The organism is Streptomyces sp. NPDC051738 (assembly GCF_044453205.1).
In the GTDB taxonomy this organism is placed as follows: domain Bacteria; phylum Actinomycetota; class Actinomycetes; order Streptomycetales; family Streptomycetaceae; genus Streptomyces.
The window spans coordinates 54,973-110,153 of the sequence record NZ_JBITCM010000028.1 but is presented as its reverse complement, the minus strand read 5'-3'; the positions used below and the strand labels follow the sequence as shown (position 1 = coordinate 110,153).

Below are 55,181 nucleotides of genomic sequence, written 5' to 3'. Positions count from 1 at the left end.
GGGCGGGCCGCGCGGGCCATCGCCATGGCCTCGGCGGCCAGTTCGCGGGTGTAGTGCATGCAGGCGACGAGGTACGCGCGGTGCTGCTCGCTGCTCGTCGACACCATCGACTGGAGTTGGTCGTACGACTCCTGCAGCCATCCCGGGGTGCGCTCGTCACCGCGGACGGCGACGTCCTTGGCGTGGGCGTCCGGGTCGGCGGGGAGGGTGCGGGCGAGCATCTGGAGGCGGGTGACGAAGCCGTCGCCGTTCGCCACGTGCTTGAGGAGGGTGCCGAAGCGGTCGACGAGGGCTTCCTGGTCCTCGGAGTCGCGCAGGCCGACGCCGGGGCCCTCGATCTCGATGGCGGCCGTGACGGTCCGCCGGTCCGCGTGCAGGAGTACGGCGATCTCGTCGGGCCCGAACGGGGCGGCCAGCCACGTGATGCGGCCGATGCCCGGCGGCGGGCCGACCTCGACCTCGCGCCCGTCGGCGCCGGTGCCGGCCTCGATGACGCCGGAGCGGTAGGTCGTGCCCTGGCGGAGGGTGCGCTTGTAGCTGCGGTTGATCTCGAACCACTTGTAGATGGTCCGGTGCTTGTACGGCACGTAGACCGCGGCCAGCGCGAGCAGCGGGAAGCCGGTGAGCAGCACGATGCGCAGGGACAGGACGGGGACGAGGAGCCCGCACATCATGCCGAGGAACGCGCCGACGATGATCAGCGCGATCTCGCCGGTTTCACGGTTCCGGCCGACTACGGCGTTCGGCCGGGCGCGGCCGATCAGATATGTACGGCGGGGCGTGACCGGATGGGACACGTGGGACTGCGTCGTCAACGCCCGTCACCTCCTGAACGATTGCTGTTGCGGGTGTTGCCGGCGTGGGGGGTGTTAATCGGGCTGCTCGAGCGGGGTGCGGGTGCGGCGGAGGGGACAGATCCGCCGCCTCCGTTCGAGGAGCGCGAACTGTGCGCGGCGACTCCGCCGGAGGCGGGGTTCGAGGGGCGGGCGCCGCTCGACTGGCCTGAGCCGCCCTGGTTGTCCGCGCGGGAGCTGTGCGTCTTGATGCCCTGGGCGACGAGGGTCGCGGGAGAGCTTATGACGGCGGCGGCCTTGCCCTCGGCGCCGCGCATGATGCGGTTGTTGCGGGAGCCGGCGAGCTCGTCGCCGAAGCCGGGCACGAAGCGGTAGATCATCGCGCTCGCGAAGATGGCGAGCAGGATGATGGCCAGGCCGGAGACGACGGCCGAGAAGGCGTTCGGGCCGTCGTCGGTGGACAGGGCGCCGGCCAGGCCGAGGACGATCACGATGACCGGCTTCACCAGGATGACGGCGATCATGATGCCCGCCCAGCGGCGGACGTGGCCCCACAGGTTCTTGTCGACCAGGCCCGCGTAGACGACGGTGCCGAGGAGGGCGCCGACGTAGAGCAGGGCGGCGCGGATGACGAGCTCCAGCCAGAGGATGCCGGCGGCGAGGATGCTGACCAGGGAGACGACGATCAGCATGATCGGGCCGCCGCCGATGTCCTCGCCCTTCTCCAGGGCGCCGGCGAAGGTGCCGAAGAACGTGTCTGTCTGGTCGCCGGTCGTTTTCGCCAGGACCTCTGTGACGCCGTCCGTCGCCGATACGACCGTGTAGAGGATCAGCGGCGTGAACGCGGACGCGAGGACGGTGAGCCAGAGGAAGCCGATCGCCTCGGAGATCGCGGTGGTGAGGGGGACGCCCCTGACGGCTCGCTTGGCCACGGCCAGGAGCCAGAGGAGGAGAGTCAGGATCGTCGACGCCGCGAAGACGACCGCGTACTGCTGGAGGAACTTGGGGTTCGTGAAGTCGACGTTGGCGGTCTCCTGCACGGCCTCGCTGAGCTGCTTGACGGTCCAGGAGGCGGCGTCGGCGCAGCCCTTGGCGAGGGAGGAGAGGGGGTCGAGGGTGGCGGTGGGGTCGGTTAGGGAGCGGCCGCCGGAGCCGGTGCCTGAGCCGCCGTTGTCTTGTTCGCAGTAGTCCTTGGCGGGGCCGACGATGAGATCGCAGTTGTCACCCGACGGGGTCGGTGAGGGTGTGGGAGCGGCGACGGCACGCGCGGCCAACAGCACGACCGTGGTCTGTACGGCGGTGAAGGCGGCGGCGACCTTGAGTACGCGGCGCGGATCAGCGGGCATACGTGAAGCCTCCGTACTCCTCGACGGCCTTGGCCATCTCGTCGGCGCTGGACGCCCGGTTGTCCCCGGGGACGGGTGCGGGGCCGTCCTTCTGGGAGAAACTGTCGACCTTCCAGTCACTGTTTGCCCAGCGAAGCTGGAGCGTCATGGTGAACCAGTCGCTGCTGGCCGGATTGGTCGAGCTCTCCCCGGCCATGCCGAACACGCCGGTGCACCACACCTCGACGGTTGCTGTGGAGCTCGAGTAGCTCGTGATCTTGGTGCCGACCGGCACGGTGCGTGAGACGTAGGTGTTGCCCTCCGTCGCGTCGCCGTTCTCGTCCAGGCCGATGCTGCTCAGGAACTCCTTGGAATACGCCTGGTCGAGCTTGGCCGCGAGCTCCGTCTGCTTGTCGGCGACGAACACCTGCTGGACGATCTCGGCTCTGCGGGCCGGCTTGAGGATGTCGGCGGAGACCAGCGAAACCGCGTAGTTGGCCGCAGCGCTCTGCACACCCTGTGCATCGTGCGCGAACCCCGCCGGAATCCCCCCGACCTCCCCCTCCACCGGCCGCGCCCCACTCGCCGCCGTGGCGGAAGATTTCGGCTGGTTTTCGTCCCCGTTCGATGAACCGGAGTCGTCGCCTCCACGGTTCGCGAAGGCGATCGCTGCGATGAGGAGGACCACCACGCCGACCACGGTGACCAGGCTCCGGGACGACGAGCGGCCGCCTCGCCGCGCGCCCCCGTACACGTCACCGCCGCTCTCGGGCAGGCGGGTGCGGGTCTGGCCTGTGCCTCCGTAACCGCCGGAGGATTCCCGGTCGTCTCCCTGGCTCATGCCGCGTACGCCCCCTCGACGTCGGACGGAAACACGTAGGAGTACGACGGTAGCCGTGCTGGTTCCCGCATGGGCGCGGTGTGGTGACTCGACATCAGGGAAACGCAACCTCAGCCGGTGAACACGACGGGTGGGTGGGGGACTAGGGGGCGGAGGAGACGGCGGTGGCTAGACGGCCATGCCGTACACGATGGTGAACAGCGTGCCCAGTGAGCCGATGATGAAGACGCCCGTCAGACCGGCGACGATCAGCCCCTTGCCCTGCTCGGCGCTGAACGTGTCGCGCAGGGCCGTGGCGCCGATGCGCTGTTTGGCCGCGCCCCAGATGGCGATGCCGAGGCAGATCAGGATGGCGACCGCCATGACGACCTGGATCATCGTCTTCGCTTCGTTCCCCAGTGCCCCGAACGGGCCCCAGTCCGGAGCGATCCCGCCGATGATGGTGTTGATGTCGCCCTTATCGGCCGCAAAGAGCATGTAAGTCACCGCCCCTGTCGGGTAGTTCCGCAGTCCCCTGCGGTGCGCAGAGGTCAGACCTCATTCTCGCCGATATTGTCGCCGTCGTATGTCGACTTGGCGTCATTGATGGGCGGGATTCGTACGAATGGCCCGTACGGTCACTCTGTGTATCACGGCAGGTCACGCCGGGCAATGAGGCCTGAGCGGAACCCGTCGTGTGGTTCCGTCGTTAGCCTTCTTCACGCCGGGTGCCGTTTCTGACGGCCGGTCGGGTGAGTGGTCGTGCCGGTGTGCTGCGGGTGAAGGCTATCCCGGCAGCGCGAACGGGCCACGGCGGGGTGCCGTGGCCCGTTGCTGTCGGGGTTGGTGACGGAGTGTCAGCGGGAGGTCAGCCGGTGAAGGCCGCCACGCCCTGCGGAGTGCCCCAGCCGGTGGGGCCGTCGTAGCCGCTGCGGGCGGTGCAGAAGTACGACGTGGAGCAGGTGCCGTTGTTGCCCGAGGTGACGTCGTTGAGGGCGGACGTGCCCGCGGCGGCGTACGGGAACTGCGCCGGGTAGGCGCTGCTGGACGGCGTGCCCGCGAGTGCGTACACGCCCGCGATGATCGGGGCGGAGGCGCTGGTGCCGCCGAAGGTGTACCAGCCGGCGGTGACGCCGTAGGAGTCGTAGACCGCGACGCCGGTCGCCGGGTCCGCTACGGCCGAGACGTCCGCGATCGTGCGCTTGGCGCAGCCGGTGTCGGTCTGCCAGCTCGGCTTGGCGTCGTACGCGGAGCAGCCCGAGCCGGTGCCTGCGGTGCTGCTCGTCTTCCAGACGCTCTCCGTCCAGCCGCGGGAGTTGGAGGAGGTGGACAGCTTGGTGCCGCCCACGGCGGTGACGTAGCGGGACGCGGCCGGGTACTCGGCGCCGTAGCCCGAGTCGCCCGCGCTGACGGTGATGGCGACGCCCGGGTGGTTGAAGTACGCCGAGTCGTAGGACGGGTCGGACGACTCCTCCGAGCCGCCGTAGCTGTTGGAGACGAACTTGGCGCCCAGCTTGACCGCCTCGTTGACGGCCGTGCCCAGGTCCTCCATGGATGCGGAGGACGCCTCGACCAGCAGGATGTCGCAGTTCGGGCAGATGGCGCTCGCCATGTCGACGTCGAGGGAGATCTCCTGGGACCAGCCGCTGTCGGCGGTGGGCAGGGAGGTCGTGGAGCCGGTCTGGCCGACCTTCTTGAAGCAGCCGTTGGCCGTGGTGCAGGTGGGGAGGTCGTACTGCGAGCGGTACTTGGCGAGGTCGGCGTCGGCGTTCGGGTCGTCGTAGGCGTCGACGATCGCGATGGTCTCGCCGGAGCCTTCGGAGGCGGCGGCGGAGGTCAGGCCGTAGGCGTCCTGGAGGTCGGAGGGGCCGTAGCCGGAGGGGCTGGTGGCGTCGGCGGCCTTGGGGGTGACGCCGTTCTGTGCCGCCCGCTGCTTCTCGAAGGCGGTGACACCGCCGGTGACGCGGACGGAGTTGCAGGCCAGGTCGCCCTTGTGTTTGGGCGTGGCGCACGGGGTGGCTGCCCAGGTGACCTTCGTGGCCGAGGGGGTCTGCGGGGTGGTGCTCGCGGCGGTCGCGGTGGTCGCGGTGCCGAGTCCGGCGAGCGCGAGTGCGGCGGCGGTGGCGGCTGCCGCGGTGAGGCGGCGCCATCTTCTGGGGGGTGTGGGGGAGTTGGGGGTCGTCGTACGCAACGTACAGCCTCCTGTGAGTGGGTGAAGAGGCCTGCGGGTGGGGGGTCCGCCGGTGCGGTTCCCGGCGGGGGCGGCGGCCCGCCGATGACTGTCGCTTGTTGGGTACGTGACAACAAGGTGGGTTTCGGAATCCTGACTTCCCCATTGCTCAGGGGTGTTGGGGATTGCCGATCGATGGCGCGGCAATGGGCGGGGGATGGGCGACGGGTGGCCGGGGGATGATCGGGAATTGGCCCTGGTTTGACCCGCGCCGAAACGGCCCCGCCTGATCCGGCGGCGCTGCGGTGCCCGTATCGCGTCGAACCGTCAGCGGGGCCTGAGGCCGTGGAGCAGGTGGTGGACCAGGCCGTCGACGCTGCCCAGGGCCGTCTCCGGGGTCAGCATGCCGCCCGCGATGAAGGCGGCCATGCCGTGGAGGGCGGCGCCTGTGACGAGGTTGAGGAACTCGGGGTCGCCCTCGATGATCTCGCCGCGCTGCTGGGCGTCCGCCATGACGCGCGCCAGTGAGCCGACCGTGCGGTCGACGGCCGCCGCCATCTGTTCCGAGGCGTCGGGCTCGTGCTTGCGGGCGTACATGAGCTCCAGGAGCTCGGCGTTGTCGATCGCGAAGGTGAGGTAGGCCCGGGCCAGGGCCGAGAGGCGGGGCTCCAGGGGGAGCGCGGGGTCGTCCGCCGAGTCGAGTGTCCGGGCGAGCCGCTCGTACCCGGCCAGGGCCAGGGCGTTCAGCAGGGCCTGCTTGTCCTTGAAGTGGCGGCCGGGGGCGGCGTGGCTGACGCCGACCTCGCGGGCCAGTTCGCGCAGGGAGAGGGAGGCGGCGCCCTTGTCACGCAGGGTGCGTTCCGCGGCGGAGAGCAGGGCGGCGCGCAGGTCTCCGTGGTGGTAGGGGCGGCTCTCGGGCATGCGCACCATCGTAGCTTGATGTTGGCGGTGCCATCTTTGTTGGCGTCGTCACCATTGTTGTCATTGACAGCATTGTTGGCGACGCCTACATTCGAGAGTATGGCTGACAACACGAAGAAGATCGAGAAGAAGGTCGAGAAGAAGGTCGAGAAGAAGGTCGAGAAGAAGGTCGATGACGCGTGGGATGCCACCCGTCTTCCCGACCTCGCGGGCCGCACCGCCGTCGTGACCGGCGCCAACAGCGGCATCGGCCGCACCGCGGCCGACGCGCTGGCCCGCGCGGGCGCGCACGTCGTGTTCGCCGTACGGGACCTGGAGCGGGGCCGGGCCGCGGCGGCGACGGTGAACGGCAGTACCGAGGTGCGGCGCCTGGATCTGGCGGATCTGTCGTCCGTGCGGGAATTCGCGGACGGCTGGCAGGGGCGTCCCCTGGATCTGCTGATCAACAATGCGGGCGTGATGATGCTGCCGCAGCAGCGGACGGCGGACGGCTTCGAGATGCAGTTCGGCACGAATCATCTGGGGCACTTCGCGCTGACGAACCTGCTGCTGCCGTATGTCACGGACCGGGTCGTGACGCTGTCGTCCGGCGCCCACCGCTGGGGCAACGCGCGGATCCGCTTCGAGGACCTCGGCTTCACCTCCGGCTACGACCCGCAGCGCGCGTACGCCCAGTCGAAGCTGGCGAACCTGCTCTTCACGCTGGAACTGCAGCGCCGGCTGGCGGCCTCCGGTTCCCCGGTCCGCGCCCTTGCCGCGCACCCCGGCTACGCCGCCACCAACCTCCAGAGCCATGCGGCGAACCCGGTGATGCGTGGGCTCATGAAGTTCGGCAACAGTTTCCTCGCCCAGGACGACAGGGCGGGCGCGCTGCCGACGCTGTACGCCGCCACGCAGGACCTTCCCGGCGCGAGCTACGTCGGGCCGGACGGGCTGGGCGAGATGCGGGGCGGGCCGACGCTGGTGGGCCGGAGTGCGGCGGCGAGTGACGCGGAGGTCGCGCGGCGGTTGTGGACGGTGTCGGAGGAACTCACCGGGGTGAGCTGGGCGTTGGGGGCGGGGAAGTCGGGGGCGTCGGGTGCGTTGGGGACGGAGGGCCGGGTGGCGGCCGAGCGCTGACGGGCGCCGGCGAGTGCCCGCGCGCCCTGCCGCCGGGGTGGTTCTGCCGGACCTGCCTTGCCGTGCAGCCTGTGCAGCCCACGCAGCCCATGCAGCCCGTATCGGCTACGACTCCGGCTGCGTCACCGTCAGAGCCCATCGGATGTCGTCCGACGAAGCGTCGACGCCGATCGTGAAGGACCCGAAGTGGACCATGCCGGGGTCCATGGTCACCGAACCCACGCCGGCCTCCCCGTCCGGGCAGTCGACCGAGAACGCGGCGACCTCGGTCTCCTGCGACATCGTCACCCGCACATCGCCGCCGCCTTCGCACGCCACCGTGAGCACGGTCGGCAGACCCTCCCACGCGCCGCCGGACGCGACACCGCCGTCACCCGTCTGCTCCGGTACCCACACCAGCCCGTCCGGCCCGGGATGGGGCAGCAGGACATCGGCCGACGCGGCGGCGGGGCCGGCTGCCACGCCGGTCAGCGTGCAGGCCGCGAACGCCGTCACGGCGAGAGTTCGCTTGGTTCGTCTCACGATGGTTCCCCCTCAAGACGCCTTGGTCGTCGATCAGTTGATCGAGCGGGGCAAGTCTGCCGCGCCGGACGATCGGGTGCTTGAGTATGCGTACTCAGAGGTAGGTCGAAGTTCGTCCGCGGAGGTGGTCGACAGATGTCGGTGCCGAGCCTGCTCGGGGTGTTCGCGCATCCCGACGACGAGTCCCTGTCCTCGGGTGGGGTCCTCGCCAGGCATGCCGCCGCCGGCGCGCGCACCGCTGTCGTCACGGCGACGTGGGCCCCGGACACACCGCGCGGTGCCGAACTCGCCGAGGCGCTGCGGATTCTCGGCGCCGGTGAGCCGCGGATGCTCGGTTACGCCGACGCCGGGGTGCCGCACTCCGCGCCCGGCAGCCCGCGGCTGTGCGAGGCGTCGCTCGACGAGGCGGTGGGCCGGCTGGTCGCCCACCTCAGGGAGTTCCGCCCGCAGATCGTGGTCACCCACGACGAGTACGGCGGCGTGACCGGCCATCCCGACCATGTGCACACCCATCGCGTCACCACGCTCGCCGTCCGGGCGGCCGGCCTCGAACGCCTCTACCCGGACGCCGGCGCCCCCTGGCAGCCGAGCGCCCTCTACCTGGCCACACACCCGCACTCGGCCCTCGACGCACTGAGCGAACTGGCCCGTGCGGGCAAGGGCATGAACACGGTCCCGGACGAACGCGTCACCGCGACCGTCGACGTGAGCCCCTGGCTGCGGCAGAAGTGGGCGGCCGTACTGGCCCATCGCACCGAGGTGGAGCGGGGAGCCGCACCCGGGCTGCTGGCCGGCTTCCCCGAGGCGGTCCGTGACGGATCCTCGGCACGGAGTGGTACATCCGGCAGGACACGGTGTCCGGGGTGCCGGTGCAGACGGAACTCACAGCGTGAGCAGTGCCCTGCCCTGCCCTACTCGGCCGGGAGCCCGTCCCGCAGGGCCTTGGCGGTGACGGCCGGGTCGTAGCCCTCCGGGACGCCCTCGACGAGGATGATGTCGCCCTCGATGTGCCGGGACCGCAGCGGCGCGATCTCCTGGTAGGCGGGCGAGTCCCACCACGCCCGCGCCTCGGCGATCCCGGGGAAGCCGATCACCACGACGTGCCCCGGCCAACTGCCCTCCTTCGTCTCGTGCGGCGTGGTGTGCACGAGGAAGCGGCCGCCGTACGGCTCGAAGGTGGCGGGGATGCGCTCGATGTACTCGGCGATCTCCGGGTGCGGGGCGGCGTCCCGGAGGTGGGCGATGGCGTAGGCGGGCATGGCGTCGTCCTTCCGTCGGTCGGTCGGGCTGTTCCGTGCGGTTCCGATCGTGGCTCTCCCGATCGTGGCCTTTCCGATCGTGGCACGGGGCTTCGCCGGGATCGATGACCTGCCAGGTAATGCCTCTGACGCTCCTCTCACCTTCGTCAGCCACAGTGACCCCCGATGAAGCCCGCCTCCCGTACGTCCCGCACCCGCCGCCTCTCCCTGTACGCCGCCAGCCTTCTCCTCGTCCTCACCTCGGCCTCCGCCGCGGCCGACGACGCCGGTACGGGTCCCTTCGGTGTGACCGCCTTCGCCGCGGCGACGGCGCGGAGCGTGCGGGTGGGTGCGCTGTTCGCGGCGGACCGTCGGGACCGTCTGCGCGGCGGTCACTTCTGCACCGCGTCCGTCGTCCACAGCCCTCACCGGAACCTCGTCGTGACCGCCGCCCACTGTCTGGACGGACGGCCGGACGAGCTCCTGTTCGTGCCGGGGTACCGGGACGGCGAGGCGCCGTACGGGGTGTGGAAGGTCGGGCGGCGGTTCCTCGCGGAGGGGTGGAAGGAGAGGCGGGACGAGGACAGTGACGTGGCGTTCATGGTCGTGGAGCGTCGGGGTGGGGAAGGCGTCGAGGACGTGGTCGGTGGGGAGCGGTTCGCCACGGACACGGCCGTGGGGGCCACGGCGGTCACCGTCACCGCGTACCTCAACTCCCATGAGCAGCCGGTCAGTTGCACCAACAAGCCGCGCCCGCGCAGCCGTACGCAGCAGCGCATCGAATGCCCCGGCTTCAGCGGCGGGAGCAGCGGGAGCCCGTGGGTCGACGGGGACGGGGCGGTCGTCGGGGTGCTGGGTGGGCATGACGGGGGTGGGACGACGGCGGACATGTCGTACAGCGCGGTGTTCGGGGCGGAGGCGGCGCGGCTGTACCAGGAAGCGGAAAGGGACTCCGCGTCCAACTGATCTCTGTGGCAAGGTCGGTTCGGTGGACGCACTGAAGGATCGGGATCCCGCGCACATAGGCGCGTACACGCTGCTCGCACGGCTCGGGGCGGGCGGTATGGGACAGGTCTATCTGGCGCGGTCGCCCGGCGGGCGGCTGGTCGCCATCAAGGTGATCCGCGAGGAGATCACCGACCATCCGGAGGCCCTCGCCCGGTTCCGGCGTGAGGTGGAGACGGTGCGGGCCGTGCGCAGTGCGTATACGGCGAACCTGATCGACGCTTCGTTGGATGCGGCGCCCTATTGGCTGGCTACCGAGTATGTGGCGGGGCCTACCTTGAGCAAGGCTGTGGGGGAGCGGGGGGCGTTGCCGGCCGAGGCATGCCGTGGGGTGCTCGCCGCTCTCGCCGAAGGCCTCGCGGCGGTGCACGCGCACGGTGTCACGCACCGGGACCTCAAGCCGCAGAACGTCATCCTCGCCGCCCAAGGGCCTCAGCTCATCGACTTCGGGATCGCGCGCGGTGTCGGCCAGACGGCCCTCACCGAGGCCGGGTACGCGCCGGGCACACCCGGCTTCACCGCGCCCGAGGTGCTGCTGCGCAACGAGGTCGGTCCGGCTGCGGACGTGTTCGCGCTGGGCGCGACGCTGGCGTACGCGGCGACCGGGCGGCCGCCGTTCGGCATGGGTGAGTCGGCCGGCGTCAGTTACCGGGCCGTGCACGAGCTCATCGACCTCGCGGGCGTGGAGCCGGAGTTGGCGGCTCTTGTCGAGGCGTGCGTGGCCAAGGATCCGGCGGCGCGGCCGGCGCTCGGTGAGGTGATCGCGCGGTGCGGGGTTCGGTCGGCGCTCGTCGAGGACCCGTTCTACGCGGGGCTCGCCCAACTGGCCGAAGCGGCACCGCAGACGCCGCCGAGCGGGCAGGCCGGGGTCGCGCTGCCGGTGCCTCCGGCGCATCCGCCGCTGGGGGCGCATGAACTGCCCACGGCCGGGGCGCCGAACGGATACGGGTACACACCGACACAGGTGAGCGGGCCCACGCAGGTCGTCCGCCGTCGCCGCATCGCGCCCTGGACGGTCGCCGTGGCCATGGGGGTAGCGGTCGGCGTGGGAGTGGCCCTCGTGCTCATGGCGCCGGACGACGACAAGGGCGGCGGCTCCGCAGCGGGGGGCGGCAAGTCGCCCAGCCCGTCGTCCTCGGCGGCGTCGAAGGGGGCTCCCGCATACGCGGGCGACAAGATCGACCGTACGCTGTGGTCCTCGGAGACCGGCGAGTGCCAACTGCCGCCGGAGGAGCGGGCAGGCAACGGCTTCATGGGTTCCGTCAGCGATGCCGACAACCCCGACGCCGCCACGGAGACGCTCACCCTCGATGGCAAGGTGCGGCTCGGCTTCCGCGACAAGTACGCCACCGAAGGCACGGCGCCCTACTACGTCACCGTCAGTGTGAAGCCGCCGCACGACATCGACCCGTCCACCGGCAGGCCGATCGAGGGGCTGCTCTCCGACAACGCGAACGTGGGCTACCTGAGCAAGCCCATCGACCTGTACAGCGGCAGCGCCCCGGGCGACTGGAAGTACGTCACGTACCCGGACGACTTCAAGTCCTGGGCGACGGGCAAGCCGTCCCCCGCCATCCCCTTGACCAATGACCCCGGCGACTGGACCGTGCAGTTCCATCACATCCGTACGCCTGACGACTACTCAAGCATCTTCTGCCGTGGCTTCACGGTGAAATAACGCCACTCTCACGGGATACGGTCTTGAACAGCGGCGATATGGGGGAGGGTTGAGCCGTGCGAAAAGTATGGGTGGCCGGTGGTGTCGCGGTCGCGCTCGGCCTGAGCTTCGTCATGCTGCTCGTCGTCGGGGTGTACATCGTCGCCGGGAACCTGGTCAACGGCGTCGGCAAGGGCGGCGTAGCACTGGCGAAGGGCTCGGTGCCCGGCGCGTACCAGGCGCTCGTGCAGAAGTGGGGCAACCTGTGCCCCGCCATCAACCCCGCCCTGCTCGCCGCCCAGCTCTACCAGGAGAGCGGCTGGGACCCGGACGTCGTCAGCCACGCCGACGCCCGCGGCATCGCCCAGTTCATCCCGAGCACCTGGGCCACGCACGGTGTCGACGGCGACGGCGACGGCGACCGCGACATCTGGGACCCGAAGGACGCGATTCCGTCGGCCGCGTCGTACGACTGCGAACTCGCCAAGTACGTCAAGGACGTGCCCGGCGACACCACGAACAACATGCTCGCCGCCTACAACGCGGGCGCGTACCGCGTCATAAAGGCGGGCGGGGTGCCGGCCATCACCGAGACCCAGAACTACGTCACGCGGATCCGCAGCCTGGAGAAGAGCTTCGCCGCCCCCGTCAGCCGAGTGGACCCCTCCAAGCAGGCCGCCGGCGCCATCTACTACGCCCAGAAGAAGCTCGGCACGCCCTACCTCTGGGGCGGGGAGGGTACCGCCGCGGACGGGGGGCGGTTCGACTGTTCGGGGTTGACTCAGGCCGCTTACGACAGTGTGGGGATCTCGTTGCCACGGGTCGCCAATGATCAGTACAACGCGGGGCCGCATCCGGCCAGGAACGAGCTGCTGCCGGGCGACCTGGTGTTCTTCTCGAAGGACCTCAGCAACTCTCGGGCCATCCACCATGTCGGTATTTATGTGGGTGGTGGGTACATGATCGACGCGCCGAGAACGGGTGCTGTGATCCGGTTCGACCCGATCGACACCCCGGAGTACTTCGGGGCCACCCGGGTGACCGAGGATGGCGCGAAAGCACTGCCCACGAACGTTTAGACGGAGCGTGAACCCACCCCCTGAGCTGCGGCGATGGGTCTCTCTTCGATAACGTCTGAGTGATCATTCAGTGGAGTGTGGAACGTATCTACAGGGGCCGTGCGTTCCTGGTGACGTAGCCGGATCTACAACCACGGGGGTGGGCGGAGCGGCGTACGCAGGATGCGCCAACGAGACGACGAAGGGGCCGCGGCATCATGGCTGGACTCGCAGAATCCGGGTCGAACCCCGACGTCGAGCTGCTCTACGACATCAATGGCCTGGCCAAGGACGCGCCGCGCTGGTTCGACCGGGTCATGGAGTACGTCGGTGAGTACGGGATCGTCCTCGCTCTGATCCTGCTCGTGGTGTGGTGCTGGTGGTCCGTGCGGCGCAAGGGCGCGGAGGACGCCGCCTCGTCCGTGGCCGCGCTCGTGTGGGCGCCGCTGGCCGCCGCGGTCGCGGTGCTGGTGAACGTGCCGATACGGGGGTTCGTGGAGCGTCCGCGGCCCTTCAACGATCATCAGGGACTCGAGGTCCTGGTGAGCGGCAAGACCGACTACTCGTTCGTGAGCGACCACGCGACGATCGCCATGGCCCTGGGGGTCGGGCTGTTCGTCGCGAACCGGAAGTTCGGGCTGGTCGGGATCGGGCTCGCCCTGCTCGAAGGGTTCTGCCGGATCTATATGGGCGTGCACTATCCGACGGACGTCGTGGGCGGCTTCGCCCTCGGCACGGCCGTCGCGCTCCTGCTGTCGCCCATCGCCATGGCCCTGCTGACGCCGGTGATGTCCGCCATCGAGCGGTCGCCGAGGGGCGGGTGGCTGATCAAGTCGCGGGGACGGTCCCGGGTGGGTGGGCAGGACGCGGTGATTCCGGGGGCCCGGAGGGAGACGGCGGGGGCTGAGGAGCGGGATCTGGCGGCTTAGGCCGTCCGTCCCCGGTCGGTTCCGGGCCCGGGTGTGGGTGTGGGTTCGGTTCCGGTTCGGGCTCCGGTTTCGCCCCCCCCCGCGACCCGGCTTTCAAGCGTCCAGCGCCTACAGCGCCTGCGGGTACGTGAAGAACCTCTCCGGGTCGTACTGCTTCTTCAGGCTCGTCAGACGCGTCGCCGCATCCCCGTAGTACGCCTTGCGCCAGTCGGTCAGGGTCGGGTCCGTGTAGTTCTGGTACGCGGCGCCCGAGGCGTGCGGTCGCATCGCGTCGTGGGTCGTCTTCAGCCAGGCCTGGGCCGCGGAGCCCGTCGTGCCGGCGCGCCAGGAGGCGATGTACTGGGCCAGGAAGCGGGAGCGGCGGTGCACGAAGGCCGTCGCCGTGGGGGAGACGCGGTTGACCGCGCCGCCGAGGGCCGTGAGGGCGATGCTGCCGGAGCCGCCGCGGACGGTCTGCATCTGCTTCAGCAGGGTCTGGATGCCCGCCGAGGAGAGGGAACGGTCGAAGAAGTCCGACTTCGCCGTGTACGTCTCGCGGCTCAGCGCGCCCTGCGGGGAGCGGCCGGGGGTGGAGCCGGGGAGGTGGCACTGGGCGTCCGTGGAGAAGGACGAGCAGCCGGCGTACAGCTCCATCGACTCCTCGTACGAGCGGCGCTTGAGGGCGACGTTGCTCGCGGGGCCGGGGCCGCCGGGGCGGTCGGCGAGGCTGTCCACGGCGTTCTGGAGTTCGCCGTAGGTGCCCAGGGAGAACGCGGCGACGGTGATGGTCGGGGTGCCGCCCGCGTGGTTCGAGATGCTCAGGGCCGACCAGATCTCGTCGGGCTGGGTCGGGCCCCACTCCTGCCAGGCCTTGATCAGCTTGGTCGCCTTCGACCAGGGCCAGGTCATGTACGCCGTTACGGCCTGGGGGGCGGCGTGGGTCTTGAAGTGCAGTTCCGTGACGACGCCGAAGTTGCCGTTGCCGGCGCCGCGCAGGGCCCAGAAGAGGTCCTTGTTGGTGGTGGCGTTGGCGGTGAGCTGCTTGCCGTCGGCCGTGATCAGGGTGGCCTGGGTGAGGCTGTCGCAGGTCAGGCCGTAGGCGCGGGAGGTCACGCCGTGGCCGCCGCCGAGGGTGAGGCCGGAGACGCCGACGGTGGGGCAGGAGCCGGCGGGGATGGTGACGCCCTTTGCGGCGAGGCCGCGGTAGACGTCGATGAGCTTGGAGCCGGCGCCGACCACGGCGGTGCTGCCGGAGGCTCGGATGCGGTTGAGCCTGGAGACGTCGATGATCAGGCGGTTGTTGCCGGAGGACCAGCCGGCGTAGGAGTGGCCGCCGTTGCGGATGGCTACCTTGAAGTGGTGGGCGCGGGCGTAGGCGAGGGTGGTGCGGATGTCGTCGGGGTGGGCGACGTAGGCGACTGCGGCGGGCTTCAGGGCGTCGAAGCGGGTGTTGTAGAGCTGGTGGGCGGACTTCCAGTCGGCTTCGCCGGGGCGGATGAGGGTGCCGTCCAGGTCTCGGGCGAGGGCGGTCCAGTTGGCGGGGGCGGCGGACTTGCTGGTGGCGGCGGATTGTGTGCGGGTGGCTGTGTCTGCGCCGGTGTCTGTGGCGGAGCCGGTGTTGCCGTTGCCGTTGCAGGCGGTTGTCGCCAGGGCGGTGAGGGCTGCTGCGCCGCCGCCGATGAAGGTACGCCGTTCCATGTCGCCTCCTGGGGGGTTACGTGGAACGAGACGGGGTGGTGGGGGTCGGGGTTCCATGGTGTCGGGGTACGCCGGGTGTTTTCTCGCCCCCGCCGCCCCTACCCGTCCCATCCACCAGGGGCGCTGCCCCTTCGACCCCGGCCCGCTTCTGGGGGCTGCCGCCCCCAGACCCCCGCTGTCGGCCCCGAAAGGGCCTCGTCCTCACACGCCGGGCGGGCTGAAAGTGCCTGGGCCTGCGTCGGGATGTCGCCCTCGCTGCACCTCGTCGCCCCCTCGGGTGGGTGGGGGATTGGGACGGTGCGACCTCGTCCTCACACGCCGGGCGGGCTGAAAGTGCCTGGGCCTGCGTCGGGATGTCGCCTTCGCTGCACCTCGTCGCCCCCTCGGGTGGGTGGGGGATTGGGACGGTGCGACCTCGTCCTCACACGCCGGGCGGGCTGAAAGTGCCTGGGCCTGCGTCGGGATGTCGCCTTCGCTGCACCTCGTCGCCCCCTCGGGTGGGTGGGGGATTGGGACGGTGCGACCTCGTCCTGACACGCCGGGCGGGCTGAAAGTGCCTGGGCCTGCGTCGAGATGTCGCCGTCGCTCCACCTCGTCGCCCCCTGCGGGTGGGCGGGGAATTGGGACGGTCAGATCCGGCCTCACATGCCGGGCGGGCTGAAACGCCTGGGCCTGCGCCGAGACAGACGTCGCCCTCGCTCCACCAAGTCGCCCCCTACGGGCGGGCGGCAGATCGGGACGGTCAGGCCCGGCCTCACACGCCGCACGGGCCGAAATCCGCAGGCCTGCGCCGAGAATGTGCCGTTGTGCAACCCCTACAGGAACGCCAGGTTCACAATCCCGAACGCGCCCGCGGCGACAAGCGCCGCCGCCGGCATCGTGATGAACCAGCCGAGAACGATGTTCTTGGCCACGCCCCACCGCACGGCGTTCACCCGCTTCGTCGCGCCGACGCCCATGATCGCGGAGGTGATGACGTGGGTCGTGGAGATCGGTGCCTTGAACAGGAATGCCGTGGTGAACATGATCGACGCACCGGTCGTCTCCGCGGCGAAACCCTGCGGCGGGTCCAGCTCGATGATCTTTCGTCCGAGGGTCCGCATGATCCGCCACCCACCGGCATACGTCCCCAGCGACAGCATCACGGCGCACACGATCTTCACCCACACCGGGATGGGATCGCCGTAGTCCTCGACATCGGCGATGACCAGCGCCATCACCACGATGCCCATCGTCTTCTGGGCGTCCTGGAGGCCGTGCCCGAGCGCCATGCCGGCGGCCGAGACGGTCTGCGCGATCCGGAATCCCCGCTTGGCCTTGTGCGGGTTGGCGCGCCGGAAGATCCACATGATCGCCGTCATTACCAGGTAGCCCGCGCACAGGCCGACGATCGGTGAGACGAACATGGGGATGACGACCTTCTCCAGCACCCCGCTCCAGTACACCGTCGTCCCCCCGGCCAGCGCCGCCCCCACCATGCCGCCGAACAGCGCGTGAGAGGAGGAGGACGGGAGGCCGTAGTACCAGGTGACCAGGTTCCAGGTGATCGCACCGACCAGGGCCGCGAAAAGGATCCCCATCCCCTTCGAGCCCTCGGGTGTCTGAATCAGGCCCTCGCTGACGGTCTTGGCGACACCGGACCCCAGAAAGGCGCCGCCGAGATTCATCACCGCGGCCATCGCCAGCGCGGCCCGCGGCGTCAGTGCCCGCGTCGAGACAGATGTGGCGATCGCGTTCGCGGAGTCGTGGAAACCGTTGGTGTACGTGAAGAAGAGCGCGACCAGGATGGTCACGACCAGGGCGAAGGTGTCCATGAAGGGTTCAGGACTCCTTGACGGCGATGGTCTCCACCGTGTTCGCCACGTGCTCGAACGCGTCCGCCGCTTCCTCCAGCACATCGACGATCTGCTTGAGCTTCAGCACCTCGATGGCGTCGTACTTGCCGTTGAAGAGGTGGGCGAGGAGCTTGCGGTGTATCTGGTCGGCCTGGTTCTCGAGGCGGTTGACCTCGATCCAGTACTCGGTGAGGTTGTCCATGGTGCGCAGGTTCGGCATGGCCTCGGCCGTGAGCTCCGCGGCCCGCGCCAGTACTTCGATCTGCTGCTCGACGCCCTTGGGGAGTTCCTCGATGTTGTAGAGGACGACCAGGTCGACGGCCTCCTCCATGAAGTCCATGATGTCGTCGAGGCAGGATGCGAGGTTGTAGATGTCCTCGCGGTCGAACGGCGTGATGAACGAGGAGTTCAGCTGGTGGAAGATCGCGTGTGTGGCATCGTCACCCGCGTGTTCTGCGGCCCGCATACGCTCTGCGATCTCGGCCCGGCCGGCGTTGTCCGCCCCGAGCAGTTCCATCAGGAGTTTCGAGCCCGTGACGATGTTGTCCGCGGATGCGGCAAACATGTCGTAGAAGCTCGTCTCCCGGGGGGTCAGACGAAATCGCACGTGGGGTCCTCAAGAAGCATCGGTTTCGGTCAGGCTGATGCTAGGCGCATCATCCGGCCACGGCTAATGGGCCGTCCTCCAGTGTCGCCCATCGGGCACAGTGGTCGGCACGGGGGCAGCCCAGTGGTCCAGTCCAACGGCCGTTCGCGGCATCGGCCACAGGCCCTATACCCAGCAAAGTTCGGTACGATATACCCAGTAGGGGTATATGAAGCGGTTTACGTCTGGAGGACGCGATGACGACCACCGAGGCCGGCGCGGGTGCGACCTCCGCCGCTGAGCAAGCCGTCGAGGCGAACGTCACGGACGTCACGGAGGTCGTGACGGACCATGACCGGGGCATCCACGGCTACCACAAACAGAAGGACGAACACCTCAAGCGCCTGCGCCGTATCGAGGGCCAGATCCGCGGCCTCCAGCGCATGGTCGACGAGGACGTCTACTGCATCGACATACTCACGCAGGTGTCCGCCTCCACCAAGGCCCTGCAGTCCTTCGCCCTCCAACTGCTGGAGGAACACCTGCGCCACTGCGTCGCCGACGCGGCCCTCAAGGGCGGTGCGGAGATCGACGCGAAGGTGGAGGAGGCCACGAAGGCGATCGGGCGGCTCCTGCGGACGTGAGGTCCGCCTCTCACTCGCCGGCTGGCTCACGCACCGGCCGGCTCACCCACCCGCCGCGTCCCGCTCCTCCGCCACGCGCAGCACCTCGTCGATGTCCTCCAGGCTGAGCCGGTCCTCCCGGGCGGCCGAGGCGGCGATGATCAGCTCTCCGCACAGTTCGATCTCGGCGAGGGCCACGTGGTCCTGAACTGCCGTACCGCCGACCGGAGCCACGTGCATCACCTCTTCTCTGCCGTTACCGACTTCCTAGAGTAGGGAGCGGCCTACGCACCGCGCATGGCACGGAAGGGCTAGTTCTTGACGCCCGTCACGCACGCACACGCCGGCCCTCACTCCTCGGCGATCTTGCCCGCGTAGATGTCCTCGCGGTCCGGAAGGCGTACGTCGACAGGGGCACCGAAGTCATACAGCAAGGTCGTCGAGGCCACCGCGACCGCACCGGTCGGCTGGCCGTTGACGAAGCTGAACCGGTGCCGGACCTTCCGGATCCGGCCATCGTCGTCGAGATACACGTCGAACGGCACCTGGTCCGTGGCGAACCCTTTCGCCGCCGCCGCGAGGGCGTCCTTGTTCCCGTCGGAGGCGTCCTTGGCGGCCGTACCGAGATCAGCGGTCCCCCGGTAGTGCCGCACGGGGGTACCCGCGATCTCCTCCTCGCCCACATACGTCGCGGTCCGCGTCCCCCGCAGCACCTCGGCGGCGGCGTACGGATCGGTGGCACCGCCGGTGACCAGATTCCCGTCCGAGAGCGTGCGCGTGTCGACGCGCACCCACTTGTCGGCGGGCACTCCGGCACCGCGGTTCTTCATGAACAGCGCCCCGGGAGCGAGGAGCTCCATGATCGGCCGGTGCGCGGTGGCGCCGGCGGGATCCTGGGGCAACAGCACCTTCAACTGGCCGACCTGCCTGCGGAAGTCGTACACACCCTCGCCGCGGATGGTGACGCGGGTGCCGCCGGTGGCCATCTCCATGGAGGTGCGGGCCTTGGAACTGCGGGCGCCGACGAGCGCGTCGGCAGCGCGCCGCACGACCTCCGTGGCGTCCCGACCACGCGAATCCTCGGCGGCCGCCCCGCTCTCCGCGCACCCGCTGCCTGCCAGACAGAGACACAGGACCCCGGCGGCAACGCCTGCTCCATACCTCCGCCTGTGCTGCTGCCGCTCCGTCATCGCCTGCCTACCCCCAGCCAGTACGTCCGTCACGGGCCCCCTGTCGTTCCGGTTAACGACGGGTAGGTGCCCTCGTCACGCCGCCCGGAGGCGTTGGACGTACTTGCCTTGGGTAACGTTGTCGACGTGGCGCAGCAGGACGGACCGACAGCCCCCGGAAATCATCGCGGCCCCGAGGAACACCGCACTTCGACGGTGGAGAAGGGCCGCTTCTGCTCGGCGCATTGCAGTTGCGGCTGGCGGGGGCCGGCGAGACGGGCGCGGAGTCTGGCGCGTACGGATGCGGAAGGCCATACGCAGGTGTGACCAGGTGACCCGGCGCCAAGAAGGCGTCCCGCACACGGAGACGGGCCCGCCCCCTGGGAGCCAGGGGGCGGGCCCTTTATCTGCCTCGCGGTGGCACCGCCATGCAGCACCGCGAGGGGTTCATGTCGTCGGGCGTCGGCTCAGCCGAAGCGGCCCGAGATGTAGTCCTCGGTGGCCTGGACCGACGGGTTGGAGAAGATGCGCTCCGTGTCGTCGATCTCGATCAGCTTGCCGGGCTGGCCGACGGCGGCCAGGTTGAAGAAGGCGGTGCGGTCGGAGACGCGGGCCGCCTGCTGCATGTTGTGCGTCACGATGACGATCGTGAAGCGCTCCTTCAGCTCGCCGATCAGGTCCTCGATGGCGAGGGTGGAGATCGGGTCGAGGGCCGAGCAGGGCTCGTCCATGAGGAGGACCTTGGGCTCCACGGCGATCGCCCGCGCGATGCACAGGCGCTGCTGCTGGCCGCCGGAGAGGCCGGAACCCGGCTTGTTCAGGCGGTCCTTGACCTCGTTCCAGAGGTTGGCGCCCTTGAGGGACTTCTCCACGACGTCGTCCAGCTGCGACTTCTTGTACGAGCCGTTCAGCCTCAGACCGGCCGCGACGTTGTCGTAGACCGACATCGTGGGGAACGGGTTCGGCCGCTGGAACACCATGCCGACCTCACGCCGCACCGTCACCGGGTCGACCCCGGCGCCGTACAGGTTCTCGTCGTCGAGCATGACCTTGCCCTCGACCCGGCCGCCGGGGGTGACCTCGTGCATGCGGTTGAGGGTGCGCAGGAAGGTGGACTTGCCGCAGCCGGACGGGCCGATGAAGGCCGTCACGGAGCGGGGCTCGACGGTCATCGAGATGTCCTCGATGGCACGGAACGTTCCGTAGTAGGCGTGCAGGCCGCTGACGTCAATTCGCTTGGCCATGGATATCACTGCTTCTTTCGAATCCGAGTCGCTGACTGTTCACACTTGGCCGCGTCAGCGACCGGTCTTGGGGGCCTTCCAGCGGGCGAGAGCCCGGGCCGCCAGGTTCAGGATCATCACGAAGATGATCAGCGTGAGGGCCGCGGCCCAGGCGCGGTCGATGCCCGCGTCCGATCCGGCGCTCAGCGTGTACTGCTGGTAGATGTACAGCGGCAGCGACGCCTGCGGACCCTCGAACGGGTTGTTGTTGATGAACGGGTTGCCGAACACCACCAGCAGCACGGGCGCGGTCTCGCCGGCGATACGGGCCACCGCCAGCATGATGCCTGTGGTGATACCGCCGATCGCGGTGGGCAGGACCACCTTCAGGATCGTGCGCCACTTCGGCACGCCGAGGGCCAGGGCGGCCTCACGCAGCTCGTTCGGGACGAGCTTGAGCATCTCCTCGGTGGAGCGGACCACGATCGGCAGCATCAGGATCGTCAGCGCGAGAGCGCCGGCGAGGCCGGAGAACTCCAGGTCGAAGGCCAGCAGGATGCTGAGGATGAACAGACCGGCGACGATCGACGGGATACCGGTCATCACGTCGACGAAGAAGGTGACGGCACGGGCGAGCGCACCGCGCCCGTACTCCACCAGGTAGATCGCGGTGAGCACACCGATCGGCGCGGCGATCAGGGTGGCGATGCCGACCTGCTCCAGGGTGCCGATGATGGCGGCGTAGACACCGCCGCCCGGCTCGGAGTTGCCGACGACGCCCATCGAGTGGCTCAGGAAATATCCGTCGAGGACCTTGATACCGCGCACGACGGTCGCCCAGATCAGCGACGCGAGCGGCACCACGGCGAGCAGGAAGGCGACCCAGACCAGCGAGGTCGCGATGCGGTCCTTGGCCTGGCGGCGGTTCTCGACGCGCGCCGAGATGACATACGTACCGAGGATGTAGAGGATCGCGGCGATCAGGCCCCACTGGATCTTGCTCTCGATCCCGGTGGCCAGGCTGAGGCCGATGGAGACGGCGAGCGAACCCGCGGCGATCCCCAACGGGGCCCACTTCGGCAGCTGGCCGCCCTGCAGGGAGCCAGGGCGCTTGTCGGTGACGGCTGAGTGGCTCATGCGTTGGCCCCCGAGTACTCCTTGCGACGGGCGATGATCATGCGGGCCGCGCCGTTGACCAACAGGGTGATGACGAACAGGACCAGACCGGAGGCGATCAGCGCGTCACGGCCGAACTCGTCCGCCTCGGGGAACTTGGCGGCGATGTTCTGGGCGAAGGTGCCGCCGCCGCCGTTCAGCAGGCTGAGGTGGATCAGGAAGTCGGGGGAGAGCACGGTGGCGACGGCCATCGTCTCGCCGAGCGCGCGGCCGAGGCCGAGCATCGAGGCGGAGATCACGCCGGAGCGGCCGAAGGGCAGCACCGACATGCGGATGACCTCCCAGCGCGTGGCGCCGAGGGCCAGGGCCGCCTCTTCGTGCATCTGCGGAACCTGGTTGAAGACCTCACGGCTGACGTTCGTGATGATCGGCAGGATCATGATCGCGAGCAGGATGCCGACGGTGAGCATCGAGCGCGCCGGGCCTTCGTCCCAGGAGAAGATGCCGGTCCAGCTGAAGTAGTCGTTCAGCCAGCCGAACAGGCCGTCCATGTGCGGTACGAGGATCAGGGCGCCCCAGAGGCCGTACACGATGGACGGTACGGCGGCGAGCAGGTCGATCACGTACGCGATCGTGCCGCCCAGCTTGCGCGGGGCGTAGTGGGTGATGAACAGCGCGATGGCGACGGCGATCGGGACGGCGATGACCATGGCGATGATCGAGGAGATGATCGTCCCGTAGGCCAGGACCGCGATACCGAAGACCGGCGGCTTCGTGCCGGTGCTCCACTCGAAGGTCGTGAGGAAGTTGCCCTCGTCCTCGCTGATGGCGATGACGGCTCGCCAGGTGAGGAAGGCCGCGATCGCGCCCATGACCACGAGCAGGAAGACGCCGGACCCTCGGGCGAGACCGAGGAAGACCCGGTCTCCGGGGCGGGTGGCGCCGCGGGCGGCACGCTTGCGCTCGCCCTCGGTCGGCAGGGGCGCGGGGGGAGGTGTGTCTTGTGTGGCTATGTCCATCGGGTTCTCCGGTCTGCGGAGCCGTACTCAGCGTACGGATCCATGGCGGCGGTGCACCGGACGGTGCGGCCCGGTCTCGGTGAGACCGGGCCGCACTCTCAAATCAGCTCAGGCCCGCGATGGTGGTGCGGACCTTGGAGATGATGTCGGCGGGGATCGGGGCGTAGGAGTTCTCGGCGAGAATGCCCTGGCCGTCCTCGCTGGCGATGTAGGTCAGGAACGCCTTGACGGCCGGCAGCGTCTCGGCCTTGTTGCCCTTGTCGCAGACGATCTCGTACGTGACCAGGGTGATCGGGTAGGCGCCGTCGGCCTTGGTCGTGTAGTTGATCTCGAGCGCGAGGTCCTTGCCGGTGCCGACGACCTTGGCGTCCGCGATGGCGGCGGTGGCGCTGTCGGAGGAGGGCTTGACCGGCTCGGCCGCACCCGTGTTGATGGCGACGGTCGACATGCCCTTGGCGTAGGACTCCTCCATGTAGCTGATGGAGCCGGAGGTCTGCTTGACCGCCTGGGCGACACCGGAGGAGCCGGACGCGGCCTGGCCGCCCGGAGCGGTCCACGCCTTGCCGCCCTCGAACTTCCAGTTGTCCGGGGTGGCGGCCGTCAGGTACTTGGTGAAGTTGTCCGTGGTGCCGGACTCGTCCGAGCGGTGGAACGCCTGGATCTTGGTGCTGGGCAGCTTCGCGCCGGTGTTCAGCTTCTTGATCGCGGCGTCGTCCCAGGTCTTGATCTTGCCGCTGAAGATCTTGGCGATCGTCGGCGCGTCGAGAACCAGGTTGTCGACACCCTCGACGTTGTACGCGAGGGCGATGGCGCCGCCGACCATCGGGAGGTCGATGCCCTGGCCGCCGTTGGTGCACGCGGTCTTCTTGGACTCGGCGATCTCCTCGGGCTTCAGCGCGGAGTCCGAACCGGCGAAGGCGACCGTGCCCTGGTTGAACGCTGTGACACCGGCGCCGGAGCCGCCGCCCTTGTAGTTGATCTGGACGCCCTGGCAGGCGGCAGAGAACTGCTTGACCCAGGCGTCGATCGCGTTCTTCTGCGCGGACGAGCCGTCGGCCAGCAGCTGGCCCTTGGCGTCGTCACACTTGATGTTGCCGGCGTTGGCGGTGGAGGTGGTGCCCCCGCCGTTGCCGGTGTCGTCGGAGCCGCACGCCGTCAGGGCCAGGGCGCCGGAGACGGCGAGAGCGCCGAGAGCGAGGGCCCGCCGGTTCTTGCGCTGAAGCTTCACTTGAGGGAGTTCCTTCCAGGAGCCGCCGTCCTGAAATTCGGCGGCGTGCGAAGAATGGGTGATGCCGGCACGTCCCCCCAGGGCGCGGTCCGTCATCGTGCAGGGCCGAAATTAGGCAGATCAGGTGAAGGCGCCGAAGGGCGTAAATGAACGAGGGGTGAACCCCTGGGGACGGTGCGGTGAGGTAACGGAACGCTCACGTTGGGGACACGGCGCGGTACCAACGCTACCGCTGGATGTCGGCGACTCTGTGTAGTGGCGTCACTGCGGAGAGGGGCCGTTTCCGGACACCCGGGCGGCCCCTCTGTCGTCGTGTACATCGTCCCGGCTACGTCATGTGCAGGGAGCTGAGGAGGGCGTCGACCAGCGTGCGGTCCCGGGGCTGGGTCAGCCGGGTCCGGGCCGCCGTGGGGGAGAGCCACAGCAGGCGGTCCACCTCGGTGCTCGGGGCGAAGACGCCGGGGCCCGCCTCGGCCGCCCAGTAGCGGACCTGCTTGGGGCGGCCGCCCGCCAGGTACCGCATCGTCGGCAGCTCGGCGCCCGGCTGGGCGGCGTGGCCCGTCTCCTCCGCCACCTCGCGCAGGGCACCGGTGAGGGGGTCCTCGTCGCGCTTCAGCTTGCCTTTCGGGTGCGACCAGTCGTCGTACTTCGGTCGGTGGACCAGGCATATCTCCAGCTCACCGTCTACCGGCGAACGCCGCCACAGGACACAGCCGGCGGCGTGGACGATGAAGTCGTTCGCGTGAGTCACCGGGCGTATGCCTCCTTCAGGGGACCCCATGAAGTCCCCATGGGGTGCCTAGGGGGTGCCTACCGTCTGCATCTGCCAGGACTGCTGGAACGCGAAACGCGCCGCCTCCACCTCGTGCCGCTGGTCGGCGTGCAGCACGCCGAGGGCGTACGCCGTCGCCGGGGCGATCCGCGGGGTGCGGGCAGCCTGGGCCGCCGCTGCCGCCGCCTCGGAGGCGTCGCGGTGCCGGTTGAGTGCCTGGCCCGCCGCCAGCAGCCGTACGTCCACCGGCGAGTTGTCGCCGTGCAGGACCTCGCGGGCGTAGCGGTGCAGGCGCAGCAGCAGGCGGACCTGGTGCCAGGGGGCGTCCTGCGGATGCGGGGCCGGGTCCGGGGAGAGGCCGTGGATCAGGGCCTCGGCGTTGTAGGGGTGGCCGGCGGTCACCAGGGGGAGCGCCGCGACGGCGTCGGTGAGCCGCTCCTCGGCGGCGGTGGCGAGGGGGCACAGGTCGGCGGTGGCCGCGGCGGAGGTCAGGGGGACCTCGCTGGCCAGTACGGCGATGTTGTCGGCGACGGCGTGGAAGCGGGAGGAGCCGAGGGCCTGCAGGGCGGTGCTGTGCGCCCGGGTCCGGGCGAGGGTGAGCTGCCGTTCGAGCAGGGCGCCCGCTTTGGCCGCGCCCACCGTGAGGTTGCCGCGCTCCGGGGTGGGCGCCGCGGCGGGGGGACCCGAGGCCACCTCCGCCGAGCCAGCTCCCGCACCCGCCCCGCCCACGTCGCTCGTGCCCAGCTGGGCAGGCAGGACCGTCGCCCCCGACAGCCGGTGCAGGGCCAGCAGGAGGCGTTCCAGCCGGCCCGCGTACGCGTGTTCCATGGCCAGCGTTCCGGAGAGCCAGGCCAGTTCCGGGCGGATGGCCTCCGACCAGTCGGTGTCCAGCAAGGGGCGGAACGTGTGCAGGCTGGCGCTGATACGGCGGGCCGAGCGGCGCAGGGCCCGGGCCGCGTCTACGGACTCCGCCGAGCCGTTGGCCGCCCCTCCACCGTTCTCCCGGTGCAGGCGCAGGGCTCGGAGGAACTCCGTGGCCTGGGCGCGCAGGTAGCCCCCGAGGGCGTCCCCGGTCACGGCCCTGGCCGCGGGGTCCGTCGGATCAAGGTGTTGCTGTGCCACGCCGGCGCCTCCGGGCGTCTATGAGCATCTCCTGGACGTTGCGCAACGGCTGGCCGTCCGCGTCCGTCGCGTGCCGCGTCCACTCACCCTCCGGCCCGAGGTGCCAGGACGCGGTGGAGTCGGACATACCGGTCTCCAGGAGCCGGTTGAGCGCGGCGCGGTGGGCCGGGTCGGTGACCCTGACCAGGGCTTCGATACGTCGGTCGAGGTTGCGGTGCATCATGTCGGCGCTGCCGATCCACACCTCGGGCTCGCCGCCGTTGCCGAAGCCGAAGACCCGGGAGTGTTCGAGGAAGCGGCCGAGGACGGAGCGGACGCGGATGTTCTCCGACAGCCCTGCCACACCCGGGCGGACCGCGCAGATGCCGCGGACCCAGATGTCGACCGGCACGCCCGCCTGGGACGCGCGGTAACAGGCGTCGATGAGCGCCTCGTCGACGATCGAGTTGACCTTGATGCGGACGTGGGCGGGACGCCCGGCACGGTGGTGCTGGACCTCCTTGTCGATCCGCGAGACCAGGCCGTCGCGCAGGGACTTGGGGGCGACCAGCAGCCGCCGGTACGTCTCCCGGCGCGAGTAGCCGGAGAGACGGTTGAACAGGTCGGACAGGTCGGCGCCGACCTGGGGGTCGGCCGTCAGCAGGCCCAGGTCCTCGTAGAGCCGGGCCGTCTTCGGGTGGTAGTTGCCGGTGCCGACATGGCTGTAGCGCCGGAGGGTGTCGCCCTCCTGGCGGACCACCAGCGACAGCTTGCAGTGGGTCTTCAGGCCGACGAGGCCGTAGACGACATGGCAGCCGGCCTCCTCCAGCTTGCGCGCCCACTTGATGTTGGCGTGCTCGTCGAAGCGGGCCTTGATCTCGACCAGGACAAGCACCTGCTTGCCGGCCTCGGCGGCGTCGATGAGCGCGTTGACTATGGGGGAGTCGCCGGAGGTCCGGTACAGGGTCTGCTTGATCGCGAGGACGTCCGGGTCGTCGGCCGCCTGCTCCAGGAAGGCCTGCACGGAGGTGGAGAACGAGTCGTACGGGTGGTGGAGGAGGACGTCCCGGTTGCGCAGGGCCGCGAAGATGTCCGGCGCGGACGCCGACTCGACCTCGGCGAGGTCGCGATGGGTGCCCGCGATGAACTTCTGGTACTTCAGTTCGGGCCGGTCGACGGAGGCGATGCGGAAGAGGCCGGTGAGGTCCAGGGGGCCGGTCAGCGGGTAGACCTCGGCCTCGCTGATCTTCAGCTCGCGCACCAGCAGGTCGAGGACCTCCTGGTTGATGCTCTCCTCGACCTCAAGGCGCACCGGCGGACCGAAGCGGCGCCGCATGAGTTCCTTCTCCAGGGCCTGGAGGAGGTTCTCGGCGTCGTCCTCCTCGACCTCCAGGTCCTCGTTGCGGGTGACCCGGAAGGCGTGGTGCTCCAGCACCTCCATGCCCGGGAACAGCTCCTCCAGGTGCGCGCCGATGACGTCCTCCAGCGGCACGTACCGGCCGGGGGAGGCCTCCAGGAAGCGGGAGAGCAGCGGCGGCACCTTCACCCGGGCGAAGTGCGGCGTGCCGGTGACGGGGTTGCGCACGCGCACGGCCAGGTTCAGGGACAGGCCGGAGATGTACGGGAACGGGTGCGCCGGGTCGACCGCCAGCGGGGTCAGGACCGGGAAGATCTGGTGCCGGAACAGGGTGAAGAGGCGCGCCTGCTCCTTCTCCGTCAGCTCGTTCCAGCGGACCAGGTGGATGCCCTCCTCCGCGAGGGCGGGGGCGACGTCCTCGTGGTAGCAGGCGGCGTGCCGGGCCATCAGCTCGCGCGAGCGGGCCCAGATCATCTCCAGGACCTCGCGGGGCTGCAGGCCGGACGCGGACCGGGTGGCGACACCGGTCGCGATACGGCGCTTCAGACCGGCCACCCGGACCATGAAGAACTCGTCCAGGTTGCTGGCGAAGATCGCCAGGAAGTTGGCCCGCTCCAGGAGCGGGGTGTTCGGGTCCTCGGCGAGTTCGAGGACGCGCTCGTTGAACGCGAGCCAGCTGCGCTCCCGGTCCAGGAAGCGGCCCTGGGGCAGCTGGACCCCGTCGACGAGTGACTCCTCGTAGGCGTCGAGGTCGGCGTCGATGTCCGGTTCCAGGTCGGAGACGACCGCGGAGACCGTGTGCGGGCGGTGCGCCGCTATGGAGCCCACGGAGGGCTGCGCGTGCTGGACGTTGGCCTGGGAGTTTGTGGACTGGCTCATATGTCCATTGTTCCGCGTGTCCAGGCCGATGGGCGCGTCGGAAAGCGCGGGTGGGAGCGTCGCGGGGAGGTGTCGGGCGTCCCCGTTCCTCGCGTTTCCCTCCGGGGGCGGCGCGGGCGCTGGCACGGCGGCGGTCATTGGCTGAGCGTCGCAAGTCCGTCTGAACCAATGGTTACGGAGACATGGCGTGCGGGATAGCGGAGGGCGGCTCGCGGGCGTCTACATGACGGGACGGTTGCCCGCGCACACGTCTGAGCCGCACGTCCCTCCCCCCGTGGAGGGACGTGCGGCTGGTCTTCGGGGACGTGCGGCCGGCCCTTACGGGGTGCGGCGGCGCAGCACCGCGAAGGCGGCGAGGGTCGCGGCGGCGGCCACGGTGAGGGCGATGCCGGTCTCGATGTACTGAAGCGGCCAGAAGTGGGACCCGGGGTGGAAGGTGACCTCGACGGTCGTGACGCCCCCCTCGCCGGTCGAGGCCCAGGCCACCGTCCAGGCGGAGCGACCCGGATCGAGGCCCTCGGGCCCGGTGCGGGTGACCGTCGGCAGCAGGTCCTCGCGGTAGCGCTCCAGCACGTTGTAGAGGAGCAGCGCGGCGGCGAGCCCCACCCCGGCGGCGGGCAGTGCCCGGCGCAGCAGCAGTCCGGCGAGGGCGCCGAGGGCGAGGCCGGCCAGGACGTAGCCGACGGCCGCCGGGCCGGTGCCGACGAAGACGTCCGGGCCGTACCAGTCGCCGACCACGTTGGCGTTGCCGTCCGTCTGTGCCCAGCGGTTCAGCAGCACGATCGCGCCGGTGCCGGCGGCGAGCAGGACCGCCGGGACGGCGAGCTTGGCGGCCAGCCAGCGGACCGGGCTGACCGACTGGGTCCAGGCGAGCCGTGCGGTGCCGTTCTCCAGTTCCCGCGCGATGAGGGCGCCGCCCGCCCAGGCGGCCACGGGGAAGATCGACCACGACAGGGTCGTGGTGATCAGGCTGATGCCGTCGGAGTAGTAGTCGTCGACGGTGATCGCCTGGATCGAGGCGCAGGAGGGGAGGCCGTCCGCGGCGATCGGCTCGGCGCACGGGACGTAGGCCCGGCGGGCCTCGTCCGCGACGCTGTACAGCCAGATCAGGCCCGCCGTCGCGGCGGTCAGGGCGAGCACCCAGAAGACGAGGGCCGTCTGGTGCACCCGCAAGACGGCCCAGACAAGGCCGCGCGGCCCGCGCGTGGTGCGGCGGTCGGCCGGGGTGCTCGTGGCGGTGAGGGTGGCGGTCATGCGGCGGCTCCGGTACGGCGCTTCAGCAGCAGGAAGGCGATCAGGACCGCCAGGGCCGTGACGGCGAGGACGATGCCCGTCTCGACGAGTTGCAGGGGCCAGAAGTGGGAGGAGGGGTGGTAGTCGCGGTAGAAGCCGACGATGCCGTTCTCGGCGAGGCACTTGGCGTCGTCGACGCAGATGGGGTCCGGGACGCGGGCGCCGGTGGAGGTGAGGCCGCCCTCGTCGAGGACCATGCCGGTGTACGGCGGGTACTCGCCCTTGCTCGTGAGCGTCTCGACCGGCCACAGGCGCGGGCGCAGTGTGCTGAGGGTCTGCATGAGGATCAACAGGCCGACGACCGCCGTGCCGAGCGCGGGCAGGGCGCGGCGCTGGAGCAGGCCCGCGAGGACGCCGACGGCGAGGCCGAGCAGTGCGTAGGCGGTGGCGAGGGTGCCGTTGGCCAGGAAGATGTCGTCCTCGTACCACTCCCGCCAGGGCGTGATCGACCGCAGTACGGCGGTCGACGACCACGCCATGCGGTGCAGCAGCGTGAGCACGGTCGTGCCCGCCACGAGCAGGACGGCCGGGACGGCGAGCTTGGCGGCCAGCCAGCGGGCCGGGGACACGGACTGGGTCCAGGCCAACTGGGCGGTGCCGCTCTCCAGTTCACGCCCGATGAGCGCGCCGCCGGCCCACGCGGCGACGAGCAGCGGCACGAAGCTCAGGAGTGGGTCGCCGAGGCTGTTGGCCAGGCCGAGGCGGCTGATGGCGGGGCCCGAGTTGTCGCAATCCAGGCTGACATCTGCCAAGTGGCAGCCCATCGCCCGGTATTCGGCCAAGGCGGCGTCCGTCCCCGGCCCGTACGCGAACAGCAGCGCCCCCGCGCCGACGGCCACCAGCAGCACCCAGAACCACAGCGCCCAGTGGTGCACCCGCAGCATCGCCCAGACCAGTCCGCGCGGCCCGCGGGAGGGCGCGACGGTGGCGGACCTCTCCATGGTCACGGCGGTGGTCATACGGCGGCCTCCCGCACGGAGTCGAGCCGCAGGGCCGGCGCCTCGGGGGCGCGCAGGTGGGCGAGGACCAGCTCCTCCAGGGTCGGGACGGTGGCCTGCAAGCCGTCGCCGAGGGGGCCCTCGGGGCGTACGAGTGCGGTGAGTTGGCGTCCCGTCGTGCGGGACTCGATCACGCCGTGCGGGTCCAGGGAGGCGTCGGCGCGGCCGGTGACGAGGCGGTGCGCGGCGAGCAGGTCGTCCAGCGGGCCGGCGAGGCGGACGCGGCCGGCGCCGAGCAGCAGGAGGTGGTCGCAGGCACCGTCCAGCTCGGCCACGACGTGCGAGGACATGACAACCGTGGTGCCGTGGTCGGCGGCGTCGGCCATGAGCGTGGCCATCAGCTGGTGCCGGGCGAGCGGGTCGAGGTCGGCCATCGGCTCGTCCAGGAGCAGCAGTTCGGGGCGCTTGCCGAGGGCGAGGGCGAGCGCGACGCGGGTGCGCTGGCCGCCGGAGAGTGTGCGGATCTTGGCGTCCGGTTCGAGGTCGCCCTCGGCGACGATCCGCTCGGCGACCCGGTCGTCCCAGCGGCGGGGGTTGAGCTCGCGGCCGAAGCGCAGGGTGTCGGCGATGGTGAGCTGCGGGTGCAGGGGCTTGTCCTGGGCGACGTACGCGATCCGCTCGCGGGCGGCCGTCGGGGCCTGGCCGAGGACGGTGATCGTGCCGTCGGTGGGTCGCGCCAGGCCGGCCGTGAGCGAGAGGAGGGTCGACTTGCCCGCGCCGTTCGGTCCGACGACGGCGCAGATCCGGCCCGCCGGGAGCCGGAAGTCGCAGCCGTCCAGCGCCTGCTTGCGGCGCCGCCCGAACGTCTTGCTCAGCGCGGCCGCCTCGATGGCGGTCTCGGTCATGAGTCGTCCCCCTTGAAGTGCGTGTCCAGTACAGAAGTGAAGAGCGCGTCCACGTCGTCGCGCTCCAGGCCGGCCTCGCGGGCCCGCACGGCCCATGCCTCCAGCTCGGTGCGCAGCGGCGAGTCGGCCGGCGCGGTGTTCAGTCCGCGTCGCACGAACGTGCCGAGCCCTCGTCGTGCCTCGACCAGGCCCTCGCGTTCCAGTTCGCGGTAGGCCTTGAGGACGGTGTTGGGGTTGATGGCCGTGGCCTCGACGACCTCACGGGCCGTCGGCAGCTTGTCGCCGGGCTCCAACAGGCCCAGGCGCAGGGCCTGTTTGGTCTGCTGGACGATCTGCACGTAGGTGGCGACGCCGGAGCGCCGGTCGATGCGGTACTCGACCATCCCGTTCCACCACCCTTTCACTAATTGAGTAGTGAAAGGGTGGTGCAAAGAAAGGGGCGGCGTCAAGCTCGCCGCCCCTTACGGGAGTTATGTCAGGTTTCGGTGCGGTACATCAGGTCGGTCTCGTACGTCACGAACCCCAACCGCTCGTACACCGAAACCGCCGCCTTGTTGTCGGCGTCGACGTACAGCATCGCCGTCGGCAGCCCCTGTGCCGCCAGGTGCCGCAGGCCGATCGTCGTCAGGGCCTTGCCGAGGCCGCCGCCCTGGGCGCCCGGCCGCACCCCGAGGACGTACACCTCGCCGAGGCCCTCCTCCGCGTGGACCTTCGTCCAGTGGAAGCCGATGAGGTCGCCGCCGCGTTCCGCCAGGAAGAACCCGGACGCGTCGAACCACGGCTCGGCCTTGCGGTCGTCGAGGTCGCGCTGGGTGAGGGAGCCCTGCTCGGGGTGGTGGGCGAAGGCGGCGGCGTTCACGGCGAGCCAGGCCGTGTCGTCCTGGCCGGGCACGAAGGCGCGGACCGTGACGCCCTCGGGGAGCACCGGGTCCGGCAGGTTCAGGTCCGCCAGCGAGCGGCGCATCTGCCGCAGTTCGCGGAAGAGGGTGAGGCCGAGCACCTGGGAGAGATGGCGGGCGGCGGCGTGGCCGCCGTGGGCCCACACCCGCAGCCGCTTGCCGGACGCGGCGAGGAGGGCCGAGCCCAGCGCACGCCCGTGGCCGTGGCCGCGGTGCGCGGGGTGGACGACCAGCTCGGCGGCCGGCGCCTCCACCGGGTCGGTGTCCTCCAGCTGGGCGTAGCCGACGAGTTCCTCGGCGACGGTCAGCAGCAGATGCGAGACGCCCTCTCGCTCTTCCCCGCGCAACTGGAGCCGCCCCTGCTCGGACACCGCCTGCTGCCCGTCGCTGCGGGCTGCCTCCGCCAGCAGCTCCAGTACGGCCTCGGTCTGCTCGTCGGACAGCGCGGCGTAGGTCTCGATGGCACGGGAGGGGAGGGGGCGTGCGGTGTCGTCGCTGGTCATGCGTACGAGGGTAAGGGGAGTGCCCGGCAATGTGGCGGCAAAGGGGCGGGCAAAGGGAAACCAGAAAGTAACCATGAACCCCCTGTCGCGCTACGCGCGTTGACTTTAGGCTGCGCCCGACGGGGCCATGTCACTTTCGACCCACAGGGGGGCGTATGCCAGCCGAGTCCCAGGCGCACCAGCGCCGCAGACGCCGTACTCACCTTCTCCTCGCCGGAGCCGCCGGTCTCGCCACCGTCGGCGCGCTGGCCGCGGCGCTTCCCGCGACGGCGTCGGCGGAGAGCGCCGAGAAGCACGGCGGCGGTCACCAGTTCAGCCGCTACCAGGACGTGCAGCTGCTGTCCTTCAACGACCTGCACGGCAACCTGGAGCCGCCGGCCGGTTCCTCCGGCCGGGTCACCGAGGTGCAGCACGACGGCACGACGAAGACCATCGACGCGGGCGGCGTGGAGTACCTCGCCACCCATCTGCGTGAGGCCCGCGAGGGCAACAAGTACTCCATCACCGCGGCCGGCGGCGACATGGTCGGCGCGTCCCCGCTGATCTCGGGCCTCTTCCACGACGAGCCCACCATCGAGGCGCTGAACAAGCTCGACCTGGACGTCACCTCGGTCGGCAACCACGAGTTCGACGAGGGCGCCAAGGAACTGGCCCGCCTCCAGAAGGGCGGCTGCCACCCGACGGCCGGCTGCTACGCGGACGAGGAGTTCGAGGGCGCCGACTTCCCCTACCTCGCCGCGAACGTCCTCGACGAGAAGACCGACAAGCCGATCCTCAAGCCCTACTGGGTGTGGAAGAAGAAGGACGTCAAGGTCGGCTTCATCGGCGTGACCCTGGAGGACACCCCCGGTGTCGTCTCCGCGGACGGCGTCAAGGGCCTGAAGTTCAAGGACGAGGTCGAGACGATCAACAAGTACGCCAAGGTGCTCCAGCGCCAGGGCGTGAAGTCGATCGTCGCCCTGATCCACGAGGGCGGGCTGCCGGCTTCGGGGTCGTACAACTACAACTGCGACTCCCCGGGCGCCGGTGACGGCATATCCGGCCCGATCGTCGACATCGCGAAGAACATCACGCCGCAGGTCGACGCGCTGGTCACCGGCCACACCCACGCCGCCTACGTCTGCACGGTCCCCGACCCGGCCGGCAAGCCGCGCATGGTGACCTCGGCCGCGTCTTTCGGCCGCCTCTACACCGACACGACGCTGACGTACGACCGCTTCACCGGCGACATCGCCCGTACGTCCGTGAAGTCGGCGAACCACGTGGTCACCCGGACCGTCGCCAAGGCGCCCGACATGACCGAGCTGATCAGCAAGTGGAACACCCTCGCGGCGCCCATCGGCAACCGCGCGATCGGCTACATCTCCGCCGACATCTCCAACACCGGCACCGAGTCACCGATCGGCGACCTGATCGCCGACGCGCAGCTCGCGCACGGCAAGGAGCTGGACCCGGAGACGGATCTGGCGCTGATGAACCCGGGCGGCGTCCGGGCACCGCTCACCTACGCGGCCAAGGCGAGTGAGGGCGACGGTGTGGTGACGTACGCCGAGGGCTTCACCGTGCAGCCGTTCTCCAACACCGTGAACCTCCAGGACTTCACCGGCGCACAGCTGATCCAGGTGCTCAAGGAGCAGGTCAGCGGCACGAACGCGGCGTCGCCGAAGGTCCTGCAGCCCTCGTCGGGTCTGACGTACACGCTGGACCTGACCAAGTCGGGTGCGGACCGGGTGGTGACGGACTCGATCAAGCTGAACGGCGCCGCCATCGACCCGGCGGCCACCTACCGCGTCGCCACCAACAGCTTCCTCGCGGGCGGCGGCGACGGCTTCCCGACGCTGGGCCAGGGCACGAACGACCTGGTCGGCTCGGACGACCTGACGGCGCTGGAGAAGTACCTGACGGCCAACTCCTCGGCGACGAACCCGATCGCGCCGCCGGCGGCCAACCGGATCACGGTCGTGCAGTAGGACGTGAACTGACGTGAACTAGATCGCATACCTCCGGTTGCGGTTGCGGGTGGGGGGCGTGCGCATGGTCGGATGGGCCGATGCGTTCCCCCCACCACATAACGACGCATCCCTATACGAACCCGTATGAGGAGCTCGGCAGGCTGGACGACGGTCCGCGCGACGTCGGCCCACAGGACCCCGGTCCGCTGGACGAGTTCTTCCACGAGGACGTACCGGACGAGCGTGACGAGGCGGAGGCCCAGGACGATCCCTGGGCCCCGCCCAACCACCGCCGCAGCGGCCGACGCCGCCGCGGCCGTTTCGCGGGGCTTCCCCTCGCGCTGAAGGCGGTCGTCGGCCTCGTCGTCCTCGCCGCCTTCCTCGGCCTCGCCGACCGCTGGGCCCTGCTGTACACCGAGCGCAGAGCGGCGGCCGCCCTCAAGGACCGCCTCGATCTGGCCGCGGCCCCCGAGGTGGAGATCGACGGCTTCCCCTTCCTCACCCAACTCGCCGACGAGCGGCTGGACTCGGTGAAGGTCACCGTCCCCGACGTGGCTGCCGACCGGGTCTCGCTGGCCCAGGTGACGGCGACGGCGTCGGACGTACGACTGGACACCGACGGCCCGGCGTCGGTGCGCGGCGCCGACGTCCCCCACCTGGAGGGCGACGTCCTGCTCTCCTTCGCCGACCTGAACCGTGAACTCGGCGCGTCCCAGGTCACGTTCACCGGCGAGGGCCACGACCGGGTCCGGGCGCGCGGCACACTGCCCGTCGCCGGCCATGACCTCCGGCTCCGTGCCGAGGCCCGCATCGTGCGCGAGGGCGACAGCGGCATCGCGACGCACATCGGCGGAATGCGCCTGGACATCGGGGAGCTGGCCACGTATCGCCCCGGCGCCCGCGCCTCGGAGGGCCTGCACCTGAGCCGGCAGTCGGTGGCCCGCCTCGCCCACGAGACCCGTAAGGCGAAGGCGCTGCTGTCGGTCCCGTCGGTCGTACGGCGGCTCGGGGTCCCCGACTCCGTCGTGCGCGAGGCGCTGCGCAACGAGTCCAAGCTCACCGACCTGACCGGTACCCCGCGCTTCGCCCACCGCGCGATGAAGCTCAACCTCATCGACCTGGCCCTGGAACACCCCGAGCTGCTCAAGCTCCTCGGCTTCGACCCCGCGCTTCTCGACGCCCTGCCCCGGCTCACCCGCCCGGTCCTCGCCGACCAGCTGTCCCTGGGCTTCCGGCTGCCAGAGCCGCCGAGCGGGCGGCTGCGGCTGCGGGACGTGCGGGTGGAGGAGGACGGGATCAGGGTGCGGTTGGAGGGGTCGGGGCTGGCGGTCGGGCGCTCGCGCTGATGCCCGTAATAAATCCTGTGTGAATTCTGCTTCGGTTCCCGGGATTCCCTAAAAATCGATCTCAGGCTCAATTCATTGAGGTCTCAGCCGATTCGGCTTTTTCCGGCTCCGGCATCCCGTAATGTTTTCCATGTCGAAAGCGAACGACGCGAAAGCAAACAAGGAGAGCCGCATGAGCTTCCACAAGATCGCCCCGGTGAAGAAGACCCGCAAGCCCGCCGTCCCCGCGCCCAAGAAGAAGGCGGCCAAGAAGGTCACTCCGAAGCGTCGACCCGTGGGCCACCGGGACTGACAAAGAATTCACCTAAGTAAATCCAAGTAATTCACAGGAAAGGTATCACCTCATGAGCTTCCACAAGATCGCCCCCGTCAAGAAGACCCGCAAGCCCGCCGCCCCGGCGCCGGCCGCCAAGAATAAGGACTGCGCGAAGAAGTCCGCCCCGAAGCGCCGCCCGGTCGCACACAAGGGCTGAGCCGACCGACGAGGCGGGGTCACCGGAGCGCTCGGGCTCCGGGGCCCCGCCTCGGTCATGTCCGGAAGCCTTCTCCGGCGCCGGGAAAGGGAGTTGAGCATGAGGGAAGTGCGTACGGCGTTCCGGCGGTTCTGGCCGCTGACGCGGGGCGACCGGAAGTGGCTGCTGGTGATCGTGGCCTGCGTCGTCGTGGCCGCGCTGGCCGAGACCGCCTCGATCCTGCTGTTCGCGGAACTCACCGACAACGCGCTGAAGGCCGGTTCCCTGGCCGCCTTCTGGGGCCCGGCGGCGGCCTGGCTGGGCGTCGCCGCGCTGGGCGCGCTGGTCGGCTACCTCGGCAACTCGCTCGCCACCTGGACCGCCGAGAGATTCGTGCTGCGGCTGCGCGCGAAGGTCTTCCGGCACACCCAGAACCTGCCACCCCACTTCTTCCAGAAGCACCGGCGCGGCGACCTCGTCGAGCGGCTCACCGGTGACGTCGAGGCCATCGAGCAGATGGTCGTCTCCGGCGTGGTCGGCACGGTCTCCGCCGCCTTCTCGGCCGTCTTCTACGCGGCCGCCGCCCTGTACCTCCGCTGGGACCTGGCCCTCGCGACCCTCGTCCTGGCGCCCCTGTTCCTGCTGGCCGCCCGACGCTTCGGCGGCCGTATCCGCACCGCCGCCCAGGACGAACGGGTCGCCGACGGCGCCATCACGTCGGTGGTCGAGGAGTCGCTGGGCAACGTGGTGCTGACCCAGGCCTACAACCGCAGCGGCGACGAGGAGAAGCGGCTCGACCGCGAGGCGCGGGCCTGGATGAAGGCGTCCGTGCGCGGGGCGCGGCTGAGCGAGATGTACGAGCAGCTCGTCGAGGTCGTCGAGACGGTGTGCGTGCTCGCGGTGATCGGGCTGGGGGTGTGGGAGATCTCGGCGGGCCGCATGACCCTGGGCCAGCTCCTCGCCTTCGCCGCCTTCATCGGCTACCTCTACCCGCCGGTCCGCAGCCTCGGCCAGCTCGGCCTCACCCTCACCGCCGCCACGGCCGGCGCCCAGCGCCTCGGCGAGATCCTGGACGCCGAGCCGGCCGTGACGGACCCCGCCCGCCCGGTGGCCGAGTGGCCGGTGCGGGGCTGGGTCGGCTTCCACGGGGTGTCCTTCCGCTACCCGGGCGCCGCCAGGGAGTCGCTGACCGACGTGACCTTCACGGCCGCCCCCGGCGAGCTCGTGATCGTCACGGGCGCGAGCGGCGCGGGCAAGTCGACGACGTCCAAGCTGCTCACACGCTTCTACGACCCGTCGGCGGGCGTGATCACCCTGGACGGCGTGCCGCTCACCGACATGCGCCTGGACTTCCTGCGCGAGAACGTCGCCCTGCTCCCGCAGGAGACGCTGATCCTCAACGGCACCGTCCGCGAGAACATCGCGTGCGGCCGCCCCGGCGCGAGCGACGAGGACATCGAGCGGGCGGCGCGTTCGGCGGCGGCGCACGACTTCATCGCCGCGCTCCCCGAGGGATACGACACCCACATCGCCCCCGGCACGGCGGCCCTCTCCGGCGGCCAGCTGAAGCGGATCACCATCGCCCGCGCGATGCTGCGCTCCGCCCCCGTCCTGCTCCTCGACGAACCGACGGCCGGCCTCGACTCGGTGGCCGCCCGCCAGGTTGTACAGCCCCTGCGACGACTGATGTCCGGCCGCACGACGATCCTGATCACCCACGACCTGACCCTGGCCCCCGACGCGGACCGCGTGCTGGTCGTGGACGAGGGCCGACTGGTGGAGGCGGGCACGCACACGGAGTTGGTGGCACGGGGAGGCGCGTATGCGCGGCTGGCGGGGCCGACGGCGGGGGTGTGGACGGAGGAGACGCTGGTTCTGAGGCTGTGAGGGTAGGTTTCACACGGTATGCCCGGCGGCCTCCACTGAGGTCGCCGGGCATACCGTGTGTCGTGTCGCCGTCTGGGCGTCAGGCGACCCGGTGGACGCGCTGTGTGTCCAGTTCGTAGCGGGCGCCGACGATGGCCAGTTCGCCGGAGGCCACCTTCGCGGCGAGGTCCGGTTCCGCGGCGAGGCGGGCGTGGACGGCCCGTACGTTGGCGTCGATGGTGGAGTCGACGCGGGCGTCGCCCTCCTGGGTGCGGTCTATGTTGGGCGCTATCTGGTCGGCGATGTACTGGATGTGGGCGGGGAGCCGATCGCCGGACTCGTCGGCCGCGACGGCCGCCTTCACGGCGCCGCACGACTGGTGCCCGAGCACCACGACCAGCGGGATGTCCAGTTCGAGCACACCGTAGGCGACGCTGCCGAGCACGGCCTCGTCCAGGACCTCACCGGCGGAGCGCACGGTCATCAGGTCACCGAGCCCCTGGTCGAAGACCAGCTCCGGCGGCACCCGGGAGTCGATGCAGCCGAGGACGACGGCGAAGGGGTGCTGACTCGACGTCAGGCTCTGCCGTACGGCGGGCGACTCGTCGGGGTGCCGCTCGCGGAAGGTGCGCCAGCGCTGGTTGCCCGCGGCCAGCTCACGCAGGGCTTCCGCGGGGGTGCCGGGGCGGCGGCGGGAGGTGGGGGGCGCGGGTGCGGCGGAGGCGGTGGCCGTGCCGAGGGCGGCGGTGGTCCCGAGCGCTGCGGCCCCGGTCAGCCCGGCCCGCAGGAGTGCGCGGCGGGCGAGCGAGGGGAGAGCGAACCGCTTGTGAGCGGCGCTGGCCGGCTGTGAGCCGGCGGATCTGTCGGAGTTCACGGGGTGGAACGTACGCCCGAAATTCGAACCAGAATTTCACCTTGCTGAATCATGGACGGGTGCGGCGAAGTCATGATCGGTTGTTGGTACGGCCTTGGTGTTTCGCGGTGTGTTCGATGACTCCGCTCGTGCCCGTGGCGGGCAGGCCGGCCCCGCCCAGCGTCTGGGCGAGGCCGGTGAGGGGGCTCAGGAAGCCGACGGCGTCCAGTTACCCAGCCAGTCCGCGACCTCCTGCCCGGCCGCCTGGGCGTCGGTCAGCTGAGGCCGGTTGGAGCTCGCGGAACCGGAGCCCGCGCCGGTGTTCTTGTACTCGGCGAAGCGGTCGTCCTTCCAGGGGAAGCCGCCCATGTCCGACCAGGGGGTGGACTTGATCGCGGCGCTCAGGCTCGTCTCCCGCACCGTGGTCTGCGGGTCGACGGTCGTGTCGCCGCCGGGGTGCCAGTTGCGGCCGAGGAAGAAACTGCCGTTGCTCACATCGCCGCCCACGGTCGAGCGGGTGATGAGGATGCCCTTGCGGTTGCCCTCGGTGCTCGGCGCGGTGACGTATCCGGCGGACGAGCCGTCCCAGCGCTTGCGCAGCGTGATGACCGACCGGTCGATGACGGCGCTGCCGCGGCCGAAGATGAAGTCGACGTTGCCGAGGATGTAGGAGTTCGCGACGTAGACCCGGCCGAGCGTGCCCTTGGCGGCCGTCTCCATCTCCAGGGTGTCCTGGTCGCCGGTGATGATGAGGCCGTCGAGGAACACCTTGTCGGCCATGGTCAGCACGGCCACCGCCTGGTGGCCGGGGAGGGACTGGTTGGCGCCCTCGTTGAAGTCGTTGGTGACGCTGAGGTTGCGCAGCTGGGTGTCGTCGGCCTTGATGCTGAGGGTGGCGCTGCCGGGCGTCCCGTACGTCCCCGAGCCGTCGGGCTTGGTCATGCCGGCGGCGTGTCCCTCGACGATGACGGTGTCCTTGCGGCTTGCCCCGGTCCCGACGATCGTCACGTGCGGCTTGTTCGCCGGTACGGTCACCGCCTCGCGGTACGTGCCCGGCTTCACCTGGATGACGACGCGGGAGGGGTTGTTCGCCGGTACGGCGTTGATGGCGGCCTGCACGGTCGAGTACTGCCCCGAGCCGTCCTTGGCGACGGTGAGGGTGGTGGCGGCGGCCTTGGTCGTGGCCGTCGTACCGATCGAACTACGCGGTCCCGCACCGGCCTTGAGGAGCGAGGGCACGTCCGCCGTCTTGTCGAGGGTGTAGCTGTAGTAAGCCTTCGGATCGAAGGCGGTACCGCCACTCTCGTTGCGCCCGCTGGTGCCGACGAACGTGTTGCCCTTCTGGACGATGCTCGCGGTGCTGTCCTTGGTGACGGGGTTGTTCATGCCCTGGAAGTAGGAGTTCTCCAGGACCATGGCCGTCTTGCCGCGCGAGTAGTTGCCGTACGACGACTTGATGTCCGTCCCCGCCGCGTCCTCCAGGAAGTTGTTGTAGAGGTGCGCGTGGGCGGCGTTGTCGGTGGACGGGTTGCGCTGCTCGATCTCGCGGAACCAGTTGTGGTGGATCGTGATGTCCGTCTTGACGTTGTCCGTCCAGCCGATGCCGAAGGTCTTGTTGTTCTGGCTCAGCTTGTTCCAGGAGACGGTCACGTTCGTGCTGTCCTTGCGGACGTCGATGAGCCCGTCGGCCATGTGCCGCAGATCGTTGTGGTCGATCCAGACGTGATGCGCGCCGTCCATCTGAATGGCGTCGAAGTCGTGATCCTTGTCGTTCCAGACGCCCTGGTACGAGTCCCGGATGGTCAGGTTCCGGATGATCACGTTGTGCACGCCGGAGCCGAGGAAGAAGCCGCCGCCGACGATGTGCCCGGACGTCCCGGACCCGACGATGGTCTTGTCCGACTGGACCTTGATCTCTTTCCCGGCCGGATTCATGTTGATGGCGGCGGCCACGACGATGACGTACGGCTCGGCGGCCGTCGCGTACTTCTCCAGCTCGGCCTGTGTCCGCACGGTCACGGTCTGACCGTCGCGGCCACCGTAAGTGCCTTTCTGCCCGAGGGAGTTGACGGAGGCGAACCCGTCGGCGGCGGCGGTCGCCCAGGCGGGGGCGGCGGCGGTCGCGGCGGCGGCCTGCTGCTGGGCGCCGGAGCCGAGGAGGCCGAAGTCCGTGCCGTAGGCGAGAACTCCGGACGCGGTCAGGGCCAGCGGCACACCGACCGCCAGAGCCGTCCTGCTTCTGCGGTGACGGGCCTTGCTGTGCTGCTCACTCATGCGGCGATCCGTTCCGTGCGGGGGGATGATCCGGGGACCAGTCGCCGCACGGAACGGAAAGGTTGCCGCCTTCTGAGAGCCCTGAGAGCCCTACAGATGGCTTACTTGGCGCAGGTGTTGGGGTCCAGCTTCTCCTCCACCTTGTCCTCACGGCCGTCGGGCTGGCCGTTGGGGAGGAGCTTGTCGGAGGTGCCGTCGATGTAGTAGCCGTACGAGTAGATCGTCTTCCAGCCGGCGTCCCGGCCGCGCCAGGTGTGCGCGGTGACGTCGCCGTCGCCCTTGTTCCACTGGTAGTCCTCGACCTGGAAGATCGGGTTCACGCGCACCACGCGCTGGTACGGCGTCCAGGTCACGGCGACCTGGGTGCACGGCGGGATGGACTTCTCGCTGCGCCGCTCGAAGGACGACGTCTTCTCCCAGCCCCATTCGTAGCCGGCGCTGCCGCCCACGCCGCCCGAGAAGATGCTCTTGGCGAGGGAGAGGTTGATGGTGCCGCCGACGCTCTTCTTGGCGAACGTCTTGGTGCTGTAGCCGCTGACGAAGGTCTCCTTGTCGTCCGTCGAGCCGCGGTTGCCGATCCACGGGGACGTGCGGACCGTCTCGCCCTTGGTGGACCAGGTCGAGGCCTCGGCATAACCGCACCAGCCGCGGAACAGCTCCCACGGCCCCGCCGGCTTCCACAGCCCGAAGACGTCCCGCAGGTACTCGTCCTGGGTCTTGAACTCGCCGGTGTCCACGTTGTACGCGCCGTAGACGCCGGTCAGGCTCGGCTCCTGGTTGCAGAGCCGCTCGACCAGCAGGTCGGTGTTCCCGGGGTCCGTACCCCGGATGTTCGACGCCCCGCCCGGCCCGTTCCCGGCCGCCTGCGCGGAACCGGTGCCGGTCAGTACGCCGGCTATCGCGAGGGCGGTGGAGGCGGTGATCAGGGCGCTCTTCTTGACGCCGTTCCTGGCGCTCTTCCTGAGCTTCGATGTGCGAATGAGTCGCATGGGGGTGGCTCACTCCTGTGTGCTGTTGCACGGTGCCGACGGGTACGTCCGGCACCTGTCTGACAGCCACGAAGAGTTGCAGAGAACTGGTGGGTAGGGTCGGGATCGGGTGTTCATGACAGGGAATTGACAGTTGGGGGAGGCGGTCTGTCGGCCTTTACTCCTCCTTGCGATCACGTCCCGCGCCCGCGCTCGCGCGCCTGCATGGGCGCCCGGCCCGGCCTGGGGGGGGGAGTGCGTCGGACCGGGCGCCGCACCACAACTCTCGCGCCACTCGCCTCCCTCGCGCCTCAGCCGAATGGCCAGGCTCAGCCTGCGTTCCAACCCCCTTGCCTCGGCCGAACGGCCGACCTCTCCGGGCGAGTTGAGGTGACCGGGGTCCGGGCATCGGAATGATCAGAGGGCTACCAGGTCGACGACGTTGATCACGACGTGACGGTTGGACGCGATCGCATAAGCGCTCACCCACACCTACCCGCGTCGATGGGCCGGTTGTCGGCGTCGTAGGCATTCCCATCCTCGTCACGTCGCCGCGCGGATCGCCTCGGGGGTTCTCTGACAGGAGTTCGGATCCACCTCGTGGGCCTTGATCGGTTCCTCTTCTCCGGCTGGGGTGGCGATGGATGGGCGTGTCACCTTCCACCTGCCCGGATGCGGTCACCACGGCTGACCGAGATGCGGAGTGCGTCCTCCAAGGACTCCGTGGCACGGGTGAGCGCGAAGCGTACGGCGCGTTCGCCCGCCTTGGGGTCGGCGAGGACGGCCCTGGCGCCGACGAGTACCTGTTCGCCCGAGTCCAGTTGGGCCGCCTCGATGTCGTCGGCGAGCAGGGAGAGCCTGCTGCGGTCGCTGTCGGTGCTGAGGTAGCAGGGTTTGCCGTCGGGGGTGGTCCAGGGGAGGAGGCGGAGTGCGCAGGTGTCCGGTGCCGGCGGCTCTTCGGTGACGCTCACGCGGAGACCTCCGCTCCGCTGATGGGGCGCGGGATCGCGTCGATGCCGTAGGCGATCCAGAGGGCGCGGCGGCGTTGCAGGATGCGTTCACGCTCGCAGGGGCATACGTGGGCGGGGTGGCGGGGAGGTGCGGCCAACCGCTGCTCGATGAGCGGGAGTTGGGGCGGGGCTGCTCGGTGCCGTTCCCGGGTCGGCAGCAGCGCTCGTACGAGTGCAAGTAGTAGCGATGCGATGAGTCCGGCGGTACGTTCACGCATGTCGGCGCTCCTTGATAAGCGTCGGCCACGCCCCCGGGCCGAGCTGCATCGGTCGCGGGGGTTTTGGCATGGCAGTGGCTTTGACGAGCGGTGATTACCGTTCGTGCCTCGATCGTCACAGGTGCGGCGTACGCTGCGGAAGGGGTTCGGTGTTGTCTGGGGCGCCAGGCAACGGAGAGGGGTGACGTGGGCGAAGTCGTTGACGGGGAGCGGGAGTCGGGGCGTGCCGAGCTGGGGCGGACGCTGAAGACCCTCCGGGAGAAGGCCGGTAAGTCGCTGGGGCAACTGGCCGACGAGACGGGGTACGACAAGAGCTATCTGAGTCGTCTGGAGTCGGGACAACGGCTGTCCAAGGCGGCGGTCATGGAGGACCTGGACGCGTACTACAGCACCGGTGACCTGCTGGTTCGCCTGTGGCGTGACGCGCGGAAGGAAGTCGCTAAGGACAAGTACAAGGGGTTCATGGAGCGGGAGGCGACGGCGCGGGTCATGTGGATGTTCCAACTGCGTGTGCCGGGCTTGTTGCAGACCGAGGACTATGCACGCGCGGTGTTGTCAGGGTTGTCTGGAGCTCAGACAACGGCTGGCAACGGCGAGGAAGTCGAAGAGCAGGTGGCGTTTCGCATGGGGCGGCAGGAACTGCTGTACCGCGAACCGGCGCCGAGCGTCCGCGTGATCCTGGACGAGGGGGCGCTTCGGCGGCCGGTTCCCGACACGAAGGTGTGGGCGGACCAGTTGTCCCACCTGCTGGAGGCGGCGGAAATGCCGTCGGTGGCATTGCAGGTGCTGCCTTTCACCGTCGGGGTGCACGACCTCATGAGCAGCGACCTCATCCTGCTGTGGCAGCGAGTCGGTGACCCCGTTGCCTACGTGGAAGGCAACGGCTTCGGCCAGCTATTCGAGGATCCGGACAGGGTTTTGGCCTTCCGCTTGTCCTACGATCTGGTCAGGGACGCGGCTCTGACCCTGGCGGAGTCGACGGCGTTCATCAGGCGCCTTCTGGAGGAGTGCAGATCATGAACCGAACCCCCGACCTGGCCACGGCCGTGTGGCGCAAGTCGTCTTACAGCGACGGGGGAGCATCGAACTGCGTCGAGGTCGCCGACGGCCACCCCGGCATAGTCCCCGTCCGCGACAGCAAGATCCCGCACGACGGCCAGATACTCGTCTTCGGGACGACCTCGTGGACGGCCTTCCTGACCGGCCTCAAGAACTAGGCGCCGGCCTCGCGTCGTCGTCCGTCGCCGCCGCGCTGCGGTTCTGCCGGCTCAGGTGGACGGCGTGAAGCAGCGTGCCGACCGCTGCGGCACCGCTCAGCAGGGAGCCGAAGGCCGTGATCAGCGAGCCGGGGCCGTCGCCACCGCCGCCCGCGGGCACCGCGACGACGGTCTGGGTCACGACGGTCGCCGGGGTCGGGAGTTCGCTCGGGCCTGTGGTCGCATTGATGGGCTCGCTCGGATCCACGGTCGGTCCCACGGTCCCTACGTCGGTCGGTAACTCGGTCGGCTCCTCGGTCCCTGCGTCGGTCGGCCGCGGGGTCGCTCCCTGGCCGGGATCGCTCGGTTCCGGGATCGTGTCCCCTGTGTCGCCGGCGTCATCAGACGTCTCCGGGGGCTGTGTGGTGTACCAACTGGTCGACCCGCCCCCTGCCGAGCGCGGCCCCTCGTCCGACCCCGACACCACCGCCAGCACGAGGAGCGCGACCGCACCGGCCGTGAACGCGAGACTCAGCGTGATCCACAGAGCGATTTTCGGTAGCGAATTCTTCAGCATGGCTCCCCCTCGCCTCAAGCGTAGGGGGAAACGGCCGGGAAGTGGATCTCCTTCCCGGCCGCTTTGAGTGAACAACTCCGCCAGGCGGAAGCCCTGTTGGAGCCACGGAGAGGCCGAGGCGTGAGCCGGGCAGTGCCCACGCGTTCGTCCTACAGCGACGGGGGAGGCATGAATTGCGTCGAGGTCGCCGACGGCCACCCCGGCATCGTCCCCGTCCGCGACAGTAAGACCCGTTCGCCCGCTGGTCTTCTCGGCGGCGTCCTGGTCCGCGTTCCTGGAGGGCGTCAACACCATGGGGTGAATCAGGCGGGAAACGGGACCCGAAGGCCATGGTGCGTCTATGGTGGAGCTATGGCAGGGAACACGACCATTCAAGTCTCCCGGCAGGCCCGCGACCATCTCGCGCAGGTCGCCAAGGAGCGCGGGATGACTCTGGGACAGCTCATCGACCAGCTGGCCTCGGAGCAGCCGACGGCAGAGCAGATTGCCCAGCGGGTGGCGGCCGACCGGAAGGTCGTCCGTGACGTGATCGGCGTCGGCATCAGCGACGAGGAGTTCGACCAGGCGCCCGACGTGCTCGGCAACATCTACAAGATCGCTGCTGAGAAGATGCGCAAGGCGCAGGGTGCGGCTGCGTGATCATTCTGGACACCGGTGCCACCCGAGCGCTCGCGGAGGGCCACAAGACACTGAACCTCCTCGCGGGGAACATGGCGAGTTCCCCTGGCGACCTGCTCCGGATTCCCGCTCTCTGCCTCATGCAGGCGGAGTCGGAGGACGCGGGGGCTGCGGACCGAGTTCTCGCGTTCTCCTCGGTCATCGTCGACGACTTGAACACCATTTCGGCGCACACCGTCGGCACCATGATCAGGGATGGCTACGGCGGCCCCGACACCTGCCACGCCCTCTACTGCGCACTGCCGCGTGCCGAGTTCACAGGGATGTCGATTCTGCTCACAGACCGTGAACAGAACTATCCGCCCGGCGTGGTCACCGTCGACATCGACTCTCCTGGCATGCTCGGCTTCCACTGACCTCCGCGTCGAAGGAGCACATCGATCAGGGCTGCCCACGCGGACAGGAAGCCGACCCGCTTGAATTCCCTACACCGGCTCCGCCGGCGGAGTAGCGGCCCCCGGTAGCCGTACGGTCGCCACCGTCCCGCCGCCCTCCGCGCGGGCCAGCGTCACCTGCCCGCCCGCCTGCTCGACCGTACGGGCCACGATCGACAGGCCCAGCCCCGAGCCCGGCAGGGCCCGCGCGCTGGGGGAGCGCCAGAAGCGGTCGAAGACGTGGGGGAGTTCGTCGGCGGGGATGCCGGGGCCGTGGTCGCGGACGGTGAGGACGCCGTCGCCGAGTTGCACCTCGATGCTGCCGCCCTCGGGGCTGAACTTCACCGCGTTGTCCAGGATGTTGACCACAGCCCGCTCCAGCGCCGCCGGTTCCGCGCGGACGTACCAGGGCTGGAGGTCGGCCGTGATCGTCAGCTCGGGGCCGCGGAGGCGGGCGCGGCGCAGGGCCGACTCCACCGTGTCCTCCAGCGACACCACCTGGACGCGTTCGCCGCGCTGCCCCTCCGAGCGAGACAGCTCCTGCAAGTCGCCGATCAACGACGCCAGTTCGGTCATCTGCGCCTTCACCGAGGCCAGCAGTGCCTTGCGGTCGGCCTCCGGGATCGGGCGGCCCGTCTCCTCGCTGCGGGTGAGGAGTTCGATGTTGGTGCGCAGGGAGGTGAGGGGGGTGCGCAGTTCGTGGCCGGCGTCCGCGATCAGCTGTTGCTGCAGCTCGCGGGAGCTGGCCAGGGCGGAGGTCATGGAGTTGAAGGAACGGGAGAGACGGGCCACCTCGTCCTCGCTCTCGTCCTCCACCGGGATTCGGACGCTCAGGTCCTCGGTGCGGGCGACGTGTTCGACGGCCTCGGTGAGCTTGTCCACGGGGCGGAGACCGGCGCGGGCCACCGCCAGGCCGGCGGCTCCGGCACCTACGACTCCGATGCCGGAGACGAGGAGGAGGATGAGGGCGAGTTCGTTGAGGGTGGTCTGGGTGCCCTTGAGGGAGACCGCGAGTTGCACGGCGACCCCTTGGGAGTCGTTCTGGTCGACGCCCAGGTACACGGTCAGCACGCGTACGGCGTCGCCGTCCTCATCGGTGCCGTTGCGGAAGAAGGCCTTGTCCCGGTCCGCGCCCTTGATCACGTCCTTGTCGGCGGCGGTGACATTGACCGTGCCCGGGGAGGTCGGGTCGACGCAGGGAGCGCCCTCCGCCTTGATCGCCTGGACGTAGTTGTTCCGGCCGAGGAACACCTGGTCGTTCTCCTGCGGGGTCTGAGTGCACCTCTGCAGAAGCGCGTTGACCGTGCCGGGCCTCTGTGCCATCTCCTTCAGGTCGCCGTTGACCTGCTCGTAGAGCTTCCCCTGCACGATGAACCAACACGTCACCGAAACCGCCGCCACCGCGAACGCCACCGCCGCGGCGACCAGCATCGACAGCCGGGCCCGGATCGGCAGGGCCCGGAACCGGCGTACGACCTTGCTCACTCCGCCCCACCCTGCCGCAGCACATACCCCACACCCCGCACCGTGTGCACGAGCCGCGGCTCGCCGCCGGCCTCGGTCTTGCGGCGCAGGTACATGACGTACACGTCAAGGGAGTTGGAGCTCGGCTCGAAGTCGAAGCCCCACACCGCCTTGAGGATCTGCTCCCGGGTGAGGACCTGGCGCGGGTGCGCCAGGAACATCTCCAGCAGCGTGAACTCGGTACGGGTCAGCTCCACAGGCCGCCCACTCCGCGTGACCTCCCGCGTCGCGAGGTCCATGCGCAGGTCGGCGAAGGTCAGCGCCTCGTTGTCCGCCGCGCCCGCACCGGCGGCCGCCGCGTAGGAGCTGCGCCGCAGCAGCGCGCGGACCCGGGCGAACAGCTCGTCCAGCTCGAACGGCTTGACCAGGTAGTCGTCGGCCCCGGCGTCCAGCCCGGTCACCCGGTCACCGACCGTGTCACGGGCGGTCAGCATGAGGATCGGCGTCGTGTCACCGGCACCGCGGATACGGCGGGCGGCGGTGAGGCCGTCCATACGGGGCATCTGGACGTCCAGGATCACCAGCTCGGGCCGGTAGGCCGTCGCCTTGTCCAAGGCGTCGGCGCCGTCGACCGCGACCTCCGTGTCGTACCCCTCGAAGGCGAGGCTGCGCTGGAGTGCTTCGCGCACCGCCGGCTCGTCGTCGACGATCAGGATGCGCTGGGGGTCACGGTCGCCTTCGGCGGGGCTCATGGGCTCGGGATCCTCGGGTGCGGTGGGACGGGGGCTGGATGGAGGCTGGCTGAGCGGGCTTGAACGCTTTCAGCCTCGCACGTTCTCAGCCTCGTACGGTACGGCGACGGTTGCGGGCCGCGGTCGCCCTGCGGCCCGCGCTCAGGCGGGCGGTCGCCAGCTCCGGCGCCCGGGACGGGGCGGTCGCGGCGGTCGGCGTGTGCAGGGCGCCGGCGACCGCGAGGGCCAGGGTGATGTCGGCGGCGCCGATGCCGGTGGCGGTGTGCTCAACCTGCTGGATCATGACGTACCCCTTCAGTCTTGCCAGTGTTGCCGGTCTTGGGAGTTCAGCTCTGCGAACCCGACCGCAGCTTCGCCAGGTCGGACTTGACGGTGTTGATCGGGATGGCGAAGCCGAGGCCCACGCTGCCCGCGTCGGACGAGCCCGAGCCGGCGGCCGAGTACATCGCCGAGTTGATGCCGATGATGTTGCCGTTCATGTCGATCAGCGCGCCGCCGGAGTTGCCGGGGTTCAGGGAGGCGTCCGTCTGTATCGCCTTGTACGTCGTCGTCGACGATCCGGTGTCGCCGTTGAACTCCTGACCACCGAACTCGAACGGCCATCCGCCGCCGCCCTGCTGCTGTTGTTGCTGCTGGCCCTGGCTCTCGTCCGTCGAGACGGTCACGTCACGGTTGAGCGCGGACACGATGCCGCTGGTGACCGTGCCGGTCAGGCCCTCGGGCGAGCCGATCGCCACGACCTCGTCGCCGACCTGCACACCGGAGGAGTCGCCGAGGGTGGCCACCGTCAGCCCGGACGCGTTCTGCAGCTTGATCAGCGCGAGGTCCTTGCTGCTGTCGGTGCCGACGACCTCGGCGGTGTACTCCTTGCCGTCGCTCGTCGCCACCTTGATCTGCGAGGCGCCGGAGACGACGTGGTTGTTGGTGACGATCTCGCCGTCACTGGTGATGATCACGCCGGAGCCGGTGGACGACCCGGCGTTCGAGGTAGCGCTGATCTCGACGATGCTCGGGCTGACCGCCTTGGCGACCCCGGAGACCGTGCCCTTCTGGCTGGAGGGAACGACGTTCGTGCTGGTGGAGCTGGAGGTGGCGACGGTGTCGTTGCCGGTCAGCTCCTGGATGCCGTACGCCGTACCGCCCCCGATCGCCGCGGCGACGATCGCCACGGCCGCGAGGAGGGCGACGGGACCGCGAGGCCGGCGCCGCCGCGCCGTCGGCGCCTGGGCCACGGGCTCGGTGAGAAGAGCGGTAGGGGCTCCGCCGCCCGCCTCCTGCGCCGCCGGCTGATACGCCGGCGGAGGCGGCCACTCCGGGTTCACGGGGGAGGAGGCGTGCTGCTGGGCGCCCTGGTAGGGGTTCTCGTAGTCGCCGCTGCGGCGGAAGCTCTCGGTCATGGAAATGAGCTTCTCGCCCGACCATGAGAGCTTCCTGAGCGCTCCCTGAGAAGCCCGGCAGAAGCTCGTATGCCCGATGTAAAGCCGGTTCTGGCAGCAGGCGGCTGCCTCTCAGAGAACGCTCAGAGAAGCCCCCTAGGGGCGCGGGGCTGTATCAATTTGCGGCTACCGCCGCGTGGGCGCGACCAGCCACAGGCGACCTGCAGTCGCAAGACGGCCGAACCCCCCGAGCGCTTAGGCGCACCCACAAGACCGCCGCGCAACCAACCGCGACGGAAACACCTTCAACCGCTCCCGCCGAGACCCGGCAACCCGAAGCCCGTCATCAAGCACAAGATCCACCGCGGCCCGAGCCATGGCCGACCTGTCCGACGCGATAGTCGTCAGCGGAGGATCTGCCAAGGCCGCTTCCTTGATGTCGTCGAACCCGGCGACAGCCAACTCCCCCGGCACATCGATCCGCAGCTCCCGCGCCGCCCGCAGCACACCGATGGCCTGGTCGTCGGTGGAGCAGAAGATCGCGGGCGGCCGCTTGGGCCCGGAGAGAATCTCAAGCGCGATGCGATACGCGTCGTAGCGGTTGTACGGAGCCTCGAACAGCCGCCCCTCGGTGGGCACCCGGGCCTCGGCCATCGCGCGCCGCCAGCCCTCGACGTGGTCGGAGACCGGGTCGCCGACCGCCGGCGTCTCCGCGGTGCCGCCCATACAGGCGACGTACTCGTAGCCGTGCTCCAGAAGGTGGCGTACGGCGAGCTGGGCGCCGCCCAGGTCGTCGGTGACGACGGCGACGTCGTCGATGGCCTCGGGCCGCTCGTGGAGGAGGACGACCCGGGCGTCCCAGGCCTCGATCTCGGCGGCGGCGAGGTCGTTCAGGGCGTGCGAGACCAGGATGAGCCCGGAGACGCGCATACCGAGGAACGCCCGCAGATAGTGGACCTCGCGCTCGCCGACGTAGTCGGAGTTGCCGACGAGGACCATCTTCCCGCGCTCGGCCGCGGCCCACTCGACCGCGTGAGCCATCTCCCCGAAGAAGGGCTGGCGCGCGTCCGGCACGATCAGGCCTATGAGGTCCGTGCGCCGCGAGGCCATCGCCTGGGCGACCCGGTCGGGCCGGTACCCCAGTTCCTTGATGGCGGCGAGGACACGCTCGCGCGTGGCCGGGGCGACCGGCCGGGGTCCGTTGTTGATGACATAACTGACGACGGCAGTGGATGTCCCTGCCAGCCGCGCCACGTCATCCCGAGTCACCTTGGCCACGCGCGGAGTCTACGCGGATGGACCTGCTCTGGGCAGGGCGTCAAGGAGGTTCCCTGTCGCCCGACTGTCGCTCCGCAGTGCGAGAGCGACGTCGAGGACGCCCCGCCCGAGCGTCCGTCGCGCCTTTCTATGCCTCGGCCCGGACCTCGACGCCGTCCAGGGCGTCCACCTCGTCCGCATCCTCCGGCTTTGCCTGGCCGGCCTTGGCCTTCGCCTCCTCGGCGGCCCGGTCGACCTTCTCCGGAGTAACGAATCGATAACCGACGTTCCGGACCGTCCCGATGAGCGACTCGTGCTCGGGTCCGAGCTTGGCGCGCAGTCGTCGTACGTGGACGTCGACCGTCCGGGTGCCGCCGAAGTAGTCGTAGCCCCAGACCTCCTGCAGCAGCTGCGCGCGCGTGAAGACGCGGCCCGGGTGCTGGGCGAGGTACTTCAGGAGCTCGAACTCCTTGAAGGTGAGGTCGAGGACCCGTCCCTTGAGCTTGGCGGAGTAGGTGGCCTCGTCGACCGACAGGTCGCCGTTGCGGATCTCCATGGGGGAGTCGTCGTTGACGATCTGCTGGCGGCCCATGGAGAGCCGGAGCCGGGCCTCCACCTCCGCCGGACCGGCGCTGTCGAGGAGTACGTCGTCGATGCCCCAGTCGGCGGTGACGGCGGCGAGGCCGCCCTCGGTGACGACGAGGACGAGCGGGCAGCCGGGCCCGGTCGAGCGCAGAAGCTGGCACAGGCTGCGGACCTGCGGGAGGTCGCGGCGTCCGTCGATGAGGATGACGTCGGCGCCGGGGGTGTCGACGAGTGCGGGGCCTTCCGCCGGAGCCACGCGCACGTTGTGCAGCAGCAGGCCGAGGGCCGGGAGCACCTCCGTCGAAGGCTGGAGGGCGTTGGTCAGGAGCAGCAGAGAACTCATATGTCTGGTTCCTCCTCGGTCCCTGCGAGGACGTATGCGGTGCGGAACTGCTCTGCGATCCCGAAGGCCCGTACACCTGCGGTTTCCCGCGTCGTATACAACGCTTCCGAAAGCACAAAAGGACCCGGGGGCTACGCTGCCCGAGTCCTCTGCCTAGCAGAATAGCCCACATGAGCAACGGTCCGGCAGGTCATGTGGCACGATCCACGGTTCGTCCGCACTCTGAGACGACCAGACTGACACCTTTGCGGACGTTTCTGCACACCGACGACGGGGTGACGATCGATTCCGTATACGACCCGGGTGCGGTCGTATACGACTTCTCCCGTCCACCTGCCGGTGACCTGGCGTTCGTCGTCGCCCACGGCTTCACCGGGGACGTGGACCGGCCGCATGTGCGACGGGTGGTGGAGGCGTTCACCCGGCACGGGGCCGTCGTCACCTTCTCCTTCCGGGGGCATGGCGCCTCGGGCGGCCTCTCGACGGTCGGCGACCGCGAGGTGCTCGACCTGGCGGCCGCGGTGCGATGGGCGCGGGAGCTCGGGCACGCGCGCGTGGTGACCGTCGGCTTCTCCATGGGCGGGTCGGTGGTGCTGCGGCATGCGGCGCTGGACGGAGGGGAGTACGGACGGGGACGGGAGGGGGACGGTGGGGCGCGTACGGATGCGGTGGTGTCGGTGAGCGCACCCGCGCGCTGGTACTACCGGGGTACGGCTCCCATGCGGAAACTCCACTGGCTGGTGACCCGGCCCGAGGGCCGTCTCGTGGGCCGCTACGGATTCCGTACGCGGATCCATCACCGGGAGTGGAATCCGGTACCGATGTCGCCGGTGGAGGCGGTGCCGCGGATCGCGCCCACGCCGTTGCTCATCGTGCACGGCGACCAGGACGGCTACTTCCCCCTCGACCACCCCCGCATGCTGGCCCAGGCGGCCGGTGACCACGGCGAACTCTGGCTGGAGCCGGGCATGGGCCATGCCGAGCACGCGGCCGGGGGCGCGCTGCTGGACCGCATCGGGCACTGGGCCGTCGCACAGGGCGGCTAGCCTGACGGGGTACACAGCCGATCGACAGAGGAACCGCATGCCAAAGGTCACGGTGCGCTACTGGGCCGCCGCGAAGGCCGCGGCCGGGATCGCCGAGGAGCCGTTCGACGCGGTCACCCTCGCCGAGGCGCTCGACGCGGTGCGCGAGCGACACCCCGGGGAACTGACGCGCGTCCTGCGGCGATGCTCGTTCCTCATCGACGGTGACCCCGTGGGCACCCGCGAACATGAGACGGTACGGCTGGCCGACGGCGGCACGGTCGAGGTGCTCCCGCCGTTCGCAGGAGGGTGACGATGAGCGACCAGCCGTATCAGGGACAGCAGGGACAGCAGGGGCAGCCGGGGCAGGGGTACGAGGGGTACGACTCGTATCAGCAGCCCGCGCCGCAGGCATGGCCCGGGCAGCAGACGCACGACGATCCGCAGGCCGCCCAGCAGTACACCCAGCAGTGGCAGGGGCAGACCTGGGAGACGCAGGTGCACTCGCCGGTGACGTCGGCCTCTGAGTACCGGGGTTCGGAGTACCGGGGTGGGGACGCCGCCGGGTATCAGGCGGCGTCCGGCTGGGACGGTGCGCCGCACGGGCAGGCGCAGCAGGTGCAGGCACAGCAGGCACAGCAGGCACAGCAGGCACAGGTCCAGACCCCGTTCCCGTCGCCCGCGCCGCAGCAGGGCGGGACGCGGTCGCAGGCCCCCGAGCCCGGCACCGACGCCCCGTCCGGCGACGGCGACGGCTCGGGCTACGGTCCCGCGACGATCTCCGGCAACTCCCGCATCACCGACGCCCAGCGGGCCCGGCTGGAGGGCCGTTCCCCGATCATCGAGCCGGGGATGCAGCCGGCCGCGCTCACGGCGCTGCTCGGGCTGCTGCTCTCGGGGGCGGCGGCCATCGGGTCGTACGCCCTCGTGGTGCCCCTCGTCGTCCTGCAGGCGGTGACGGCGGCGGGCTGGTTCCGGCTGAACGGCATGTGGCCCGCCCGGCAGGGCATCGCGCTGGCCTTCGCGGGTGCGCTGACGGCGGACGTGGCGCTGCTGGTGGCCGATCGTGCGCCGGCGGCGATCCTCGGGACGCTGGGGGTGTGGGTGCTGTTGACGTTGGTCCTGCAGCTGCGGTCGCACGCCGATCCGGACGAGCGGATGTACGGGCTGATGGCGACGGTCGTCTCGGCGGCGCTGGCGATCATCGCGGCGGGGTATCTCGCCGCCGAGGCCGACGCGGTGACCGTGGGGGCGATGGCGGTGGCGGTCGCTGTTCTGGCTAGGGCGTTGCCGTTGCCGACGGCGGCCTCCGTGGTCGTCTCGTTGCTCGCGGCTGCGGGGGCGGGGGTTGCCGGGGGTGCGATGACCGGGGTGGGTGCCGGTGGGGCGTTGCTCGGGGTGGGCGCGGGGGTGTGTGCGCTGATCGGTCACCGGGTGGCGAGCTACGACTATCCGTCGCGGTTCGTCCACTTCACGGCGGGGGTTGCGTTGCCGCTGGCCGCGGCGGCGCCTGCGGTGTATGTGCTGGGGCGGACGCTGGCCTGAGGCCGGGTTTTCCTCGCCCCCGCCGCCCCTACCCGTCCCATCCTTCTGGGGCTCCGCCCCAGACCCCGCTCCTCAAACGCCGGAGGGGCTGATTTCAGCCCGTCCGGCGTTTGAGGACGAGGCCCCTTAAGGGCCGAAACGGGGGTCTGGGGGCGGAGCCCCCAGGGACGGGACGGGTAGGGGCGGCGGGGGCGAAAAGTGACTCGGTCGGCCCTGTCACAGGTGATCGACAATCCGCCGGTCACCCCCACTCCAGGGTTACCCTCGCGCTGGACGGCCACCCGGCCGTCGTGACCGTCGTCCGTCGTCGACGACCACCGATGTGGGGGGAACACCACACCATGCGCGCCCTGCGGATACTGCTGATCGTCGTCGTGATACTCGGCGGC

The 55,181-nt window shown here is 70.0% G+C and carries 56 protein-coding genes and 1 pseudogene (2 of these 57 only partly in view); 20 read left to right on the top strand and 37 right to left on the bottom strand.

The window, feature by feature from the left end:
* The 6 genes from ACIA8X_RS42240 to ACIA8X_RS42215 form a co-directional block, all read right to left on the bottom strand.
* Positions 1-815, bottom strand: the 5' portion of a protein-coding gene (locus ACIA8X_RS42240) for an SCO6880 family protein (RefSeq protein ID WP_393452118.1). Its footprint begins 742 nt before the window's first position; only the first 815 of its 1,557 coding nucleotides appear in the window; the start codon lies at positions 813-815; the stop codon falls past the left edge of the window.
* Positions 812-2,140, bottom strand: coding sequence for a hypothetical protein (locus tag ACIA8X_RS42235; protein ID WP_399460542.1), 1,329 nt, complete (start codon positions 2,138-2,140; stop codon positions 812-814). Before ACIA8X_RS42235 ends, ACIA8X_RS42240 begins: the two co-directional genes overlap by 4 nt.
* Positions 2,130-2,960 (bottom strand): hypothetical protein, encoded by an 831-nt coding sequence (locus ACIA8X_RS42230; protein ID WP_399460541.1) that lies wholly within the window; start codon positions 2,958-2,960, stop codon positions 2,130-2,132. The genes ACIA8X_RS42235 and ACIA8X_RS42230 overlap by 11 nt, the downstream gene beginning before the upstream one ends.
* 168 nt (positions 2,961-3,128) lie before the next feature.
* Positions 3,129-3,437: a hypothetical protein gene (locus ACIA8X_RS42225; protein ID WP_030950340.1), complete on the bottom strand. Its 309-nt coding sequence runs from the start codon at positions 3,435-3,437 to the stop codon at positions 3,129-3,131.
* 370 nt (positions 3,438-3,807) lie between these two features.
* Positions 3,808-5,130, bottom strand: coding sequence for a peptidase S8 (locus ACIA8X_RS42220; RefSeq protein WP_393452127.1), 1,323 nt, complete (start codon positions 5,128-5,130; stop codon positions 3,808-3,810).
* Between the two features lie 306 nt (positions 5,131-5,436).
* Entirely contained in the window at positions 5,437-6,039 is a 603-nt protein-coding gene (locus tag ACIA8X_RS42215; RefSeq protein ID WP_393452130.1) for a TetR/AcrR family transcriptional regulator, read from the bottom strand.
* A gap of 90 nt (positions 6,040-6,129) precedes the next feature.
* On the opposite strand from ACIA8X_RS42215, the gene ACIA8X_RS42210 reads away from it, so the two are divergent.
* Positions 6,130-7,149: an oxidoreductase gene (locus tag ACIA8X_RS42210; protein WP_399460540.1), complete on the top strand. Its 1,020-nt coding sequence runs from the start codon at positions 6,130-6,132 to the stop codon at positions 7,147-7,149.
* A gap of 105 nt (positions 7,150-7,254) precedes the next feature.
* Here the strand turns inward: ACIA8X_RS42210 and ACIA8X_RS42205 are convergent, their stop codons facing one another.
* Positions 7,255-7,671 (bottom strand): hypothetical protein, encoded by a 417-nt coding sequence (locus ACIA8X_RS42205; protein ID WP_399460539.1) that lies wholly within the window; start codon positions 7,669-7,671, stop codon positions 7,255-7,257.
* Between the two features lie 135 nt (positions 7,672-7,806).
* On the opposite strand from ACIA8X_RS42205, the pseudogene ACIA8X_RS42200 reads away from it, so the two are divergent.
* Positions 7,807-8,564: pseudogene (locus ACIA8X_RS42200) on the top strand (PIG-L family deacetylase).
* 18 nt (positions 8,565-8,582) lie between these two features.
* Here the strand turns inward: ACIA8X_RS42200 and ACIA8X_RS42195 are convergent.
* Complete coding sequence (locus tag ACIA8X_RS42195) at positions 8,583-8,930, bottom strand: DUF1330 domain-containing protein (RefSeq protein WP_399460538.1); 348 nt, start codon at positions 8,928-8,930, stop codon at positions 8,583-8,585.
* 165 nt (positions 8,931-9,095) lie between these two features.
* On the opposite strand from ACIA8X_RS42195, the gene ACIA8X_RS42190 reads away from it, so the two are divergent.
* The 4 genes from ACIA8X_RS42190 to ACIA8X_RS42175 all read left to right on the top strand — a co-directional run bounded on the left by ACIA8X_RS42190 (position 9,096) and on the right by ACIA8X_RS42175 (position 13,558).
* Positions 9,096-9,875, top strand: coding sequence for a trypsin-like serine peptidase (locus ACIA8X_RS42190; protein WP_399460537.1), 780 nt, complete (start codon positions 9,096-9,098; stop codon positions 9,873-9,875).
* Positions 9,876-9,897: 22 nt separating this feature from the next.
* Entirely contained in the window at positions 9,898-11,592 is a 1,695-nt protein-coding gene (locus ACIA8X_RS42185) for a serine/threonine-protein kinase (RefSeq protein WP_399460536.1), read from the top strand.
* 113 nt (positions 11,593-11,705) lie between these two features.
* Positions 11,706-12,650 carry an NlpC/P60 family protein gene (locus ACIA8X_RS42180; RefSeq protein WP_393453054.1) on the top strand — a complete coding sequence of 315 codons (945 nt, stop codon included), beginning with the start codon at positions 11,706-11,708 and terminating at the stop codon, positions 12,648-12,650.
* 197 nt (positions 12,651-12,847) lie between these two features.
* Entirely contained in the window at positions 12,848-13,558 is a 711-nt protein-coding gene (locus ACIA8X_RS42175) for a phosphatase PAP2 family protein (protein ID WP_393452148.1), read from the top strand.
* 108 nt (positions 13,559-13,666) lie between these two features.
* Here ACIA8X_RS42175 and ACIA8X_RS42170 read toward each other — a convergent pair whose 3' ends face one another.
* The 3 genes from ACIA8X_RS42170 to ACIA8X_RS42160 all read right to left on the bottom strand — a co-directional run bounded on the left by ACIA8X_RS42170 (position 13,667) and on the right by ACIA8X_RS42160 (position 17,677).
* Complete coding sequence (locus tag ACIA8X_RS42170; protein WP_399460535.1) at positions 13,667-15,235, bottom strand: FAD-binding oxidoreductase; 1,569 nt, start codon at positions 15,233-15,235, stop codon at positions 13,667-13,669.
* Positions 15,236-16,050: 815 nt separating this feature from the next.
* Positions 16,051-17,049, bottom strand: coding sequence for an anion permease (locus ACIA8X_RS42165; protein ID WP_393452154.1), 999 nt, complete (start codon positions 17,047-17,049; stop codon positions 16,051-16,053).
* Between the two features lie 7 nt (positions 17,050-17,056).
* Positions 17,057-17,677, bottom strand: coding sequence for a DUF47 family protein (locus ACIA8X_RS42160; protein ID WP_345009572.1), 621 nt, complete (start codon positions 17,675-17,677; stop codon positions 17,057-17,059).
* Between the two features lie 236 nt (positions 17,678-17,913).
* On the opposite strand from ACIA8X_RS42160, the gene ACIA8X_RS42155 reads away from it, so the two are divergent.
* Entirely contained in the window at positions 17,914-18,300 is a 387-nt protein-coding gene (locus tag ACIA8X_RS42155) for a metal-sensitive transcriptional regulator (RefSeq protein WP_393452158.1), read from the top strand.
* A 42-nt stretch (positions 18,301-18,342) separates the two neighbouring features.
* Here the strand turns inward: ACIA8X_RS42155 and ACIA8X_RS42150 are convergent, their stop codons facing one another.
* Together ACIA8X_RS42150 and ACIA8X_RS42145 are read right to left on the bottom strand one after the other, a co-directional pair.
* Positions 18,343-18,519, bottom strand: coding sequence for a hypothetical protein (locus ACIA8X_RS42150; protein ID WP_393452161.1), 177 nt, complete (start codon positions 18,517-18,519; stop codon positions 18,343-18,345).
* A gap of 110 nt (positions 18,520-18,629) precedes the next feature.
* Positions 18,630-19,469, bottom strand: coding sequence for a hypothetical protein (locus tag ACIA8X_RS42145; RefSeq protein ID WP_393452164.1), 840 nt, complete (start codon positions 19,467-19,469; stop codon positions 18,630-18,632).
* A gap of 126 nt (positions 19,470-19,595) precedes the next feature.
* Between ACIA8X_RS42145 and ACIA8X_RS42140 the strand changes: the two genes are divergently transcribed.
* On the top strand, positions 19,596-19,775 hold the full coding sequence (locus ACIA8X_RS42140) for a hypothetical protein (protein ID WP_393452167.1): 180 nt from the start codon (positions 19,596-19,598) through the stop codon (positions 19,773-19,775).
* A gap of 140 nt (positions 19,776-19,915) precedes the next feature.
* On the opposite strand, the gene pstB is transcribed toward ACIA8X_RS42140, so the two are convergent.
* The 12 genes from pstB to mshD all read right to left on the bottom strand — a co-directional run bounded on the left by pstB (position 19,916) and on the right by mshD (position 32,681).
* On the bottom strand, positions 19,916-20,692 hold the full coding sequence (gene pstB, locus ACIA8X_RS42135; protein WP_393452170.1) for a phosphate ABC transporter ATP-binding protein PstB: 777 nt from the start codon (positions 20,690-20,692) through the stop codon (positions 19,916-19,918).
* Positions 20,693-20,746: 54 nt separating this feature from the next.
* On the bottom strand, positions 20,747-21,808 hold the full coding sequence (gene pstA / locus ACIA8X_RS42130) for a phosphate ABC transporter permease PstA (RefSeq protein WP_399460534.1): 1,062 nt from the start codon (positions 21,806-21,808) through the stop codon (positions 20,747-20,749).
* Positions 21,805-22,806: a phosphate ABC transporter permease subunit PstC gene (gene pstC, locus ACIA8X_RS42125; protein ID WP_393452176.1), complete on the bottom strand. Its 1,002-nt coding sequence runs from the start codon at positions 22,804-22,806 to the stop codon at positions 21,805-21,807. Before pstC ends, pstA begins: the two co-directional genes overlap by 4 nt.
* 103 nt (positions 22,807-22,909) lie before the next feature.
* On the bottom strand, positions 22,910-24,034 hold the full coding sequence (pstS, locus tag ACIA8X_RS42120) for a phosphate ABC transporter substrate-binding protein PstS (protein WP_393452179.1): 1,125 nt from the start codon (positions 24,032-24,034) through the stop codon (positions 22,910-22,912).
* A 328-nt stretch (positions 24,035-24,362) separates the two neighbouring features.
* A complete protein-coding gene (locus ACIA8X_RS42115; RefSeq protein WP_393452182.1) occupies positions 24,363-24,815 on the bottom strand; it encodes an NUDIX hydrolase in 453 nt (150 codons plus the stop codon).
* Between the two features lie 18 nt (positions 24,816-24,833).
* The gene (locus ACIA8X_RS42110; protein WP_399460533.1) at positions 24,834-25,928 is read right to left on the bottom strand and encodes a CHAD domain-containing protein; all 1,095 of its coding nucleotides are present in this window, start codon (positions 25,926-25,928) and stop codon (positions 24,834-24,836) included.
* Positions 25,909-28,143: an RNA degradosome polyphosphate kinase gene (locus ACIA8X_RS42105; RefSeq protein ID WP_399460532.1), complete on the bottom strand. Its 2,235-nt coding sequence runs from the start codon at positions 28,141-28,143 to the stop codon at positions 25,909-25,911. Before ACIA8X_RS42105 ends, ACIA8X_RS42110 begins: the two co-directional genes overlap by 20 nt.
* 318 nt (positions 28,144-28,461) lie before the next feature.
* Entirely contained in the window at positions 28,462-29,397 is a 936-nt protein-coding gene (locus tag ACIA8X_RS42100) for a hypothetical protein (RefSeq protein WP_399460531.1), read from the bottom strand.
* Positions 29,394-30,395, bottom strand: coding sequence for an ABC transporter permease (locus tag ACIA8X_RS42095; protein WP_393452193.1), 1,002 nt, complete (start codon positions 30,393-30,395; stop codon positions 29,394-29,396). Before ACIA8X_RS42095 ends, ACIA8X_RS42100 begins: the two co-directional genes overlap by 4 nt.
* Positions 30,392-31,279, bottom strand: a complete 888-nt coding sequence (locus tag ACIA8X_RS42090) for an ABC transporter ATP-binding protein (protein WP_399460530.1) — start codon at positions 31,277-31,279, stop codon at positions 30,392-30,394. Before ACIA8X_RS42090 ends, ACIA8X_RS42095 begins: the two co-directional genes overlap by 4 nt.
* Positions 31,276-31,662 carry a GntR family transcriptional regulator gene (locus tag ACIA8X_RS42085; RefSeq protein WP_399460529.1) on the bottom strand — a complete coding sequence of 129 codons (387 nt, stop codon included), beginning with the start codon at positions 31,660-31,662 and terminating at the stop codon, positions 31,276-31,278. Before ACIA8X_RS42085 ends, ACIA8X_RS42090 begins: the two co-directional genes overlap by 4 nt.
* A gap of 92 nt (positions 31,663-31,754) precedes the next feature.
* Positions 31,755-32,681: a mycothiol synthase gene (mshD, locus tag ACIA8X_RS42080; protein WP_393452202.1), complete on the bottom strand. Its 927-nt coding sequence runs from the start codon at positions 32,679-32,681 to the stop codon at positions 31,755-31,757.
* A gap of 155 nt (positions 32,682-32,836) precedes the next feature.
* Between mshD and ACIA8X_RS42075 the strand changes: the two genes are divergently transcribed.
* From ACIA8X_RS42075 to ACIA8X_RS42060, 4 genes are all read left to right on the top strand, one after another.
* Positions 32,837-34,651, top strand: a complete 1,815-nt coding sequence (locus tag ACIA8X_RS42075) for a bifunctional metallophosphatase/5'-nucleotidase (RefSeq protein ID WP_393452205.1) — start codon at positions 32,837-32,839, stop codon at positions 34,649-34,651.
* An 80-nt stretch (positions 34,652-34,731) separates the two neighbouring features.
* On the top strand, positions 34,732-35,979 hold the full coding sequence (locus ACIA8X_RS42070; protein ID WP_399460528.1) for a DUF2993 domain-containing protein: 1,248 nt from the start codon (positions 34,732-34,734) through the stop codon (positions 35,977-35,979).
* Positions 35,980-36,323: 344 nt separating this feature from the next.
* Complete coding sequence (locus tag ACIA8X_RS42065; RefSeq protein ID WP_393452211.1) at positions 36,324-36,452, top strand: hypothetical protein; 129 nt, start codon at positions 36,324-36,326, stop codon at positions 36,450-36,452.
* A 99-nt stretch (positions 36,453-36,551) separates the two neighbouring features.
* Positions 36,552-38,318: an ABC transporter ATP-binding protein gene (locus ACIA8X_RS42060; protein ID WP_399460527.1), complete on the top strand. Its 1,767-nt coding sequence runs from the start codon at positions 36,552-36,554 to the stop codon at positions 38,316-38,318.
* Between the two features lie 79 nt (positions 38,319-38,397).
* Here ACIA8X_RS42060 and ACIA8X_RS42055 read toward each other — a convergent pair whose 3' ends face one another.
* The 5 genes from ACIA8X_RS42055 to ACIA8X_RS42035 all read right to left on the bottom strand — a co-directional run bounded on the left by ACIA8X_RS42055 (position 38,398) and on the right by ACIA8X_RS42035 (position 43,620).
* Positions 38,398-39,171 (bottom strand): carbonic anhydrase, encoded by a 774-nt coding sequence (locus tag ACIA8X_RS42055; protein ID WP_393452217.1) that lies wholly within the window; start codon positions 39,169-39,171, stop codon positions 38,398-38,400.
* 186 nt (positions 39,172-39,357) lie between these two features.
* Positions 39,358-41,424, bottom strand: a complete 2,067-nt coding sequence (locus ACIA8X_RS42050) for a pectinesterase family protein (RefSeq protein WP_399460526.1) — start codon at positions 41,422-41,424, stop codon at positions 39,358-39,360.
* Between the two features lie 101 nt (positions 41,425-41,525).
* Positions 41,526-42,413 carry a hypothetical protein gene (locus tag ACIA8X_RS42045; protein ID WP_399460525.1) on the bottom strand — a complete coding sequence of 296 codons (888 nt, stop codon included), beginning with the start codon at positions 42,411-42,413 and terminating at the stop codon, positions 41,526-41,528.
* Positions 42,414-43,045: 632 nt separating this feature from the next.
* Complete coding sequence (locus ACIA8X_RS42040; protein WP_393452226.1) at positions 43,046-43,363, bottom strand: hypothetical protein; 318 nt, start codon at positions 43,361-43,363, stop codon at positions 43,046-43,048.
* Positions 43,360-43,620, bottom strand: a complete 261-nt coding sequence (locus tag ACIA8X_RS42035; RefSeq protein WP_399460524.1) for a hypothetical protein — start codon at positions 43,618-43,620, stop codon at positions 43,360-43,362. Before ACIA8X_RS42035 ends, ACIA8X_RS42040 begins: the two co-directional genes overlap by 4 nt.
* Positions 43,621-43,806: 186 nt before the next feature.
* On the opposite strand from ACIA8X_RS42035, the gene ACIA8X_RS42030 reads away from it, so the two are divergent.
* Together ACIA8X_RS42030 and ACIA8X_RS42025 are read left to right on the top strand one after the other, a co-directional pair.
* Positions 43,807-44,640 carry a helix-turn-helix domain-containing protein gene (locus ACIA8X_RS42030; RefSeq protein ID WP_399460523.1) on the top strand — a complete coding sequence of 278 codons (834 nt, stop codon included), beginning with the start codon at positions 43,807-43,809 and terminating at the stop codon, positions 44,638-44,640.
* Positions 44,637-44,837: a DUF397 domain-containing protein gene (locus tag ACIA8X_RS42025; protein ID WP_393452234.1), complete on the top strand. Its 201-nt coding sequence runs from the start codon at positions 44,637-44,639 to the stop codon at positions 44,835-44,837. Before ACIA8X_RS42030 ends, ACIA8X_RS42025 begins: the two co-directional genes overlap by 4 nt.
* On the opposite strand, the gene ACIA8X_RS42020 is transcribed toward ACIA8X_RS42025, so the two are convergent.
* The gene (locus tag ACIA8X_RS42020; protein WP_399460522.1) at positions 44,827-45,393 is read right to left on the bottom strand and encodes a hypothetical protein; all 567 of its coding nucleotides are present in this window, start codon (positions 45,391-45,393) and stop codon (positions 44,827-44,829) included. The genes ACIA8X_RS42025 and ACIA8X_RS42020 overlap by 11 nt on opposite strands.
* A 351-nt stretch (positions 45,394-45,744) precedes the next feature.
* On the opposite strand from ACIA8X_RS42020, the gene ACIA8X_RS42015 reads away from it, so the two are divergent.
* Positions 45,745-46,032: a hypothetical protein gene (locus ACIA8X_RS42015; protein WP_399460546.1), complete on the top strand. Its 288-nt coding sequence runs from the start codon at positions 45,745-45,747 to the stop codon at positions 46,030-46,032.
* Complete coding sequence (locus ACIA8X_RS42010) at positions 46,029-46,427, top strand: hypothetical protein (protein ID WP_393452239.1); 399 nt, start codon at positions 46,029-46,031, stop codon at positions 46,425-46,427. The genes ACIA8X_RS42015 and ACIA8X_RS42010 overlap by 4 nt, the downstream gene beginning before the upstream one ends.
* A 69-nt stretch (positions 46,428-46,496) precedes the next feature.
* On the opposite strand, the gene ACIA8X_RS42005 is transcribed toward ACIA8X_RS42010, so the two are convergent.
* The 6 genes from ACIA8X_RS42005 to ACIA8X_RS41980 form a co-directional block, all read right to left on the bottom strand.
* Entirely contained in the window at positions 46,497-47,930 is a 1,434-nt protein-coding gene (locus ACIA8X_RS42005; RefSeq protein ID WP_399460521.1) for an ATP-binding protein, read from the bottom strand.
* Positions 47,927-48,661, bottom strand: a complete 735-nt coding sequence (locus ACIA8X_RS42000) for a response regulator transcription factor (RefSeq protein WP_399460520.1) — start codon at positions 48,659-48,661, stop codon at positions 47,927-47,929. Before ACIA8X_RS42000 ends, ACIA8X_RS42005 begins: the two co-directional genes overlap by 4 nt.
* Before the next feature lie 85 nt (positions 48,662-48,746).
* Positions 48,747-48,944, bottom strand: coding sequence for a hypothetical protein (locus ACIA8X_RS41995; protein ID WP_399460519.1), 198 nt, complete (start codon positions 48,942-48,944; stop codon positions 48,747-48,749).
* A gap of 43 nt (positions 48,945-48,987) precedes the next feature.
* Positions 48,988-50,058, bottom strand: coding sequence for a S1C family serine protease (locus ACIA8X_RS41990; protein ID WP_399460518.1), 1,071 nt, complete (start codon positions 50,056-50,058; stop codon positions 48,988-48,990).
* Between the two features lie 234 nt (positions 50,059-50,292).
* Entirely contained in the window at positions 50,293-51,315 is a 1,023-nt protein-coding gene (locus ACIA8X_RS41985; protein ID WP_393452254.1) for a LacI family DNA-binding transcriptional regulator, read from the bottom strand.
* 127 nt (positions 51,316-51,442) lie between these two features.
* Positions 51,443-52,222: a winged-helix domain-containing protein gene (locus ACIA8X_RS41980; protein ID WP_393452257.1), complete on the bottom strand. Its 780-nt coding sequence runs from the start codon at positions 52,220-52,222 to the stop codon at positions 51,443-51,445.
* A gap of 170 nt (positions 52,223-52,392) precedes the next feature.
* On the opposite strand from ACIA8X_RS41980, the gene ACIA8X_RS41975 reads away from it, so the two are divergent.
* The 4 genes from ACIA8X_RS41975 to ACIA8X_RS41960 all read left to right on the top strand — a co-directional run.
* Positions 52,393-53,268 (top strand): alpha/beta hydrolase, encoded by an 876-nt coding sequence (locus ACIA8X_RS41975; protein WP_399460517.1) that lies wholly within the window; start codon positions 52,393-52,395, stop codon positions 53,266-53,268.
* 37 nt (positions 53,269-53,305) lie between these two features.
* Complete coding sequence (locus tag ACIA8X_RS41970) at positions 53,306-53,560, top strand: MoaD/ThiS family protein (protein WP_393452263.1); 255 nt, start codon at positions 53,306-53,308, stop codon at positions 53,558-53,560.
* Between the two features lie 2 nt (positions 53,561-53,562).
* Complete coding sequence (locus ACIA8X_RS41965; protein ID WP_399460516.1) at positions 53,563-54,792, top strand: hypothetical protein; 1,230 nt, start codon at positions 53,563-53,565, stop codon at positions 54,790-54,792.
* A gap of 341 nt (positions 54,793-55,133) precedes the next feature.
* Positions 55,134-55,181, top strand: the 5' portion of a protein-coding gene (locus ACIA8X_RS41960) for a DUF2993 domain-containing protein (RefSeq protein WP_393452269.1). Its footprint extends 690 nt past the window's final position; only the first 48 of its 738 coding nucleotides appear in the window; the start codon lies at positions 55,134-55,136; its stop codon lies beyond the right edge, outside the window.

Excerpts from the sequence above, each read along its gene's own strand:
- ACIA8X_RS42145 (WP_393452164.1), bottom strand. The coding sequence starts at position 19,469 with ATGACGGAGCGGCAGCAGCACAGGCGGAGGTATGGAGCAGGCGTTGCC.
- ACIA8X_RS42065 (WP_393452211.1), top strand. The coding sequence starts at position 36,324 with ATGAGCTTCCACAAGATCGCCCCCGTCAAGAAGACCCGCAAGCCCGCC.
- pstA (WP_399460534.1), bottom strand. The coding sequence starts at position 21,808 with ATGAGCCACTCAGCCGTCACCGACAAGCGCCCTGGCTCCCTGCAGGGC.
- ACIA8X_RS42075 (WP_393452205.1), top strand. The coding sequence starts at position 32,837 with ATGCCAGCCGAGTCCCAGGCGCACCAGCGCCGCAGACGCCGTACTCAC.
- ACIA8X_RS42115 (WP_393452182.1), bottom strand. The coding sequence starts at position 24,815 with ATGGGGTCCCCTGAAGGAGGCATACGCCCGGTGACTCACGCGAACGAC.
- ACIA8X_RS42230 (WP_399460541.1), bottom strand. The coding sequence starts at position 2,960 with ATGAGCCAGGGAGACGACCGGGAATCCTCCGGCGGTTACGGAGGCACA.
- pstB (WP_393452170.1), bottom strand. The coding sequence starts at position 20,692 with ATGGCCAAGCGAATTGACGTCAGCGGCCTGCACGCCTACTACGGAACG.
- ACIA8X_RS42085 (WP_399460529.1), bottom strand. The coding sequence starts at position 31,662 with ATGGTCGAGTACCGCATCGACCGGCGCTCCGGCGTCGCCACCTACGTG.
- ACIA8X_RS42095 (WP_393452193.1), bottom strand. The coding sequence starts at position 30,395 with ATGACCACCGCCGTGACCATGGAGAGGTCCGCCACCGTCGCGCCCTCC.
- ACIA8X_RS42000 (WP_399460520.1), bottom strand. The coding sequence starts at position 48,661 with ATGAGCCCCGCCGAAGGCGACCGTGACCCCCAGCGCATCCTGATCGTC.
- ACIA8X_RS42180 (WP_393453054.1), top strand. The coding sequence starts at position 11,706 with ATGCTGCTCGTCGTCGGGGTGTACATCGTCGCCGGGAACCTGGTCAAC.
- ACIA8X_RS42195 (WP_399460538.1), bottom strand. The coding sequence starts at position 8,930 with ATGCCCGCCTACGCCATCGCCCACCTCCGGGACGCCGCCCCGCACCCG.
- ACIA8X_RS42020 (WP_399460522.1), bottom strand. The coding sequence starts at position 45,393 with ATGCTGAAGAATTCGCTACCGAAAATCGCTCTGTGGATCACGCTGAGT.
- mshD (WP_393452202.1), bottom strand. The coding sequence starts at position 32,681 with ATGACCAGCGACGACACCGCACGCCCCCTCCCCTCCCGTGCCATCGAG.
- ACIA8X_RS42165 (WP_393452154.1), bottom strand. The coding sequence starts at position 17,049 with ATGGACACCTTCGCCCTGGTCGTGACCATCCTGGTCGCGCTCTTCTTC.
- ACIA8X_RS42175 (WP_393452148.1), top strand. The coding sequence starts at position 12,848 with ATGGCTGGACTCGCAGAATCCGGGTCGAACCCCGACGTCGAGCTGCTC.
- ACIA8X_RS42150 (WP_393452161.1), bottom strand. The coding sequence starts at position 18,519 with ATGCACGTGGCTCCGGTCGGCGGTACGGCAGTTCAGGACCACGTGGCC.
- ACIA8X_RS42045 (WP_399460525.1), bottom strand. The coding sequence starts at position 42,413 with ATGCGACTCATTCGCACATCGAAGCTCAGGAAGAGCGCCAGGAACGGC.
- ACIA8X_RS42190 (WP_399460537.1), top strand. The coding sequence starts at position 9,096 with ATGAAGCCCGCCTCCCGTACGTCCCGCACCCGCCGCCTCTCCCTGTAC.
- pstC (WP_393452176.1), bottom strand. The coding sequence starts at position 22,806 with ATGGACATAGCCACACAAGACACACCTCCCCCCGCGCCCCTGCCGACC.
- ACIA8X_RS41975 (WP_399460517.1), top strand. The coding sequence starts at position 52,393 with ATGAGCAACGGTCCGGCAGGTCATGTGGCACGATCCACGGTTCGTCCG.
- ACIA8X_RS41965 (WP_399460516.1), top strand. The coding sequence starts at position 53,563 with ATGAGCGACCAGCCGTATCAGGGACAGCAGGGACAGCAGGGGCAGCCG.
- ACIA8X_RS42105 (WP_399460532.1), bottom strand. The coding sequence starts at position 28,143 with ATGAGCCAGTCCACAAACTCCCAGGCCAACGTCCAGCACGCGCAGCCC.
- ACIA8X_RS42035 (WP_399460524.1), bottom strand. The coding sequence starts at position 43,620 with ATGCGTGAACGTACCGCCGGACTCATCGCATCGCTACTACTTGCACTC.
- ACIA8X_RS41995 (WP_399460519.1), bottom strand. The coding sequence starts at position 48,944 with ATGATCCAGCAGGTTGAGCACACCGCCACCGGCATCGGCGCCGCCGAC.
- ACIA8X_RS41990 (WP_399460518.1), bottom strand. The coding sequence starts at position 50,058 with ATGACCGAGAGCTTCCGCCGCAGCGGCGACTACGAGAACCCCTACCAG.
- ACIA8X_RS42215 (WP_393452130.1), bottom strand. The coding sequence starts at position 6,039 with ATGGTGCGCATGCCCGAGAGCCGCCCCTACCACCACGGAGACCTGCGC.
- ACIA8X_RS42170 (WP_399460535.1), bottom strand. The coding sequence starts at position 15,235 with ATGGAACGGCGTACCTTCATCGGCGGCGGCGCAGCAGCCCTCACCGCC.
- ACIA8X_RS42025 (WP_393452234.1), top strand. The coding sequence starts at position 44,637 with ATGAACCGAACCCCCGACCTGGCCACGGCCGTGTGGCGCAAGTCGTCT.
- ACIA8X_RS42225 (WP_030950340.1), bottom strand. The coding sequence starts at position 3,437 with ATGCTCTTTGCGGCCGATAAGGGCGACATCAACACCATCATCGGCGGG.
- ACIA8X_RS42015 (WP_399460546.1), top strand. The coding sequence starts at position 45,745 with ATGGCAGGGAACACGACCATTCAAGTCTCCCGGCAGGCCCGCGACCAT.
- ACIA8X_RS42235 (WP_399460542.1), bottom strand. The coding sequence starts at position 2,140 with ATGCCCGCTGATCCGCGCCGCGTACTCAAGGTCGCCGCCGCCTTCACC.
- ACIA8X_RS42100 (WP_399460531.1), bottom strand. The coding sequence starts at position 29,397 with ATGACCGCCACCCTCACCGCCACGAGCACCCCGGCCGACCGCCGCACC.
- ACIA8X_RS42210 (WP_399460540.1), top strand. The coding sequence starts at position 6,130 with ATGGCTGACAACACGAAGAAGATCGAGAAGAAGGTCGAGAAGAAGGTC.
- ACIA8X_RS42155 (WP_393452158.1), top strand. The coding sequence starts at position 17,914 with ATGACGACCACCGAGGCCGGCGCGGGTGCGACCTCCGCCGCTGAGCAA.
- ACIA8X_RS42070 (WP_399460528.1), top strand. The coding sequence starts at position 34,732 with ATGCGTTCCCCCCACCACATAACGACGCATCCCTATACGAACCCGTAT.
- ACIA8X_RS41970 (WP_393452263.1), top strand. The coding sequence starts at position 53,306 with ATGCCAAAGGTCACGGTGCGCTACTGGGCCGCCGCGAAGGCCGCGGCC.
- ACIA8X_RS41980 (WP_393452257.1), bottom strand. The coding sequence starts at position 52,222 with ATGAGTTCTCTGCTGCTCCTGACCAACGCCCTCCAGCCTTCGACGGAG.
- ACIA8X_RS42050 (WP_399460526.1), bottom strand. The coding sequence starts at position 41,424 with ATGAGTGAGCAGCACAGCAAGGCCCGTCACCGCAGAAGCAGGACGGCT.
- ACIA8X_RS42060 (WP_399460527.1), top strand. The coding sequence starts at position 36,552 with ATGAGGGAAGTGCGTACGGCGTTCCGGCGGTTCTGGCCGCTGACGCGG.
- ACIA8X_RS42090 (WP_399460530.1), bottom strand. The coding sequence starts at position 31,279 with ATGACCGAGACCGCCATCGAGGCGGCCGCGCTGAGCAAGACGTTCGGG.